This window comes from Streptomyces sp. NPDC048331 (assembly GCF_043201215.1).
Classification (GTDB): domain Bacteria; phylum Actinomycetota; class Actinomycetes; order Streptomycetales; family Streptomycetaceae; genus Streptomyces.
On the sequence record NZ_JBICYT010000025.1, the window covers coordinates 1 to 55,886 of the forward strand.

The 55,886-nt window shown below is 72.7% G+C and carries 49 protein-coding genes; 25 read left to right on the forward strand and 24 right to left on the reverse strand.

Going from position 1 to position 55,886, the window contains the following annotated elements; all coding sequences use genetic code 11:
• Positions 1-243: 243 nt before the first annotated feature.
• The 5 genes from ACGFYY_RS29610 (at position 244) to ACGFYY_RS29630 (ending at position 5,398) form a co-directional block, all read left to right on the forward strand.
• Positions 244-1,077 (forward strand): 2,3-dihydro-2,3-dihydroxybenzoate dehydrogenase, encoded by an 834-nt coding sequence (locus tag ACGFYY_RS29610; protein WP_393713994.1) that lies wholly within the window; start codon positions 244-246, stop codon positions 1,075-1,077.
• Between the two features lie 191 nt (positions 1,078-1,268).
• Positions 1,269-2,474 (forward strand): isochorismate synthase DhbC, encoded by a 1,206-nt coding sequence (gene dhbC / locus ACGFYY_RS29615; RefSeq protein ID WP_393713996.1) that lies wholly within the window; start codon positions 1,269-1,271, stop codon positions 2,472-2,474.
• A gap of 26 nt (positions 2,475-2,500) precedes the next feature.
• Positions 2,501-4,195: a (2,3-dihydroxybenzoyl)adenylate synthase gene (locus ACGFYY_RS29620; protein ID WP_393714189.1), complete on the forward strand. Its 1,695-nt coding sequence runs from the start codon at positions 2,501-2,503 to the stop codon at positions 4,193-4,195.
• A gap of 12 nt (positions 4,196-4,207) precedes the next feature.
• Positions 4,208-4,840: an isochorismatase family protein gene (locus ACGFYY_RS29625; protein WP_393713998.1), complete on the forward strand. Its 633-nt coding sequence runs from the start codon at positions 4,208-4,210 to the stop codon at positions 4,838-4,840.
• A 108-nt stretch (positions 4,841-4,948) separates the two neighbouring features.
• The gene (locus ACGFYY_RS29630) at positions 4,949-5,398 is read left to right on the forward strand and encodes a DoxX family protein (protein WP_365279024.1); all 450 of its coding nucleotides are present in this window, start codon (positions 4,949-4,951) and stop codon (positions 5,396-5,398) included.
• 48 nt (positions 5,399-5,446) lie between these two features.
• Here ACGFYY_RS29630 and ACGFYY_RS29635 read toward each other — a convergent pair whose 3' ends face one another.
• Positions 5,447-5,791, reverse strand: a complete 345-nt coding sequence (locus ACGFYY_RS29635; protein WP_365279021.1) for a MerR family transcriptional regulator — start codon at positions 5,789-5,791, stop codon at positions 5,447-5,449.
• Between the two features lie 113 nt (positions 5,792-5,904).
• On the opposite strand from ACGFYY_RS29635, the gene ACGFYY_RS29640 reads away from it, so the two are divergent.
• The gene (locus ACGFYY_RS29640; RefSeq protein ID WP_393714000.1) at positions 5,905-6,477 is read left to right on the forward strand and encodes a flavodoxin family protein; all 573 of its coding nucleotides are present in this window, start codon (positions 5,905-5,907) and stop codon (positions 6,475-6,477) included.
• 22 nt (positions 6,478-6,499) lie between these two features.
• Here the strand turns inward: ACGFYY_RS29640 and ACGFYY_RS29645 are convergent, their stop codons facing one another.
• Positions 6,500-6,997: a cupin domain-containing protein gene (locus ACGFYY_RS29645; protein ID WP_393714002.1), complete on the reverse strand. Its 498-nt coding sequence runs from the start codon at positions 6,995-6,997 to the stop codon at positions 6,500-6,502.
• A 533-nt stretch (positions 6,998-7,530) separates the two neighbouring features.
• Between ACGFYY_RS29645 and ACGFYY_RS29650 the strand changes: the two genes are divergently transcribed.
• Positions 7,531-8,196 carry a DUF4232 domain-containing protein gene (locus tag ACGFYY_RS29650; RefSeq protein WP_393714004.1) on the forward strand — a complete coding sequence of 222 codons (666 nt, stop codon included), beginning with the start codon at positions 7,531-7,533 and terminating at the stop codon, positions 8,194-8,196.
• Positions 8,197-8,285: 89 nt separating this feature from the next.
• Here the strand turns inward: ACGFYY_RS29650 and ACGFYY_RS29655 are convergent, their stop codons facing one another.
• Entirely contained in the window at positions 8,286-9,059 is a 774-nt protein-coding gene (locus ACGFYY_RS29655) for a helix-turn-helix domain-containing protein (protein ID WP_393714006.1), read from the reverse strand.
• Between the two features lie 138 nt (positions 9,060-9,197).
• On the opposite strand from ACGFYY_RS29655, the gene ACGFYY_RS29660 reads away from it, so the two are divergent.
• The 4 genes from ACGFYY_RS29660 (at position 9,198) to ACGFYY_RS29675 (ending at position 13,304) form a co-directional block, all read left to right on the forward strand.
• Positions 9,198-10,247: a FecCD family ABC transporter permease gene (locus ACGFYY_RS29660; protein ID WP_393714007.1), complete on the forward strand. Its 1,050-nt coding sequence runs from the start codon at positions 9,198-9,200 to the stop codon at positions 10,245-10,247.
• A gap of 65 nt (positions 10,248-10,312) precedes the next feature.
• Entirely contained in the window at positions 10,313-11,410 is a 1,098-nt protein-coding gene (locus ACGFYY_RS29665; RefSeq protein WP_393714009.1) for a FecCD family ABC transporter permease, read from the forward strand.
• The gene (locus ACGFYY_RS29670) at positions 11,407-12,234 is read left to right on the forward strand and encodes an ABC transporter ATP-binding protein (protein WP_393714011.1); all 828 of its coding nucleotides are present in this window, start codon (positions 11,407-11,409) and stop codon (positions 12,232-12,234) included. The genes ACGFYY_RS29665 and ACGFYY_RS29670 overlap by 4 nt, the downstream gene beginning before the upstream one ends.
• Before the next feature lie 14 nt (positions 12,235-12,248).
• The gene (locus tag ACGFYY_RS29675; protein WP_393714013.1) at positions 12,249-13,304 is read left to right on the forward strand and encodes an ABC transporter substrate-binding protein; all 1,056 of its coding nucleotides are present in this window, start codon (positions 12,249-12,251) and stop codon (positions 13,302-13,304) included.
• A 74-nt stretch (positions 13,305-13,378) separates the two neighbouring features.
• On the opposite strand, the gene ACGFYY_RS29680 is transcribed toward ACGFYY_RS29675, so the two are convergent.
• A complete protein-coding gene (locus tag ACGFYY_RS29680) occupies positions 13,379-13,837 on the reverse strand; it encodes a MarR family winged helix-turn-helix transcriptional regulator (RefSeq protein ID WP_393714015.1) in 459 nt (152 codons plus the stop codon).
• 206 nt (positions 13,838-14,043) lie between these two features.
• Between ACGFYY_RS29680 and ACGFYY_RS29685 the strand changes: the two genes are divergently transcribed.
• Together ACGFYY_RS29685 and ACGFYY_RS29690 are read left to right on the forward strand one after the other, a co-directional pair.
• Positions 14,044-15,888, forward strand: a complete 1,845-nt coding sequence (locus ACGFYY_RS29685) for an SIP domain-containing protein (protein WP_393714017.1) — start codon at positions 14,044-14,046, stop codon at positions 15,886-15,888.
• 79 nt (positions 15,889-15,967) lie between these two features.
• Positions 15,968-16,852 (forward strand): hypothetical protein, encoded by an 885-nt coding sequence (locus ACGFYY_RS29690; protein WP_393714019.1) that lies wholly within the window; start codon positions 15,968-15,970, stop codon positions 16,850-16,852.
• Between the two features lie 6 nt (positions 16,853-16,858).
• Here ACGFYY_RS29690 and ACGFYY_RS29695 read toward each other — a convergent pair whose 3' ends face one another.
• From ACGFYY_RS29695 to ACGFYY_RS29730, 8 genes are all read right to left on the reverse strand, one after another.
• Positions 16,859-18,655 carry a methyltransferase gene (locus tag ACGFYY_RS29695; protein WP_393714021.1) on the reverse strand — a complete coding sequence of 599 codons (1,797 nt, stop codon included), beginning with the start codon at positions 18,653-18,655 and terminating at the stop codon, positions 16,859-16,861.
• Positions 18,656-18,794: 139 nt separating this feature from the next.
• Positions 18,795-20,012, reverse strand: a complete 1,218-nt coding sequence (locus tag ACGFYY_RS29700) for a 4-hydroxybenzoate 3-monooxygenase (protein WP_393714023.1) — start codon at positions 20,010-20,012, stop codon at positions 18,795-18,797.
• 949 nt (positions 20,013-20,961) lie between these two features.
• Complete coding sequence (locus ACGFYY_RS29705) at positions 20,962-21,111, reverse strand: hypothetical protein (protein ID WP_393714025.1); 150 nt, start codon at positions 21,109-21,111, stop codon at positions 20,962-20,964.
• 243 nt (positions 21,112-21,354) lie between these two features.
• Positions 21,355-21,780 (reverse strand): subtilase-type protease inhibitor, encoded by a 426-nt coding sequence (locus ACGFYY_RS29710; protein WP_365276216.1) that lies wholly within the window; start codon positions 21,778-21,780, stop codon positions 21,355-21,357.
• Between the two features lie 367 nt (positions 21,781-22,147).
• Positions 22,148-23,677: a hypothetical protein gene (locus ACGFYY_RS29715; protein WP_393714027.1), complete on the reverse strand. Its 1,530-nt coding sequence runs from the start codon at positions 23,675-23,677 to the stop codon at positions 22,148-22,150.
• 54 nt (positions 23,678-23,731) lie between these two features.
• Positions 23,732-24,253 (reverse strand): GNAT family N-acetyltransferase, encoded by a 522-nt coding sequence (locus ACGFYY_RS29720; protein WP_393714029.1) that lies wholly within the window; start codon positions 24,251-24,253, stop codon positions 23,732-23,734.
• Positions 24,254-24,370: 117 nt separating this feature from the next.
• Positions 24,371-25,324, reverse strand: coding sequence for a hypothetical protein (locus tag ACGFYY_RS29725; RefSeq protein WP_393714031.1), 954 nt, complete (start codon positions 25,322-25,324; stop codon positions 24,371-24,373).
• Between the two features lie 58 nt (positions 25,325-25,382).
• Positions 25,383-27,320: an FHA domain-containing protein gene (locus ACGFYY_RS29730; RefSeq protein WP_393714033.1), complete on the reverse strand. Its 1,938-nt coding sequence runs from the start codon at positions 27,318-27,320 to the stop codon at positions 25,383-25,385.
• A gap of 169 nt (positions 27,321-27,489) precedes the next feature.
• Between ACGFYY_RS29730 and ACGFYY_RS29735 the strand changes: the two genes are divergently transcribed.
• Positions 27,490-28,932 carry a serine/threonine-protein kinase gene (locus tag ACGFYY_RS29735; RefSeq protein ID WP_393714035.1) on the forward strand — a complete coding sequence of 481 codons (1,443 nt, stop codon included), beginning with the start codon at positions 27,490-27,492 and terminating at the stop codon, positions 28,930-28,932.
• A 36-nt stretch (positions 28,933-28,968) separates the two neighbouring features.
• On the opposite strand, the gene ACGFYY_RS29740 is transcribed toward ACGFYY_RS29735, so the two are convergent.
• The 5 genes from ACGFYY_RS29740 to ACGFYY_RS29760 are packed head-to-tail and all read right to left on the reverse strand — an operon-like array spanning position 28,969 to position 37,700.
• Positions 28,969-29,475, reverse strand: coding sequence for a MarR family winged helix-turn-helix transcriptional regulator (locus tag ACGFYY_RS29740; protein ID WP_393714037.1), 507 nt, complete (start codon positions 29,473-29,475; stop codon positions 28,969-28,971).
• Positions 29,476-29,509: 34 nt separating this feature from the next.
• Positions 29,510-33,454, reverse strand: a complete 3,945-nt coding sequence (locus tag ACGFYY_RS29745; RefSeq protein ID WP_393714039.1) for a WD40 repeat domain-containing protein — start codon at positions 33,452-33,454, stop codon at positions 29,510-29,512.
• Between the two features lie 5 nt (positions 33,455-33,459).
• Positions 33,460-34,878, reverse strand: a complete 1,419-nt coding sequence (locus ACGFYY_RS29750; RefSeq protein ID WP_393714041.1) for a hypothetical protein — start codon at positions 34,876-34,878, stop codon at positions 33,460-33,462.
• Entirely contained in the window at positions 34,875-35,951 is a 1,077-nt protein-coding gene (locus ACGFYY_RS29755) for a hypothetical protein (RefSeq protein ID WP_393714043.1), read from the reverse strand. The genes ACGFYY_RS29750 and ACGFYY_RS29755 overlap by 4 nt, the downstream gene beginning before the upstream one ends.
• A 54-nt stretch (positions 35,952-36,005) precedes the next feature.
• Positions 36,006-37,700, reverse strand: a complete 1,695-nt coding sequence (locus ACGFYY_RS29760; protein WP_393714045.1) for a hypothetical protein — start codon at positions 37,698-37,700, stop codon at positions 36,006-36,008.
• A 103-nt stretch (positions 37,701-37,803) separates the two neighbouring features.
• On the opposite strand from ACGFYY_RS29760, the gene ACGFYY_RS29765 reads away from it, so the two are divergent.
• The 3 genes from ACGFYY_RS29765 to ACGFYY_RS29775 all read left to right on the forward strand — a co-directional run bounded on the left by ACGFYY_RS29765 (position 37,804) and on the right by ACGFYY_RS29775 (position 40,417).
• On the forward strand, positions 37,804-38,760 hold the full coding sequence (locus ACGFYY_RS29765; RefSeq protein ID WP_393714047.1) for a hypothetical protein: 957 nt from the start codon (positions 37,804-37,806) through the stop codon (positions 38,758-38,760).
• Between the two features lie 165 nt (positions 38,761-38,925).
• The gene (locus ACGFYY_RS29770) at positions 38,926-40,194 is read left to right on the forward strand and encodes a DUF3533 domain-containing protein (RefSeq protein ID WP_393714049.1); all 1,269 of its coding nucleotides are present in this window, start codon (positions 38,926-38,928) and stop codon (positions 40,192-40,194) included.
• A 76-nt stretch (positions 40,195-40,270) separates the two neighbouring features.
• On the forward strand, positions 40,271-40,417 hold the full coding sequence (locus tag ACGFYY_RS29775; protein ID WP_393714051.1) for a hypothetical protein: 147 nt from the start codon (positions 40,271-40,273) through the stop codon (positions 40,415-40,417).
• A 30-nt stretch (positions 40,418-40,447) separates the two neighbouring features.
• On the opposite strand, the gene ACGFYY_RS29780 is transcribed toward ACGFYY_RS29775, so the two are convergent.
• On the reverse strand, positions 40,448-42,007 hold the full coding sequence (locus ACGFYY_RS29780) for an amidohydrolase (RefSeq protein WP_393714053.1): 1,560 nt from the start codon (positions 42,005-42,007) through the stop codon (positions 40,448-40,450).
• Positions 42,008-42,019: 12 nt separating this feature from the next.
• Positions 42,020-43,354, reverse strand: a complete 1,335-nt coding sequence (locus ACGFYY_RS29785) for a lysine N(6)-hydroxylase/L-ornithine N(5)-oxygenase family protein (RefSeq protein WP_393714055.1) — start codon at positions 43,352-43,354, stop codon at positions 42,020-42,022.
• Between the two features lie 252 nt (positions 43,355-43,606).
• Here ACGFYY_RS29785 and ACGFYY_RS29790 point away from each other — a divergent pair, with 252 nt between their 5' ends.
• From ACGFYY_RS29790 to ACGFYY_RS29800, 3 genes are all read left to right on the forward strand, one after another.
• Positions 43,607-44,551 (forward strand): methionyl-tRNA formyltransferase, encoded by a 945-nt coding sequence (locus tag ACGFYY_RS29790; RefSeq protein WP_393714057.1) that lies wholly within the window; start codon positions 43,607-43,609, stop codon positions 44,549-44,551.
• Between the two features lie 318 nt (positions 44,552-44,869).
• Entirely contained in the window at positions 44,870-45,412 is a 543-nt protein-coding gene (locus ACGFYY_RS29795) for a hypothetical protein (protein ID WP_365276170.1), read from the forward strand.
• A 2-nt stretch (positions 45,413-45,414) separates the two neighbouring features.
• Positions 45,415-45,912 (forward strand): hypothetical protein, encoded by a 498-nt coding sequence (locus tag ACGFYY_RS29800; protein WP_393714059.1) that lies wholly within the window; start codon positions 45,415-45,417, stop codon positions 45,910-45,912.
• A 263-nt stretch (positions 45,913-46,175) separates the two neighbouring features.
• On the opposite strand, the gene ACGFYY_RS29805 is transcribed toward ACGFYY_RS29800, so the two are convergent.
• Both ACGFYY_RS29805 and ACGFYY_RS29810 read right to left on the reverse strand, forming a co-directional pair.
• Positions 46,176-47,072 carry a hypothetical protein gene (locus ACGFYY_RS29805; protein ID WP_393714061.1) on the reverse strand — a complete coding sequence of 299 codons (897 nt, stop codon included), beginning with the start codon at positions 47,070-47,072 and terminating at the stop codon, positions 46,176-46,178.
• Between the two features lie 124 nt (positions 47,073-47,196).
• On the reverse strand, positions 47,197-48,471 hold the full coding sequence (locus tag ACGFYY_RS29810) for an AI-2E family transporter (protein WP_393714063.1): 1,275 nt from the start codon (positions 48,469-48,471) through the stop codon (positions 47,197-47,199).
• Between the two features lie 318 nt (positions 48,472-48,789).
• Here ACGFYY_RS29810 and ACGFYY_RS29815 point away from each other — a divergent pair, with 318 nt between their 5' ends.
• Complete coding sequence (locus ACGFYY_RS29815) at positions 48,790-50,841, forward strand: MMPL family transporter (RefSeq protein ID WP_393714065.1); 2,052 nt, start codon at positions 48,790-48,792, stop codon at positions 50,839-50,841.
• A 56-nt stretch (positions 50,842-50,897) separates the two neighbouring features.
• Here ACGFYY_RS29815 and ACGFYY_RS29820 read toward each other — a convergent pair whose 3' ends face one another.
• Positions 50,898-51,521 (reverse strand): TetR family transcriptional regulator, encoded by a 624-nt coding sequence (locus ACGFYY_RS29820; RefSeq protein WP_393714067.1) that lies wholly within the window; start codon positions 51,519-51,521, stop codon positions 50,898-50,900.
• 99 nt (positions 51,522-51,620) lie between these two features.
• Here ACGFYY_RS29820 and ACGFYY_RS29825 point away from each other — a divergent pair, with 99 nt between their 5' ends.
• The 4 genes from ACGFYY_RS29825 to ACGFYY_RS29840 all read left to right on the forward strand — a co-directional run bounded on the left by ACGFYY_RS29825 (position 51,621) and on the right by ACGFYY_RS29840 (position 53,762).
• Positions 51,621-51,812, forward strand: a complete 192-nt coding sequence (locus ACGFYY_RS29825; protein WP_393714191.1) for a hypothetical protein — start codon at positions 51,621-51,623, stop codon at positions 51,810-51,812.
• Positions 51,809-52,102: a DUF4190 domain-containing protein gene (locus tag ACGFYY_RS29830; protein WP_393714069.1), complete on the forward strand. Its 294-nt coding sequence runs from the start codon at positions 51,809-51,811 to the stop codon at positions 52,100-52,102. The genes ACGFYY_RS29825 and ACGFYY_RS29830 overlap by 4 nt, the downstream gene beginning before the upstream one ends.
• A gap of 340 nt (positions 52,103-52,442) precedes the next feature.
• Complete coding sequence (locus ACGFYY_RS29835; RefSeq protein WP_393714071.1) at positions 52,443-52,691, forward strand: hypothetical protein; 249 nt, start codon at positions 52,443-52,445, stop codon at positions 52,689-52,691.
• 270 nt (positions 52,692-52,961) lie between these two features.
• Complete coding sequence (locus ACGFYY_RS29840) at positions 52,962-53,762, forward strand: arylamine N-acetyltransferase (RefSeq protein WP_393714073.1); 801 nt, start codon at positions 52,962-52,964, stop codon at positions 53,760-53,762.
• 59 nt (positions 53,763-53,821) lie between these two features.
• Here ACGFYY_RS29840 and ACGFYY_RS29845 read toward each other — a convergent pair whose 3' ends face one another.
• Complete coding sequence (locus ACGFYY_RS29845; protein ID WP_393714075.1) at positions 53,822-54,583, reverse strand: GNAT family N-acetyltransferase; 762 nt, start codon at positions 54,581-54,583, stop codon at positions 53,822-53,824.
• Positions 54,584-54,641: 58 nt separating this feature from the next.
• Complete coding sequence (locus tag ACGFYY_RS29850; protein WP_393714077.1) at positions 54,642-55,871, reverse strand: PP2C family protein-serine/threonine phosphatase; 1,230 nt, start codon at positions 55,869-55,871, stop codon at positions 54,642-54,644.
• Positions 55,872-55,886 lie beyond the last annotated feature (15 nt).

Genomic DNA, 55,886 nt, shown 5'->3' on the forward strand with positions numbered 1-55,886 from the left:
CTTGGGTGCTTCTCGCTGACCGCGACCGGCGGCCGTCAGGGGCTGACGAGAGGCGATGAGAGGGGCGGACGGCCGACAGCTCGGCCCATCGGTGGGGGGGGGGGGGGGGGGGGGGGGGGGGGGGCCGCCCCCCCCCCCCCCCCCCCCCCCGCGTCCGGATCCCGCGGGACAACACACGCTCCGCACCGTGCCGTTCAGAATTTTATTAGGTTAGGCTTACCTAAGAATTGAGGAGGGGGCGGCATGTCCGACCACCGAGTGCCCGGCATTCCGGGTACCAGCGGATTCACCGGCAAGGTCGCGCTCGTCACCGGCGCCGGACAGGGCATCGGCGAGGCCGTGGTCCGTACGTTGTTCCGGCTCGGCGCCACCGTCGCCGCGACGGACGTCCGGGCGAAGGCCGTCACCGCGCTGGCGGCCGAACTGGCCCCGGAGACCGGGCGGACGCCGTCCGCCGGCGAGGGGGTCGTCCGCGCCTACGAACTCGACGTCACCGACCCGGCGGCCGTCGACCGCACCGTCGGGCGGGTCGGGCGCGAACTCGGCCCGATCGACATCCTGGTGAACGTGGCCGGGATCCTGCGGAACGCGCCGATCGCGGAACTGACCGACGAGGACTGGGCGGCCACCTTCGCGGTCAACGTCCAGGGCGTCTTCTTCACCTCCCGCGCCGTCGTCCCCGGCATGGCGGCCCGCGGCTCCGGCAGCGTGGTCACGGTCGCCTCGAACGCCGCCGGGATCCCGCGCACCGGGATGGCCGCGTACGCCGCCTCGAAGGCCGCGGCCGTCATGTTCACCAAGTGTCTGGGACTGGAGTACGCCCGCAGCGGCGTGCGCTGCAACATCGTGGCCCCCGGCTCCACCGACACCCCGATGCAGTGGGCGCTCTGGAGCGACCCGCAGGCGTCCGCCCGGGTGGTGGACGGGGACCTCGCCGGCTACCGGACGGGCATCCCGCTGGGCCGGATCGCCGACCCGCAGGACATCGCGGACGCCGTCGTGTTCCTCGCCTCGGACCAGGCCCGCCACATCACCATGCAGGACCTCTACGTGGACGGCGGAGCGACGCTGCGCTGACCGACGGCGGCCCCCGTCCTGCCCCGCTCCATGTGCCTCACGCGCCACACGCACGACAACCCGTACGGCACGCCCAGCACCCCGATCCCCGCACCACACGTACCACCCGCGCCCTGCGCACCGCCCCGCACCGCACGCAGCCGGCGACCGTCCGGCCGCGCCCACCTGCCCCCACCTGAAGAGGAGTCACCGTGCCGACGGTCCACCAAGTCGCCACGCCCCCCGCACCGGCCGATCCGGTGCACCCCTCCGTCGGCGCCGCGACCACGCTGCTCGACGCCTACCGCGGTGGAGCCCGGTTCCTCGCCACCCCCACCCGGACGCTGCTGGCCCAGGGCATCCGCCAGGAGGTCGCGCACTCCGCCGAACCACTGCCGCACCGCGTCGCCCAGGCCCTGGCCGAGGCCCGGCGGGCCGGCCACCCCTATCCCGTGGTGCTCGGCGCGATCCCCTTCGCCCCGGACGCCCGCGCGGCCCTCGTCGTCCCGGAGTCCCTGCGCAGCGGCCCGCCGCTCGCCTCGGACCCGCTGATCGCCCTGCCCGCCGCCGGTCCGGCGCCCACCGATTGGGCCATCGCCTCGGTCCCGGAGCCCGATGTCTACGCCAAGGGTGTGGCCTCTGCCGTGGACCGGATGTGGCAGGGCGAGTTCAGCAAGGTCGTGTTGGCCCGGACCCTGGAACTCGCCTCCGACAGACCGCTGGACATACCCGCCATGCTCCAGCGGCTCGCCCGCCGTGACCCCTCCGGCTACACCTTCGCGCTCCCCACCGGCCACGGCCGCAATCTGCTCGGCGCCAGCCCCGAGCTGCTGCTGTCCCGCCGCGGCGACCGGCTCATCTCCAACCCGCTGGCCGGATCGACCCCGCGCAGCGCGGACCTCGCCGAGGACGTCCGCCGGGCCGCCGCCCTGCTCGGGTCGGCCAAGGACCTGCACGAGCACGCCGTCGTCGTCGACTCGGTGCACCAGGCCATGGCCCCGTACTGCACCTCCCTCGACGTCCCCGAGCGCCCCACCCTGCTCCGTACGGCCACCATGTGGCACCTGTCCACCACCGTGACCGGAGTGCTCGCGCAGCCCGACGTCTCCGCTCTGGAGATAGCCTCCAGCCTGCACCCGACCCCGGCCGTCTGCGGCAGCCCGACCGCCGTGGCCCGTCAGGTGATCGAGGAGACCGAGCCCTTCGACCGCGGTTTCTTCACCGGGATGATCGGCTGGGAGGACGGCAGCGGTGACGGCGAGTGGGTCGTCACCATCCGCTGCGCCGAGGCCGAGGACAACCGGCTGCGCCTGTACGCCGGGGCGGGCATCGTCTCGGCGTCCGAGCCCGACGCCGAGACCGCGGAGACCGCGGCGAAGTTCCGTACCTTCCTTCAGGCCGTCGGAGCCGAGCTGTGAGCGACCCGCTGCACCCCATCGACCCCCTGGACCCCCGCGACCCCGCGGCCGACCCCGCCTGGCGGCCCTGGCCCGCGGAGTTCGCGGAGCGCTACCGGGCGGCCGGCTGGTGGCGCGGCGAGACCTTCGGATCCGTGCTGCGGGAGCGGGCGACGGCCCACCCCGACCGGATCGCCCTCGTGGACCCGAGCGGCGGCCCCGACGGCGGCCGGCGCACCTGGAGCTACGGCGAACTCGACGCACGGGCCGACCGGATGGCCGCCGGCCTCACGGCGCGCGGCATCCTCCCCGGCGACAAGGTCGTCGTACAGCTGCCGAACACGGCCGAGTTCTTCGAGGTCGTCTTCGCGCTCTTCCGGATCGGCGCCCTGCCCGTCTTCGCACTGCCGGCGCACCGCCGCACCGAGATCTCCTACTTCTGCTCCTTCACCGAGGCGGCGGCGTACGTGATCCCCGCGGTGCACGGCGGCCACGACTACCGCGAACTCGCCGCCGCCGTACGCGCCGAGGTCCCGGAACTGCGCGAGGTGTTCGTCGCGGACGCCGACCCGGGTGACTTCACGGCACTGGCCGACGTCCCCGTGGACGTACCCGCCGGAGGGCTCGGACCCGGGCCCGCCCCGCACGACCTCGCCTTCCTCCAACTGTCCGGCGGCAGCACGGGGGTGCCCAAGCTGATCCCGCGCACCCACGACGACTACATCTACTCCCTGTGGGGCTCGAACGAGATCTGCGGGGTGGACGCCGACTCGGTGTACCTGGTGGCCCTGCCCGCCGCCCACAACTTCCCGCTGTCCTCACCCGGTTCACTGGGCACCCTGTACGCCGGCGGCCGCGTGGTGCTGTGCCCGCAGCCGGTGCCGGACACCGCTTTCCCGCTGATCGAGTCCGAGGGCGTGACGATCACCGGCCTGGTGCCTCCGCTGGCCCTGCTCTGGACGGAGGCCGCCGCGCGCACCGACCGGGACCTCGGCAGTCTGGACGTCCTGCTGGTGGGCGGCGCCAAGTTCAGCGAGGAGGCGGCCCGTCGGGTCCGGCCGGGCCTGGGCTGCACCCTCCAGCAGGTGTTCGGGATGGCGGAGGGGCTGGTCAACTACACCCGCCTCGACGACCCCGAGGAGACCGTCGTCACCACCCAGGGCCGGCCGATCTCCCCGGACGACGAGATCCGGATCGTCGACGACGAGGACCGTGAGGTGCTCCCGGGCGAGTCCGGCCACCTGCTGACCCGTGGCCCGTACACCATCCGCGGCTACTGGAACGCCCCCGAGCACAACGCCCGGTCGTTCACCGCGGACGGTTTCTACCGGACCGGGGACATCGTCCGGATGACGCCCACCGGGCACCTGGTCGTCGAGGGACGAGCCAAGGACCAGATCAACCGGGGCGGGGAGAAGATCGCGGCGGAGGAGGTGGAGAACCACATCCTGGCGCATCCGGCCGTCCACGACGCCAACGTGGTCGGCGAGCCGGACCCCTATCTCGGCGAACGCACCTGCGCCTACGTGATCCTGCGCGAAGGCGCCGGAGAGCTGCGGCCCGCCGCCGTGAAGAAGTTCGTGCGGGAGCGCGGCCTCGCCGCGTACAAGGTGCCGGACCGGGTGGAGTTCGTCTCCGCCTTCCCCAAGACCGGCGTGGGCAAGGTCTCCAAACGGGACCTGCGCACCGCCGCTCCCGCCGCCGCTCCCGCCCTCGTCCCCGTACCGCCCCACCAGCACTGAACGGATGAACCCATGGCCCTGCCCGCCATCGCCCCCTACCCGCTGCCGACCGCCGAGGAGCTGCCGGCCAACCGCGTCGACTGGACGGTGGATCCGGACCGCGCGGTCCTGCTCGTCCACGACCTGCAGAACTACTTCCTGTCGGCCTTCGACACGGAGGCACAGCCCGTCACCGGCATGCTCCAGCAGGTCGCGCGGCTGAAGAAGGAGGCGGGTCGTGCCGGGGTGCCCGTGTTCTACACCGCGCAGCCCGGCGGCCAGAGTCCGGCGGAGCGCGGGCTCCAGCAGGACTTCTGGGGTCCGGGCCTGCCGGACGACCGGGTGGCCGCCGCGATCCCCGCGGTGGTGGCGCCGGGCCCGGACGACACGGTGCTCACGAAGTGGAAGTACAGCGCCTTCGTACGGACCGACCTCCTGGAGCGGCTGCGGGCGATGGGCCGGGACCAGCTGGTGATCACCGGCGTGTACGCGCACATCGGTGTGCTGATGACGGCCTGCGACGCCTGGATGCAGGACGTCCAGGCCTTCGTGGTCGCCGATGCCGTGGCCGACTTCTCCGAGCGCGAGCACCGGGCGGCACTGGAGTGGGCGGCGGGCCGCTGCGCCGTGGTCACCACGGCCGACCGCGTCTGCGCGCAGCTGTGAGACCGGCCCCGCTCCGGCCCCGGACCGGCTGACGGTCCGCCACCGACTCACCCCCCACCCGCTCCATCGCCCTCGCCCCACGTCCCCGTACCCACGAAGGATCTCCCCATGACGGAACGTCTGAACACCGCCCGGCCCTACGCCCTGGGCCTCTTCCGGATCGTCACCGGCCTCCTGTTCGCCTGCCACGGCGCCGCTTCCCTCTTCGGCGTCCTCGGTGGCGCGCACGGCGGCGGCACGGTTCCCGTCGGGGCGTGGCCGGGCTGGTACGCGGCGGTGATCCAGCTCGTCGCCGGCGCCCTGGTGCTGCTCGGCGCGGGGACCCGTAGCGCGGCGTTCGTCGCCTCCGGCTCGATGGCGTACGCCTACTTCACGGCCCACCAGGCGGAGGCCCTCTTCCCGATCCAGAACAACGGCGAGTCCTCCGCCATGTTCTGCTGGGCCTTCCTGCTGCTCGTCTTCACCGGCCCGGGTGCCTTCGCGCTGGACCGCCTGCTGCCCGCCCGTGGCAACCGGGCCGTGGAGGGCGAGCAGCGGCCCCGGGCCGCGACCGCCTGAGCCGCCCTCTTTCCCCTGAGCCCCGCCCCCGTTCCCCGAGGGCGGGGCTCAGGCCTGTTCCAGGTAGCAGGCCAGGGTGTCGCGGCTGTTGCGCAGGCCCTCGATGCGCGCGTCCATGGCGGCCAGCTCGCCGTCGAGGACGGACCGGATCTCGTCGCACCACGCGAAGCGCACTCCCTCGCCCCGGACGCAGGGCAGCACCGCGCGGATCACCTCGGTGGACAGGCCGGCCGCGAGCAGGGCGCGTACCTTCCGTACGGCGGCCACGGAGTCCGCGGTGTAGTCCCGGTACCCGTTCGCACCGCGCTCCGCGTCGAGCAGCCCCTGCGCCTCGTAGTAGCGCAGCAGCCGGGAGTTGACTCCGGTGCGCCGGGACAGTTCGCCGATCAGCATGTGCCGTACCTACCTCTGTGTCCGCTTGACCTTCACATCGATGTCAACGTCTAACGTCGGCACCACGAGCGGGCATTCCGCCGGCTCGACCACGCACGCACAGGGTGAGATCCATGACCGACCGCTCGTTCCTCTTCGTCCTCGGCAGCTCCCGGTCCGACGGCAACACCGAGATACTCGCGCGAGCGGCCGCCGCGCAACTGCCCGCCGGGATCCCGCAGCGCTGGGTGGACCTGGCCGACCAGGTCCTGCCGGACTTCCAGGACGGGCGGCACGAGGCCGAGGGGTGGGCCCCCGGCGAGATCGAGACGGAGCTCAGGCGGGCCACGCTGGAGGCGACGGACATCGTCATCGCCTCGCCCCTGTACTGGTATTCCCTCTCCGCGCACACCAAGCGCTACCTCGACTACTGGTCGGGCTGGCTCACCTGCCCGGACTCGGACTTCAAGGAGCGGATGGCGGGCCGGACCCTGTGGGGCGTGACGGCCATGGCGGACCACGACGAGGCCCGCGCGGAGGGGCTGGTGACCGGTCTCCACCACACCGCGGCCTACATGCGGATGCGTTTCGGCGGAGTGCTGCTCGGCAACGGCTCCCGGCCTGGCCAGGTGCGCGACGACGAGCGGGCGACGATCCGCGCCAAGACCTTCTTCGCCCAGGAAGCGCCCCTGGCCCGTTTCTCCTAGGGAAATGGGTCTCAGCGGGGTGTCAGCCCGCCTCGGCCGCCCGGGGGACGAGGCGGTTGCCGCACCAGCTGCAGTACCGGGCGTCGGCCTCTATGGCGTGCCGGTGGCACTGCTCGCAGACGAGGTGGATCGGGCACTGCGGTGTGCGCGGTTCGGTGCGGGGCGGCCGGCCGATGGCCATGCCGGCCCGCCTGCGGTGCGCGGTGAGGAACACCAGTCCCTCGGGGCCGGCCCGGAGCGAGCGGGCGGATCCGCGGGGCAGCAGGGTGAGGGAGCCGGGCTCGACCTCCACCTCGACGCCGTCCAGCGTCAGGGAGCCGCCGCCGCGCACGACGGTGAGCAGGACGTCCACCTCGGGCTCCCGGTGCACGGCGATCTTGCCACCGGGCAGCAGGCGCACCACGTTCGCGTCGAGTTGTCGGCCCCTGTGCCGTAGTCGCCACAGGGCGCCGCTCTGACCCTCCGTGGCGGCCTCGACCAACCCCGTGACCGTGACTCCCACGGCTTCCCGCTCGACCACCACATGTCCTTCCCGCTCGTTCGGCGATTCCGCCGACCCTCGTGATCGCCCATGAGATCACCTCGGCCGGTGTCCGCACCAACCACCGGGGTGCGAAGCGGTCGCGTGAGCGCCGGGACGTGAGCCGCTCGGCCCGCCCGACGCGGCGGAACGGCCGGTCCTCCCGCCCAGGCTGACACCCTTCGGGCGGGGGCGGAGGCGGGTTGGGGAGGCATGCCACCCGTTGGGGTCAAGATCTGCCGGGTCACGGGTCTGTCCCGGCGCGCGACGGTCTCGAACGGGTGCGCGGGAGCGCCGGGAACCGCCGTACCGGCCGGTCGGGGGCGCGTACCGGGCGGCTGCGGGCGTGTCGGGTCCGGCGGTACGTGTAACAGGAAGGTACGGGTGGGTGGTCGGGTGGAACGGCGGTCCGGGCCGGGCCACTCCTGCTGAGGGAAGACGCACTCCCCTACCGACGCCCGCACCGACCGCACCGACCGCACCGCCGCCCCGCACCGCCGACCGACCGACCGACCGATCCTGAGGAAAAAACGATGCGCGTTCACCAGCTGACCCTCGCCGCCGTGGCCGTCACCGCGAGCTTCGCGCTCACGGCCTGCCAGAACGGCGACGACGGCGCGGGCCGGAGCACCCCGTCGGCTTCGTCCACCGCGTCCGCCCCGTCCACCGCCTCGCCTTCGGGGGACGGTTCGGCTCAGGGCGGCGGCAAACCCTCGCAGGGCACGGGTTCCGCCGGGAAGGGTACGGCCGCCGGGGCCGGCACCGACGCGAGCGGCAAGGTCGGCAAGTGCCGGACCGACGAGCTCGCGATCACGGCCGCGGAACGCACCATCGGCGGCGACACGGACGGCACGGTCGCCGTGACGCTGAAGAACCGCGGCACTCGGGACTGCACGCTCTCCGGGTACGCGGGCGTCGACCTGAAGACCGACTCGGGCTCGCTGTCCGCGGGGCGCACGGGTCAGCAGCCCGACACCGCCGTCCTCAAGAAGGGGGAGTCGACGTACTTCGGCATCAGCTACCCGCTCAACACGTCGGGCGGCTCCGGCGTCCGTGTCACGGGGCTGGTGGTGACCCCGCCGGACGAGACCAGGTCGGTCACCCTCGCCTGGCCGGGCGCCGCCACGCTGCCGGTCACGGAGGGCGGCGGCTCCTCGGTGAAGGTCGGCCCGGTGGGAAGCGCCGGCCAGGGCGGCTGAACCGGACTCCCCACAGCCGACCACCGACTGCCCCGTACCCGGGTCCTGCCCCCGGGTACGGGGCGGTTCCGTTTCCGCCCCACCGGCCGCTACGCGGACCGGTCCAGCGAGTTCCGCACGTACGCGCCCGGCGTCTGCCCGAAGTGGCGGCGGAAGGCCAGGATGTAGCCGTTGGTGCTGACGAACCCCACCCGGGCGGCGACCGAGCTCACCAACTGTCCCTGTTCCAGCAGGCTCAGCGAGTGGTTGAGCCGGAGCCGGGTGCGCCACTCGGAGAAGGCCATCCCGGTCTCCGCGCGGAAGGCTCGGCGCAGGCTGGTCGAGCTCGTGTAGAGGTTCTCCGCCCACTCCGTCGCCGTGCGCGGATCGCTCGGCGTCCGGGCCAACTCCCGCGCCACGGCGCCCGCCGTGTGGCTGGTGGGCTGGGGCAGCGGCAGGCAGTTGCGGTGCCCGGTGGACAGCGCGGCGAAGACCTCGGGGTCCTCGTCCTCGGCGCCGGTGCTCCGCATCCGGCCGAGGACCAGTCTGCGCTGGGCGTCGGTGATGTTGATCGTGGTGACGTCCTGGTACGGCAGCTCGAACCGGTCCGCGTCGAAGGACTCGACGGCGATGACGGAGTCGGCTCCGAACCGTGCGCTGTGCGCGATGCCGGCCGGGATCCACAGGGCCACCGAGGCGGACAGTTCGTGGTCCCGGCCCAGGGCGGTGACCACGATCCTGCCGACCGGCACGTGCAGGAACTGGTGGAACTCGTGGACGTGGAGCGGGTGTCCGCCCTCGGCGATGAAATCGTCATCGGCCATGATCACGTCCCCGGCGCGGGCCTCCTCGTCTCGCACGCTGCGCAGTCCCGTCTTGGCCACAACATCCTCCCCCTACCGCAGGGGTCGTGTTCTTGACCCCTGATTGTGAGCGGTTCGCCTCCGGCATTGGACCGGAACCCGCTTTGGTAAGGCTAGCCTAACTTCGAGCTTGAGCAGGTGAGGAGTACCCGAAGACCCATGAAGCAATCGGCTTCGCCGGACGCACCACCGGCCCCGACCCCCGCGCGGCCCCATGCCTCGCGTGGAACGGTGGTCGTGGTGCTCGCCGGCCTGATGCTGGCCGCCGTGACCATCGCGAGCATCGGCCTCGGTGCGCGTGACATATCGCCGCTGGAGATCGTGCGGATCCTGCTGCACCCGGGGGCGGAGGGCTACAACGGCGACGTCCTGTGGACGGAGCGGATACCCCGCACCCTGCTCGGCCTGACCGTCGGGGCCGCCCTCGGCGCCTCGGGGCTCATCATGCAGGCACTGACGATGAACCCCCTGGCGGAGCCGGGCGTCCTCGGTGTGCAGCAGGGCGCGGCGGTGTTCGTCGTACTCGGCATCCTCTTCCTCGACACGTCCGGCGTACAGGGCTACTTCTGGATGGCGCTGACCGGCTCGGCGGTGACCGCGGTCCTCGTCTTCCTGATCGGGACCCGCACCAACGCGGGCAGCAGTACGATCGGGCTCGTCCTCGCCGGGGTCGCCGTCGCCGCGGTGATGTCCTCGCTGATCACCCTCCTGGTGGTGCGCGACGAGGCCGTCTACGCCCACCTGCGCTTCTGGTCGGTGGGTCAACTCACCGGGCGGGGCCAGTTCCTGGGCCAGGTGCTGCCGTTCGCGCTCACCGGCCTGGTGCTGGCGCTGCCGCTCGGGCGCACCCTGAACCTGCTGAGCCTCGGTGACGACACCGCCCGTGGACTCGGCGTCCGGGTGGAGCGGGCCCGACTGGCGAGTGCGGCCGTCGCGGTCCTGCTCTGCGCGGCCGCCACCGCGGCCGTGGGGCCGGTGGCCTTCGTCGGACTGGTCGCCGGGCACGCCGCCCGCATGCTGGTGGGCACGGACCACCGCTGGTCGCTGCCGCTGTCCATGGTCTGCGGAGCCGTCCTGCTCGTCGGCGCCGACACCGCGGGACGACTGGTCATCGACCACGGTGAGATCCAGGTGTCGGTGATGACCGCCTTCGTCGGCACCCCCTTCTTCGTGTGGCTCGCGCGCCGCCGCGACCTGGTCCGGATGTGAGTGACATGCCACAGACACACACGCCCCGGACGCACACGCCCCGGACAGAGGCGACACACGCGCACGTGCCGCGGCCGGACGGCGCGCGGAGCCTCGGGCAGGCCTCCCTGGACACGGCGGCGGAGCTCAAGGCCGCCACCGCGACCCGGCTGCGCGCCGCGCACCGGGCGGGATTCCGCCGGGCCCGCCTGGTCACCTGCGTACTCGTCCTGATGCTGCTCGCCCTGCTCGTCGCCTCGATCCTGCTCGGCGGGGTCGAGCGGATCCCGGCGGGCGACATCCTGCCCGCGGCCTTCGGGATGCGCACCGGTCTGGCGGACTACGTGATCTTCCGCATCCGGATGCCGCGCGCACTGGCGGCGCTGCTCGCCGGGGCGCTCTTCGGTCTCTCCGGCGCCCTGTACCAGCGGCTCGTCCGCAACCCGCTGGCCACCCCGGACATGATCGGCATCTCGGCGGGCGCCGGAGCGGGCGCCACCACCATGCTGCTGTTCGCCCCGGCGGTCCCCTTCGGAACCTCCATGGCCGGGATCGGCGGAGCCTTCGTCCTCGTGGCGACGGTGCTCGCGCTGAGCCGGCGCGGCGGGGGCGTGGACACGTACCGCCTGGTCCTGGTGGGCATCGGCCTGAGCGCCGTCTGCACCGCCTACGTGAACTACCTGTTCACGGTGGCCGGGCAGCACGGGATCGCCCAGGTGATGCGCTGGCTGGTCGGCAGCGTCAACGACGCCACCTGGGAAGGGGTGTCCACGCTGGCGGGCGCGCTCGCCGCGTGCGGGCTCTGCACCGCGCTGCTGAGCCGCTCCCTGGGCGGCATGGCACTCGGCGACCAGCTCGCCCTCGGGCTCGGCACCCGGGTGGGCGCCGCCCGGATCGCGACCCTGCTGGTCGGGGCGGCGGCCGCCGCCCTGGCCACCGGCGTCACCGGCCCGATCGGTTTCGTCTCGCTGGTCAGCGGCCCCATCGCGACCCGGCTGGTCGGCGCCGACCGGTCCGTGGCCCTGGCCGTCCCGATCGGTGGTGTCATCGTCCTCGGCGCCGACGTCCTCGCCCAGCACGGTCCGCTGATCAGCCCGGTACCGACGGGTGTCCTCACGGCGCTGCTCGGCGCCCCCTACTTCGTCTGGCTGATCCTCCGGCGCAGGCAAGGAGCCACCGCATGAGCGCACGACCCGTACTCGCCTCCCCCGAAGCCGACTTCCGGCTCGAAGCCCGCGGCATCAGCGCCGGCTACGACCGAAAGCCGATCATCGAGGAGCTGTCCCTCGGGATCGAGCCCGGCAAGATCACGGCACTGGTCGGCCCGAACGCCTGCGGCAAATCGACCCTGCTCAAGTCGGTCGCCCGGCTGCTGCCCGTCGCCGCCGGCTCGGTCCTCCTCGAAGGCCAGGACATCCACGACCTGTCCACCCGCGAGGTGGCCCGGCGCCTGGGCATCCTGCCGCAGTCGCCGATCGCCCCGGAGTCCATCACCGTCGGCGACCTCGTCTGGCGCGGGCGCCATCCGCACCGCCGGTTCGGACAACGACGCACCGCCACCGACGACGAGGTCATCGCGGACGCCCTGCTGGCGACCGGGACGGCCGAGCTGATCGACCGCCCGGTCGACCAGCTCTCCGGCGGCCAGCGCCAGCGCGTGTGGATCGCCCTCGCGCTCGCCCAGGACACGCCGACGCTGCTGCTGGACGAGCCCACCACCTACTTGGACATCGCCCACCAGATCGAGGTCATGGACCTCCTCGCCGACCTCAACGAGCAGGCCGGCAAGACGATCGTGCTGGTGTCCCACGACCTCAACCAGGCAGCCCTGTACGCCTCGACGATCGTCGCCATGCGCGACGGCCGCGTCGTGCGCCAGGGCACGCCCGAAGAGGTGCTCACCGAGGAGACCGTGGCCGAGGTGTTCGGCCTGGACTGTCTCGTCGTCCCCCATCCCCGATCCGAGCGGCCCCAGATCTTCCCCCTGGGCCGTCGTATCCCCGCATAGGAGTCACCACCCTCATGTCCGTTCTGCCCAGATCTCGCCGCCGCTCGGCCCGCTCCTTCGCCGCCCTCGCCGCGGCCGCCGCCTGCCTCGGCCTCCTCAGCGCCTGCGGTGGCGGTGAGGACTCGACCGCCGCCAAGGACAAGCCGGCCGCCGCCGGAGCCGACGCGTCCGCCGCCTTCCCCGTCTCCCTCACCAACGCGTGGGGCAAGACCGAGGTGAAGAAGAAGCCGGTGAAGGTCGCGACGGTCTCCGACGGCGACACCGCCATCGCGCTGGCCCTCGGCATCGTCCCGGTCATCACCCCGGACGTCGAGGACGGCGCGAAGGTGCCGGAGTACAAGCAGCGTGCCATCGACAGGCTCGGCGCCGGCAAGCTGAAGACGTACGACGACACCGACGGCACCGCCTACGAGGCCATCGCGGCCGAGGCCCCCGACATCATCCTCGGCATGAACACCTGGGAGATGGACGCCGACTACGCCAAGCTGCAGCCGATCGCCCCGGTGGTCACCTTCACCGACAAGGCCCACGCCGACACCCTCACCTGGCAGGACCGGTTGAAGACGGCCGCGAAGGCCCTCGGTCTGAGCGCCAAGGCTGACGAGGTCATCGCGGCGAACGAGAAGGCCACGACGGAGGCCGCCGCCGCGCACCCCGAGTTCAAGGGCAAGACCTACACCTACACGGTCGTCCACCCCGAGCAGGTCAGCTTCATGTCGTACGCCGACCAGGACCCGGGCGTCTTCGAGAAGCTCGGCTTCACCAAGACCGACAAGGCGAAGAACTACGCGCCGAACAAGAACGCGGTGAGCCTGGAGAACCTCGACCAGCTCGACGCCGACGTCCTCCTCGTCACCTACCCCTTCGGTGACCGCGGTGTGATCAGCGCCACCGAGCTGGAGTCCAACAAGCTCTTCCAGTCGCTGAACGCGGTGAAGACCAAGCACTTCACGGTCATCCCCTCGGAGAACTCGCTCTCCTCGGCCATCGCCTACCCGGACGCGCTGAGCGCCCCGTGGGTGGTCGAGCAGCTCACCCCGCTCCTCGCGAAGGCCGTCGCCGGCCAGTAGGCCGCGCTCGCCCCGCCCGATGCCGCCGAGGCCCGTCTCCTGTGGGAGACGGGCCTCGGCGCGTACGCACGTGGTCAGTGGTGCCAGGCCTTGCCTCCGGTGTTGTGGATGAACCGCTGAAGGACCTTCAGGGTGAGGACGTACTCCTCGTCCGAGATGCCCCGGTGCCGCTCCTGCCACAGCTCCGCCTGGGTCCGGGTCACCCGGGCGTGGAAGTCCTCTCCCTGAGGCGTGAGTTCGAGGTGTCCGTCCGCGTCCTGCGTGACCCAGCCGCGCGCGACGGTGGCGTCGATCTCCTCGTCGAGGTCGTCGATGCCCGCGGCCGCGTAACCGCTCAGTACCCCGGTCACCCCGTCGCGGGTCGGCGGCGGCTCGGCCCCCGCGATCCGGCTGAGGATCCAGGCCTGGGGCTGGGTGGTGCCGATGCCGGCGAGAACGGCTCGGATACGGGTGACCACCGCGTCGGAGGCGGCCCAGCTCCAGTAGCCGATGGGCTGCCGGACCAGTTCGGCATCGTTGTGCGAGTACTCCATGGCGGATCCGCTCCGTTCGTCGCTTCGAGATCGCCTTCCACGGACCACCGTAGGAACTCGACCGCACTTGAGGTCCAGCCCCGCCGGGACCGGACTTGCGCGCGGGGTGTCAGTGCCGTGGTCCGCGGGTTGGATGCGGGGCGCGCGCGGCGTCGTAGCGTGGCCGCATGCCGGATCTGCCGGACGGATGTGAAGGAGCAAGTCGGATGTCCACCCGTAGTCCCCGCTCGGTCGTCACCTTCCCCATCGTGCTCAGGGAGTTGACGGTGCTGCGCGTCTCGGACGTCACGCCCGGGATGCGGCGGGTGACCCTGGGCGGGCCGCAGTTGCACGCCTTCGAGCACGCCGGCCTGTCCCTTCCGGCGCTGCGCACCGACGGCTTCGACGACCATGTGAAGTTCTTCTTCGCGGAGGAGGGCCGGGAGCCGGTGCTGCCCCGGCAGAACGTGAGCAGCCTGGACTGGCCCTCGGACGGCCGGCCGATCTCCAAGGACTACACGCCGGTACGGTTCGACCCGGTGGCCGGGGAGATCGACTTCGACTTCGTCCGGCACGACGGCGGGATCGCCTCGTCGTGGGCGCAGCGGGCCGCTCCGGGCCAGGTGACCTGGATCGCCGGGCCGAAGATGTCGCACGGTCACCCCGAGGGCGCGGACTGGCTGCTGGTGATCGGCGACGAGACGGCGCTGCCCGCGATCGGTCGCTGGCTCGACGAGATGCCCGAGGGGACCCGGGCCCGGGTGTTCATCGAGGTCGGCGAGGACAGCCACCGCCAGGAGCTGCCGACGCGCGCGGAGGCCGAGGTCACCTGGTTGGTGCGCGGCGGCGTCCCGGCCGGGCGCAGCGATCTGCTGGAACGCGCGGTGCGGGACATGGAGTGGCTGCCGGGGACGGTCTTCGTCTGGGCCGCCGGTGAGGCCGTCACCCTCAAGGGCATCCGGCGGCACCTGTCGGTGGACCGGGGCGTGCCGCGCGAGCAGACGCACATCACGGGCTACTGGCGGCGTGCCGAGGTGGCACCCGGCCTCGCCGAGCCGGCCGATCCGGACGTCCTGGAGGGCGAGGACGCGCACGGGCGGCTCCACGAGCTGACCGACCTGGCCCCGGGGCTCGCGATCCGCGTGGCCGTCACGCTGGGCCTGGTCGACCTCGTCTACCAGGGCGTACGGGAGCCCGCGGAGCTGGCACGGCGCAGCGGGACGGAGCCGCGCTCGCTCGGCGCGCTGTTGAAGTACCTCGTGGAGATCGAGGTGTTCGAGGTCGCCGACGAGGGCTACCGGCTGACGCCGGTGGGCGAGGAACTGGTCGAGGACGACCACTCGTTGGAGGAGTACGACCTGCGCGGCGCCCAGGCCGCCTTCGACCTGTCGCTGGCGGGGCTCGCCGAGCGGCTGCGCACGGGCGCGAACGGCTGCCGCACGGCGTCCGGGGAGAGCCTGGCCGAGGCGCTGCGCACCGATGTACGCCTCGGCGGTTCGGCCCGTACCGCGATCGAGGACGAGGCGCGCTGGGTCTCGACCGGGGTCGCCGGTGCCTACGACTGGTCGACGGTGGGGGTCCTCGGCGCGTCGGGCAACGGCGCCGGCACGGTGGTCAACGCGCTGGTCAAGGAGTTCCCCGAGCTGCGGGTGCGGATCGCCGCCCTGCCGTCGGTGCTGGGTGTCCTGGGCGGGCAGATCATCGACCCGGAGGTGCTGCCCCGGGTGGAGCTCGTGGCGCAGACCCACCCGGTGCCGTCGGGTGCGGGAACCCTGCTGCTGTGCCGGCTGCTGGAGTGGCTGCCGGACGAGGACGCGGTCCTGACCCTGACCGAGGCCGCGGCCTCGCTGCCGGCCGATGGCGCCCTCGTGCTGGTCGAGCAGGTGGAGGCGGCCGACCCTGACGACATCGACGCGGTCCTGCACCACCTGCGACTCACGGCGGCGTTCGGCTCCGGGCTGCGCTCGGTGAAGGACGTGACCGCGCTGGCGGAACGGGCCGGGCTCACGGTGCGTTCCTGCCGTGACGTCGGCTGGGACCACCGTCTGTGGGTGCTGGCGCCGACCGCCTGACCCGAGGGGGCGTGCCGTGCCCGGCCGGGTACGGCACGCCCCCGCCTCGGCCTGACCCGGTTCGTGCCAATCTGTGGTCATGATGTCCGAGGTCACGGCCGCGACCTGGGCCCGGCGGCAGGTCGCCGCGGTCCGCGACGACCCGACGGGCCGGATGGCCTTGATGGAGCGCTGCTACCACGGCCCGTTCGGCAAGGCGCCCCAACACCTGCCGTTCCGCCGGGCGGCGATGTCGTTCATGCGGTGGCAGGTGCGGCGGGGCGTGCTGCGGCCCCCGTTCGCCGACCGCCCCGGCAGCCCGTGGTGGCGGGCGGTGAACGAACGGATCCTCCGGGACGGCTGCGAGGCGGTGGGCCTGAGCGGCGGACTCCCCGGGCCCGCCTCCGCGCGTACGGTCGACCACTGGCGTGTCTTCGCCGACCACCCGACGGCCCGGGCCTGGTACCGGGCTCACAACGGGAGCGTGGTCGCCGCCTACCTCGAGAACCTCGCCCTCGCGGAGGCGGAGAACGAGCCCGAGCGGTTCTTCATGAACGTCGTCCTCTGCCGTGTGCTGTACGCCCACGCCCTCGTCGCGGCGCCCCGTCTCGCCCTCGGGCGGCTGCGCCCACTGGCCCCGCTCCTCGGCGATCCCCGGGTGGAGATGACCGGGATCTTCTTGCAGCTGTCACGCGTGCTCCCCGACGAGTACCCGCTCCACGACACAGTGCGGTCCCACCTCGACAGGGAGATCGGCTTCGGCCGCCTCCTCGATTTCGGGGTGATCGCGCCGAGGCTGTCGCAGCTCTACGCGTGGTCGGCCCACGAACTCGGGGAGCCAGGCCTGCTCGACTGCGTCCGCGACGGATCCCCCGTCTACGCGTGGTCGTTCGACGACCGGCACGTCTGGAGGCCGCCGAACTCCTTCGTCCTCCGGGTGATCCACCGGGCGCTCCCGCCCGAACGGCTCACTCCGTACCGGTGACGGGTCCTACGCTCCCCCGCCTCGGCTCCACCGGTCGGCGGGGTCCGGTGCGCCCGCCTTGCGGGCGTGCAGCACGTGCGCGTCCAGGGGCAGGGGCCGGCGACCGACGAGTTGGAGGCCCACGTCGGCGAGCAGGCGTGCGTAGTGGTCGGCCCGACGTTCGCGGCCGCCTACGTTGCACAGCATGTGCAGATCCCAGGCGGTGGCCAGTGAGGGGGAACCGTCCCCGGGCAGGAGGCGTTCCACGACGAGCAGGTCCGCGTGGGCGGGCATCGCGCGGACGCAGTGGCGCAGGATCTCGCGACAGCGGTCGTCGTCCCAGTCGTGCAGGACGCGGGACAGGAGGTAGACGTCGCCGCCGGACGGCACGTCGGCGAAGTCACCCGCCCGACAGTCGCAGCGCGGGCCGCAGCCCGTGGCGTCGAGCAGGCGGCGGGCGGCCTGTACGGCGTGCGGGCGTTCGAGCAGGATCCCGCGCAGGCGCGGGTGTGCCGTGAGGATGCGCCCGAGGAGTTCCCCGTTCCCGCCGGCGATGTCCACGACGGTCGCGGGCTCGGGTACCCGCGCCGCCGCGGCGGTGATGACGGGATGGGCGGGGAGCGGCTGGAACATCCGTGAGCTCGCGGCCATGGACCGGTCGAAGAGGGCGGCGAGTTCGGGGTCGCGGACGAAGTGGTCGAAGTGGTTCTCGCCGAAGAGGTGGTCGAAGGCGGGCTGTCCGGTCCGGACGGAATGGTCGAGGGCTCCGAAGGAGCGGTAGAAGGGGCCCGCGTACATCAGGGCCAGCGGTCGCATCGAACCGGGCGTGTCCGCGCGCAGCAGGGCGCCGAGTTCGGTCAGGCGGAATCCTTCCTGCTCCTCGACGACCGCGCCGAGCATGGCCAGGTAGCGCAGGAGTGTGGCGAGGCTTCGGGGATGGGTGCCGGTCGGCCGGGCGAGGTCCTCGGTGCGGTGCGCCGTACGGGTGTCCATGACGTCGGGCAGGCCCAGCCGGGCGAAAGTGGCGAGTGCCTGGGTGGTCCACGCGCCGGTGAAGAGGTGGAGGAGCGTTTCGGCAGGCTGCCGTGCGTCGTGGCGGGGGCGGTGGTCCCGGTCGGGGTGGTCCAGATGGGCGGCGAGGGTGTCGCGGTGGTCGCCCCGGGCGTAGAGCTCCAGCCGCCGGTAGTCGCAGGCCGCGTCGGTGTCGGCCTCGGCCTCGACCTCGGCGGGAAGGGTGAAGTAGAGGACCGTGCCGTCCTCGTGCGGGTTGTATCCACCGCCGTCGGGCCGCGCGCCGTGGCGGTCGAGGATCGCGCACAGGCCGCGCAGGGCCAACGGCTCCGGGTGCTCGACCTCGAAGGCGAGGTGCGCCTCGTGCCGGCGGATGCGTTCGTAGGCGGCGATCGGTTCCAGGTCGGAGTGCGGGGGCACGGTCAGGGCGAACACCTCGACCGCGCGGCGCTCCCCGTCGCGGCCGTCCACCCGCGGGCGCAGGATCCGGACGTCGAGCTCGGCCGGGTCCCGCCGGTGGCGTCGGGCGAGGCGTTCCCGGACCACCACGCTGGGGTGGGAGGGGATGTCCACGGCCAGTCCGCAGTCGGCGAGTTGGGCCCGCAGGCCGTCCGCGTCCGGCGGGAAGAGCAGCAGTCCCGCGTGGGCGAACCGGCAGTGCTCGGCCAACGCCCGCAGGTCCGGGCCGGCGAGGCCGGGCAGGAGGAGCGGGAGCAGGGCGGCGCTGTCGTGCTCGCGGACGAACCGGACCGCCTCGCGCAGGCAGACGGTGTCGTCCCGGAGCAACGTTTCGTCGGGGAGGGTCGTCGTCATCGTGAAGGTGTCCTCAAGCCGGTACGGGGCTGGGCAGGGCAGGGCGACGCGGGTGGAGCGGGTGAAGGGGGTGGAGCGGGTGGAAGAACGGAAGGGAGGCGAGGGCGGGGTGCGCGGTACGGGGCCGGGCCCGCGGCGGTCACACGCCGACGTAGTTCTCGGCGAACCAGTCCTGGTGGATCCGCGAGGTACGCAGCGAGGCGAGCCGGGAACGCCGCAGGGCGGCGTGGAAGAACGATCCGGCGTCCTGGTCCCCGTCGGGGGGCGCGTGCAGGAGCCGGGTCATCCACCCGGTGAACTCCTGCGCCCGCCAGATGTGCTCCAGGCAGCGGTCCGAGTAGGTGTCGAGCCCTGCGGTGTCCCCCCGGGTGAGGGCATCGACCAGGGCTTCCGCCAGCATCTCGGCTTCCATGACCGCCAGGTTGGCGCCCTTCGCGGCGGCCGGCGCGAGCAGGCTCGCAGCGTCGCCCGCCAGGAGGAGCGGGCCGTGCCGCAGCGGTTCGACGACGTCACAGGTGAGGTCGAAGACCCCGCGTTCCAGGAGCGTGCCCCGGCGCAGGGGGCCGTGCTCCGCCGCGCCCATCCGGACGTCGAGCTCGTCCCAGATCCGCTGTTCGGACCAGGCGTCGGCCGGAGTGCCGCGCTGCCACTGGAGGTAGTAGCGGGTGACCTCCGAGGTGCGGGCCATGTGTCCGGCGAAGCCGCGGTCGTGGATGGCGTAGCCGACGGCGTCGAGGCTCGGTGGCGTCTCGGCGAGCAGGCCGAGCCAGGTCACCCCGTGGTCGTGCCGGTGGTGACGGACGGCGTCCGACGGAAGGGATCGGCGGGCCGCCCCGTACCGGCCGTCGCAGCCGGCGACGTACCGGGCGGTCCACCGGGTGGTGCGGTCGTCGGGTTCACGCGTCGTGACGGACGGCCGGGTGCCGTCGATGTCCCGTACGGCGAGTGCCTCGGTGCGGAAGCGGATGCGTCCGCCGAGGTCGAGGTAGTGGCTCAGGAGGTCCGTGACCAGGTTCTGCTGCGGGTAGACATGATGCTGCGCCCCTTGGCCGAGGGCTCCGTAGTCCAGGCGGAACCGGCCGTCCGGTGTGCGGAATTCGCACGTTCCGTGGCGACGGCCGTGCCGGTGCAGGCCGCCGGCGAGGCCGTGGCGATCCAGGATCTCCACCGTGTTCGGGGCGAGGAACCCCGCACGGGCCCGGGTCCGGACCTGGGTGCGGGAGGCACGTTCCAGGATGACGCAGTCGATCCCGGCGGTGTGCAGCAGGATTGCGAGAACGAGCCCGGCGGGGCCGGCACCGAGGACGACCACATCGGCTGATTCACATAACGTGGGGGACTTGTGACTTTCCGTCATAGCGGGTGAAGCATAAGCACGCGAAGATCCACACACCTACCTGAACCATCCCCAGGTAGGAATAGAGTGACAATCAGCATGCGCACGGCTGCCCGGTAACAGCGGGTCCCGGATCCGTTTCCGCAGCTGACAGGTGGTGCGCTCCAGGCGTGCGAAGGCGGGCGCACTCTCCTGTACGCCCCGGCGCGCGCGGCCGGGCTCAGCGGCTCCGCGCCGTGCGCGGCACCACCGCGTACGGCCGGCAGGACCGGTCCTCGCGTCGGCGGCGATGCGTCGAGGTGCGGCCCGGACCCGGTCGGATGCCGCCCGCGCCGCGACCTGGCGGGCGTCGGCCCAGGCCTCCCGAATGGCTTCGCGGAGCTGTCGTACGGCCCCGCCCTGCTAGCAGGGTGCCGTGTTCGAGGGAGTACCAGGCGAGCTCGGCCGTCCGGTCGGCGAACCGGCGGATCCCGGTCGAGGGTCGGGCCCGGCCGCAAGGGCGGGGCACGGTTCGCCGCCGGGCTCAGCGGCCGCGCACGCCCCGAGCAGGGTCCGCACCCAGTGGCCGAGCAGCCGTGGCAGCGCGGCGGATTCGTGACCGGGCGCCAGGCTGCGGGCTGCGGGCTGCGGGCTGCGGGCTGCGGGCTGCGGCGCATAGGACCGCGATCCCGTCTCGACGACCGGCTGGGCCGCTGCCAACTGGGCCAGTCCCTGGGCGGCCTGGGGCGTGGGGCAGTCGGCGAGTCCATCGGCGATGGAGGCCGGGCCGGTGCGAACGGGCCGGCCGATCGGGCGGCGGCTTCCGGTTCGGCGGCCATCGATTCCGGGCCCGGTACGGCGGTCGGCAGTGTCGCCGAGCCGATCGCGGCTGGTGACGAGGGCGACGCAGTCGTCGCCGCGGGCGACAACGGGCGGATCCGCTCGGAGCCGACGGCGTTGTCCGGTACGACCGGCAACCGCCGCCCGGTGGTCAGTTGCAGCGGTCCCGGACGCCGAGCACCGGCCGGAATTCACGGAGCACGGCGTGGGTGTCAGGAGCCGGGGTGGTGCTGAAGCCGCACAGGTCGGCGGAGAGGGCGCCGCGGGGGAAATCGGCGCGGCGCCGGGGCGACCCGTGCACCGCACTCGTGATGCGGTCGAGAGCCGCGAGTCCCCGAGGCCGGTGGGGCAGCGGGTGAGGGCGTCCCTGGCCGGCGGCAGGCGCCCCCACCCCATCTACCCCCACGCCTGACCGCCGGCCCGCCGGGTCCGGCGCCCGCCACCCCCAGGCGGTCGCCGGGCCCGGCCACGGCCCCCCGCGCCACGCCCCCCGACGCGGCCACGAGCCATGACGAGCGGCAGTGAGTCGCAACGAGCCGCCGCGTCAGAACGCGTAGAGGGTGTTGCCGTTCAGCGTCGCGGACATCACGCACGGGTTGGAGAAGGTGTGCTTCCACGAGACGCGGTCACCGCGCCATACGCCGTCCGCGGTGACGGTGACGGGGTCGTAGTGCCGCGGACACACCCGCCCCTGGTTCGGCGCGGCCAGCAGGCGGTCGAACTCGCCGCCGGTGGCGTTGAGGGCGTCACACGCGGCCCGGGGGTCGGGGTGCGTACCCTCGGCGGTGTAGGCGCAGCTGAGGACGGCCGCACGCAGGACCGTACCCGTGGCGGCGTCGTTGCCCTGGGTGATGGTGAACACCATCGCGGAGGGTGCGTACAGGCTCGTCGGGCTCGCCTCCGCCACGCCCGCGGTGCCTGCGAGGCAGAGGAGAGCGGCGGCGGAGACGGTGGCTAAGCGGCGGCGCATGACAAGGCCTACTTTCGATTCGAAGGATGTTTGGCGCGCTAGAGCTTTCATGTAGCGCTCAACTCGCCCTGAGCCTGCCAGGCATGAAGGTGCATCGCACCTGCGCGGTCGATTTACGGACAGTCCGTTCGGATGTCGGTCACCCGAGGGGTGGATCGCGCAACTCCCGGCGGGTGCCCGCAGGTCCGCAGCATGCGGGAGCGCGGTACGTCGACCGGTGTGACGTCGCTTCCCGCACCTGCGGCCCAGGTGGCGGCCGTGCCGAGTTGACCGAACGGCCCATCAGTGTGACCGGATCGCTACGGTGCGGAGCCCCCGGTCCCCAGCCCAGCCCCCAGCCCCCGGCGGCCTTTTGTGATCGGGCCGGTCAGCCGGACTTCAGACGGCGGCCGATCTCCTCGGTCATGCGGCGCTGGAGCTCCGCGAGCTGCTCGTTCGTATAGCCCGTCAGGTCGCTCGGATCCCCTGGGTTCTTCGCGCCCTCCTGCTGCTGTTTCTGCTGCTCCCGCCGTTTGAGCTCCTGCTCCTCGGGCGATCCGGGCACCACGTACGCACACCGGATGAGGGCTCCGTCGGCGGCCTTCAGGCAGGTCGCCTCCCGCCCGCCGACCTGGCCCTTGCCCTCCACCCGGTAGCGGACGTTCTGTTCGCTGCCGACGGTGGCCGTCCACGTCCCGCCCCCGGTCGGTACGACCTCGAAGACCTGGTCGTCGTTGTAGCAGCAGACGTCCCGGTACTCCGCCTTGATCAGGGCGACGAGCGCCTTGGGGGACGACCACGCCGGATCGAGGCGATGGACGGTCATCGGCGCGAGCCCGGCGCCCTGGTGGCGGGTGGGCACCATGGACACCGCCACGACCGAACTGGCCTCCCCCTGCGGGGTGAGCGGGGTGACGTACGCGCTGCGCCCGGCCGTTTCGACGTACCGCAGGGTGAACTCGGACTCGTTGCCCTCATTGGCGCCGTCCTCGGAGGCGTCCCATCCGCTGCGCTCGAACCACCAGTCGCTGAACCCGCCCACCGCGGCGGTCCCTTCGCGCTGTCGGGCGGCGAGGCTGATCGGATAGGACGGGCCGGGTACGGCGGAGGTGTCGGTGGTGATGGTGAGCTTTCCGGTCCGCCCGTCGTAGAGCGCGACGCCGGCGGGACGCTCGGTCACCACGAGGATCCCGGTCTGCCGCTTGAGCGGTACGACGACGACCGGTGTGCCGCCCGAGCAGGTCACGTAGGCGTCGTCGGCCTCGAACCGGACCCAGCGCTTCTCGGCCGAGATCTTCCTGCCGAGGTTGTGGGTGAACCACCCGCTGATCCTGGCGTCCGCCGCGGACACGTCGAAGGCGCACCGCTCCTGGCTACGGCTCTCGCCGCCGAGCGGGACGTCCTGCACGAGCCCGACCTCGTACCCGGCCAGCCAGCCCCGGCGCTCCACGAGGGTGGCGAACCGGTCCGAGTCGGGCAGGTAGGTGATGTCGGAGATCTCCCCGGTGACATCGCCGAGGTGCGGGGCGGCCTGTGCCTTGCCGGCCACGTAGGGCACGCGGGCCGCCAGCGCCGGTACGGGCTCGGTGACGACCTCCGCGGTGGCCATGTAGGCACGGTCCTGCAGGTACGAGCCGTAGACCAGCCAGCCGATGGTGAGGCCCAACCCGACGACGGCGCCCAGGCACCCGAGGGTGACGGCCGCGTTCCCGGAGCCCGCGTCGCGCCCGGACCGGCGCCGTAGCCGGCCCACCACCAGCACGCCCACCAGGGTGGCCGCGGCGGCCAGCAGGGGCAGGGCGAACCAGGCGACGAGCTTGCGCAACTCCCAGACGGCGATGGTGGTGTAGTACGAGGCGTACCAGAGCACGAACCCCACCGGCAGAACCACGAACCCCACGCGCAGTGCCCGACCCATCAGCGCCCCCGCCCCCTCGGCCCCGCGTCACCGCGTCCGATTCTCCACCCTTGATCAGGCCGTGTCACCGGGTTGCACGGAAGCGGCCTGCACGAGTTCCTTCCGCATCAACGTGCACACGGTTTCGTAGCGGCGCAACGATCCGTCAGGGGCTTGTTCGTCCCACGAGTCCGGCTGACGGTCGTACGCGACATATCCCAGTCGTTCGTACAGTGCGCGTGCCCGGGGGTTGCCCTCCTCCACGGCCAACTCGGCGTACCGCAGACCACGGTTCCTGATCCGTAGTTCCGCGGCTTGCACAAGGAACGCGCCGATCCCGCACGACTGCAGCGCGGGGTGGACCGCCAGCTGCCACAACGTGCCGACACCCTCCTTGACCTGGTAGTCGACCCCGCCCTTCGCCACGGGGATGTCGGCCGCGGCGCAGACGGCAAGGTAGTCGACCTCACCGAGCCGGGCACGTTCCAACTGTTCGGCGACTCGGGCCAGGTGATGGTCCGAGCCGGCCCACCCGCACGAGGCCAGGTCCGCGTGCACCAGGTCACGCGCCGACAGCTCCAACACGACGTCGGTCATCTTCCCCACCTCCGGCGTGCAAGCATCCCTACCGCTCACGCGGGACACAAAGGCTTTTCCTCGGCCCATCAGCATGTCCTGACCGTGCGCGGGACAGCCTCGAGGGCGCGGCCACGATCATCCGGCCGTCGGGCGGGATCGGCGGACGGGGTGGCCGTCGGGGTTTCCGGTGAGCCAGGAGCCGTCGCCCAGGGGTGTCCCGTCGTACGGGTGGCTCGCGTCGAGGGAGATCTCGCCGCCGGGCGTGCCCGTGCGCACGTCGACGAGCTGGTGACGGAACCACTCCTCCTCGTCCTCGCGCTCACCGCCCAGGGTGATGACGGCCGTGTCCGGGGTCAGGTAGCCGCCACTCCATTCCATGAAGGTGTCGTCCGGGTCGTACCCGAAGGCCTCGACGGGCAGGGTGAACAGCACGTCCCCGCCGGGGTGGTCGTGGAAGGCGACGTCCGCCTGGTCGTGGCCGACGGTCATGAACTGCTGCCCGCCCGGTGCCACGTCGATCAGGCAGCGGTCCGGCCACGGGTACGTCACGAACCTCGGCGCGCCGTCGGCACCGATCACACCCCTGAGGACGACGGCCCCGTCCTGGCCCTCCCCGATGTCGAGGTACATGCTGCCGTCGGCCGGCTGGGGGTGGTGGAGACCGCCGTGTCCGGCGGTCTCCAGCTTCCGACGGGCGAGGACCTCCCCGCTGTCGGCGTCGTACACGACCCACTGGTCCGTCACCCCGCGCCGCGCCATCACGTCGGGCCGGTAGACCCACACGGTGCGGCCGTCCGGGGACAGCGAACAGCCGGGCCGATGGCCGTGGCGGACGTCGGAACGCGGTGCGAAGTCCGAGGCCCACACCGGGTCCCCGGAGCGCGCGAGGCAGACGACTCCGTCGCGCGTGGTGTACACGACCCGCTCCAGGTCGGGCCGGACCACGGACTCCTCGACCTCGTCGCCGGCGCGCGTCGGGAACACCGCGGCGGTCTCCAGCGGTCCGAAGGTGTCGGGGTCCACCACGTAGGCGTGGATCCGCCCGTCGCGGTGACGCGTGATGATCTTCGGAGGCTGACCAGGAATCATCCGAAGAGGCTAGCCTCCCGGCTCGGACCGCGACCGGGCGGCGTCGGGTACACCCGGACTACGCCTGCGGCAGCGGGAGGCTCCTGGGGTCGACGGGGCGGGGTACGAAGACCGGCGCGTCCGACTGGTAGAAGAGGTCGATGTCGGCCTCCTCCCCACCGACGATCAGGGTGTCCCAGGCACCGCTCTCGCGCAGGGTACGCAGGGTGGCCGGGGCGATCGAGGACAGGTGGGCGCGCAGTTCACCGTCCGTCGGCGACCCGGGCAGCCGGGGCCCCAGCCGGTCGCGGATCCCGGCCATCCGCTCCAGCAGCGCGTCCAGGTCGCTCCCGTCCGCGCCGCTGGTACCCGCGCCGCCGTCGCCCCCGCCACTGTCGACCGCGCCGGCCTCCGCGCCGCGCGCGATGATGTCCCTGATGGCGCGGGTGACGCCTTGGTCGTCGGTGGTCACCATGGCGTTCCAGGCCCGGCTCTTGTGCCGGTACTGGAGCATGGACATGGCGGCCTCGTGCCGGGTGAAGTCGGCGTCCCGCAGCGGCTTGCCCTGCCAGGCGCGGCTGAGGGACCGGGCCAGCGAGGTGGCCGAGGCGAGGCCGCTGTTGAGGCCACGTCCGGGCCAGAAGTGGATGGCGTTGGCGGCGTCGCCCAGCAGGAAGCCGAAGGTGCCGGGGCTGGTCGCGGTCGGCCGGTGCAGCTGCGCCGTGAACCGTGGGCGCTGCACCATGTCCAGCCGGAACGAGGTGATCGCCGACAGGTCGTCCTCGGCCACCCCGAACAGGCGAAGGCCCTGCCGGATCTCCTTCCACAGCGGGGAGCCGCGCAGCAGGGCGGGCAGGAAGAGGGTGCCGTGGGTGGGGCAGCGGAATTCGTTGTCCTCCTCCTGCCGGCTCATCAGGCAGGGGCGGGCGGCGATGCATTCCTCGAAGACCTGGCGGACCGGGTCGATGCCGATGACGTTTCTGGCCTCCTCCCGGGTGAGCCGCATGTTCAGGAAGCCCTCGCCGCGCAGCGAGTTGAGCAGGAAGCGGTTCTGGGACACCGTGAGCAGCACGCTCATCGGGTCCGGCAGCGTCGACTTGACCTGTAGCCCCAGCACGATGTCCTGAAGGTGCTCCCCGTCGAGGGAGTAGATGGAGGCGTCGGCCGTGCCGAAGCGGTCGGCGTAGTGCTCGCGGGTGCGGGAGCGGCCGCCCTCGCAGACCACGAGGACGTGTTCCTGGGTGAGCCGGTCCTGCCGCTCGGTCACGTCGAAGCGTTCGGGGACGAGGCGGATCGCGGGCCGCCGGTTCGCCAGGTCCAGGAGCCGGTCCTCGATGTGGGCGATCCGGATGTTGCGGGGCGGGTGGCCGTCGACCGAGTCCGGGCCGACGGGCCACATCTCGGAGTAGGCGTCGCCGTCTTCGAACAGCGCGCCGCGGACCGCCTCGGACAGGGCGAGGTACTGGCGGCTCTGGACGGTCACCACCTGCCGGCGGCGGTAGTTGCCCTGGGTCTCGTCCTTCCACACGACCGCGGAGCCCTTCCTGGTCCAGCGCCCGTCGTAGACGGTGACGGCGGTCCGGCCGGGCAGCATCTCGTCGAGCGCCAGGGCGAAGGCGAGGCCCACCGGGCCGCCGCCCGTGACGGTGACCCGCAGGGTGCCGGGGTCCGCGGTACTCACCCGCGGGACGTCCAGCAGGGAGAGGTCCATGACCGTCTCCATGGCGTCCTGCGCCTCGTACAGGAACGTTTCGTCACCGATCCGGATGCAATCGTTCGGGCGCAGCACATGCCGGGTGACGCGCAGGTCGTTGACATACGTGCCGTTGCGGCTGTCTCGGTCGTAGAGGACGAACCCGGGGTCCTCCGCGAGGATCTCGGCGTGCAGCCGGGAGGCGTTGGCGCTCACGATCACGACGCCGTTGTCACTCTTGCGCCCGAAACTGAGGGGCTCGCCGCCCAGGACCACGCTCTGTCCGGTGAACGGACCCGTGCGCCCAACGATGACCGATGGCACTCCACACCCCTTGAAAACGATGTCGCTTATTGCTCGTACGCCGACAACACGCGATCGAGAAGGTGTTCGGTTCAACCATTTCTTGGAATCTTTCGAGTACCTCTGAACCGGGGTCCCGACCCGTACGTGATGTTCGCGTCGGTCGGCGCCAAGAAGGAGAACCGCCCCCATGTACTACGAGGAAGACGAGACCGTGACGGAGACCGCGTTCACGGCCACCACCGCAGGCACTGCCGCGGGTACCGCCCCGGGCACGGACGCGGCGGGCGGGGACCGGCTGATCGCGGGCCGCTACCGGCTGCTGTCCCGGCTCGGCGAAGGCGGTATGGGCACCGTGTGGCGGGCCCACGACGAGACCTTGTACCGGGAGGTCGCGGTCAAGGAGGTACGGGCTCCGGCCGGGCTGCAGGCCGGTGACATCACGCGGATGTACGGCCGGTTGGAGCGGGAGGCCTGGGCGGCGGCCCGGATACCCGACCGGAACGTGGTCACGATCCATGACGTGGTCATGGAGGACGCCCGGCCCTGGATCGTGATGGAGCTGATCCGCGGGCGGTCGCTCGCCGATCTGCTGCGGGCCGAGGGCCCGCTCACCCCTCGGCACGCCGCGCACATCGGCGGGGAGGTGCTGAGCGCGCTGCGCGCCGCGCATGCCGTCGGGGTGGAGCACCGGGACGTGAAGCCGGCGAACGTACTGCTCGCCGAGGACGGCCGGGTCGTGCTCAGCGACTTCGGTATCGCGATGGTCGAGGGCAGCACCGCGCTGACCATGACCGGAGAGCTGGTCGGCTCCCCCGAGTACCTGCCGCCGGAGCGGGCACTGGGTCGCCCCTCGGGCCCCGAGTCCGACCTGTGGTCCCTCGGTGTGCTGCTGTACGCGGCCGTGGAGGGACTCTCCCCGTTCCGGCACGACACCGCGCTGAGCACTCTGCGGGCCGTCGTGGACGAGGAACCGCCGGTGCCCACGAGCGCCGGACCGCTGGCCCCGATCATCGCCGGGCTGCTCCGCAAGGAGCCCGGCGAGCGGACCCCTTCGGCCGAAGCCGCCGAAGCCCTGCGGAACATCGCGCACCCGGACGCCACCACGACCGCCGGCGGCCGCGTCCTGCCGGACCCCGCCGCATCCTTCGCGGAACCCGTCGCCGCGGCGCCCGTTGCCCCGCCGCGCAGGCGCCGTACGGCGGCCTTCGTCGCGGCCGGCGTGGCCGCCTGCGTACTGATCGGCGGCGGGATCGCCTACGCCCTGAACGGCGAGGACGCGAACACCGGCACCGATCCGGGCGTACGGATGTCGGTGGCGGGCACGAACACGACCTACACCGGAAGCTGTCCGATCCCCGAAGGCCGCGCCCCGGCGTTCATCGCGACCTTCACCGCGTCCGAGCCGACGCTGATCTCCTACCGCTGGGTGTCCGGCGACGGCTCCGTGGTGGATCCGCACTGGCGCACCCTGTCGATCGGCGACAAGTCCGAACCGACGAAGCGCGACACCGTACGCCTGACGGCCTACGCGAAGTCGGGCACCCTGACGACGGGGATGGCCGTGGAACTCCAGAGCCCCGTCCGCGTCACCTCCAACCCGGTCCCCTTCTCGATCACCTGCACCGGCTGAACCCCGCGCGGGCCCGGCCCGCGCCGGCCGGGGCCCTCACGGAGCACGGTGACGCTCCGCCCGCTCTACGTTGGCGACCATCCTGCGCAACACCTTGAGGGCCGCCACGTACTCCTCGTCGCCGATGCCCTCGTGGACCACGGCACGTTGCTCGGTCACCAGCTGCCGAAGCCGCGCCCTGGCGGCTTCCCCGGCCTGCGTGAGGCGCAGCCGGCCGCGGTCGTCGGTCGAGAGCCAGCCGCGGTGCAGCAGCTGGTCCACGACCCGTGCGATCTCGTGCGGTCCGTCCGCCAGTGGGGTCAGCTGGGCGACCACCTCCTCCCGGGCGGGTGCGGGCAGTGCGCCGTTGACCCGGTTGAGGACCCAGTACTGCGGCTGTGTCACATCGATCCGGGCCATGGCGTCCCGCAGCTGCCGGGTGACGGCCGTGCGGGCCAGGCCGCTCCAGTAGCCGATGGGCTGGGTGGCCAGCATGTCGTCGGTGGCCGCCGGATCGGCCGGCGCCTGGTCGGTGGTGGTGGTGCTGCCGGTCAACGGTTTCATGATCACGACGCTACACACCGACCGGGCGCCGGCCTCACCGGCGGTCGGATCCCGGACAGGCCGGCTCCCAGGTGGCTCCCTCGGCGACGGTGTCGAGTTCGGTCCGGGTGAGGCCACCACCGACCGCCGCACAGGCGGCGGCCCGTGGATCGCGGGCGGCCACGACCGTCCGGGTGACGTCCCGTACGACGAAGCCCGAAGCTCCTAGCAGGAGACGGCCCGGCAGTAGGGCGAACGCGTTCGGGTTTTCGGCGAAGGCATCCCTCCCGAGAGCCACCGGCTCCATCCCCGGTCGTACGAGCCAGGTGGTGAAATCCCGATATCCGGAGGTGGTGGCGAGTGCGCCCCAGGTACCCGCCACGCGCACGTCCATCCTGTTCGCCCCCTTGGGCAAGGGGAGGTCCGGGAGGGCCTCGGCCTTGCCGGAGCCGGTCAACCGCCAGCCGTGGGCCCCGTGCCGCAGGATGCTGCCGTCCTCACCGAACACGAAGCCGCCCGAGGACTCGGCAGGGTGCGGGATGGTCTGCGTCAGGCGAGCCTCTTTCGCGCCGGACAGGTCCCAGATGGCCAGCCCCGTACGGCCGCCGTCCACGATCAGCCTCCGCCCGTCGGAGGACAGCACCGAACCGCGCCCGGAGACAGGGGCGGAACCGGTCTCCTTGGAGGAGTCGTCCTCCGTGCCGAAGCCAGGCTCCACGCCGGACTCGGGCACGGGGCCGGGGCCGGAGTCGGAGTCCAGGCCGGAGTCGGAGTCCATGGGTGCTTCGGGGGTGGCTGTCTCGTACTCCTCCCCACCGGCTCCGTCGCCCGGGATCTCCCCCGGCCGCGGCATGCCGGTCTTCGGGACGGCGTGCTCGTCCACCGTGGGGGTGGAGATCCCGGGCAGCAGCCGCTGGACCGGCCCGGCGTGGCTGCCGTCGGCGTCCACCCGCCAGACCAGGGCCTCGCCGTGGCCGGCGAGCTCCGCCACGACGGTCTTCCCTTCCGGTCCGACCAGGAGGGAGGTGATACCTCCGGTGGTGTGTCCCCTACCGGAATCCCTGGGCACACCGCTGTCCGCCGCGATGTCCGCGGGCAAGGGGAACGCGGCCTCCAGGCGGCGCGGCCGGGTTCGGTCGCTCACGTCCCACAGTGACAGCTCGCCGTGATGGATCGCGGCCATGCGGGTGGCATCGGAATCGATCCCCAGCAGGTCGGCGGGCGTCTCCAGAGTGCCGAGACGCCGGAACGGCGGGGCGGCTGCGGCATCGAGGAGGACGGTCTCCAACTCCTGCTTCGTCGTGCCTTCGACGAACTGGGTCACGGCCAGGATCGATGCCTTCTGGGCGAAGGCGGTCGTCCTCTGGCCCGTGAGGGGCTGCGCCTCCGCCGAGTCGGTCTGGGCGGAGACGTCCCAGAACCGCACCGTGCCGTCTTCGCCGCCGAGCGCCAGACGCTGCCCGTCCGGGCTGTAGGCGATCGCCGGCACGGTGTCGCCGGCCGTCGGGGGCTTGACCGTCGCGCCGATCGTCCTGCGCAGGACGACCTCGCTGCCGAGCAGGATCACCCCGGAGTCGTCGCGTGCCGCGGCGCTCCCGTGAGGCCCCGGCACCACCCAGTCCGTTCCCCGGAGCACGGTTCGGAGACGGTATCCCGGGCCCGTCCGCTCGGGGTAGATGTCCCAGACGTCGATGAACCGGTTGCCCGCGCCCGCGCCTGCCGCGAGGGGGTGGCCGGTGGCACTGTAGAGGATGTAGTCGTTCGAATCGCTGAAGGCGACGCCGTGGGTGGGGGTGATCTGCCCGCCGCCGCGCGGGTCGCCGGGGCCCACGGGCAGGCCCGGCTCGATCACGACCTTCACCGGGAGCGCGGCGGCCTGGGTGTCGTGCACCTGGATGTTGCGGTTGTCGGCGACGGCGACCCGGTTACCGGAGGCATTGACCGCGAGGCCGACGAGGTCGTTGTCCACTGTGGTGGCGTAGGCGGCGATCTGCCCCTTCTTCTGCGGCGCGGCGGGGTTCGTGACGTCGTACACGGTGAGGGCCTCCGGTGAGGCCGAGTCGCCGCCGGCCCGCGGGGTCAGCGGCCCGAGGGTGGCCAGGGTACGGCCGTCACCGCTGACGGCGGCCTGCAGCACCTGACCGCCGCCCGGCAGTTCCGCGAGCCGCTGCGGCTTCGCCGGGTCCGCGAAGCTCCACACCTCGGCGCGAAGGTCGGCCGTCCCGATGAGCACGGCCGTACCCCCGGGGGTGGTCAGCGGCAGCAGGACCGGCCCTACCTCGCGCTGCGGCTTGCGGGCGTTCGCGCCGGCCGGCACCGGAAGCGTCGTCACCGTGGCCCGGGACACCGCGTCCCGGACGGTGATCCGGTCCCCGTCCCGGCTCAGCAGGGTACGGCCGCCGCCCGTGTAGCCGAGGGCGGTCGGCCCGGGGGTGCCCGCCACCGGCGGTACCTCGCCCCGGTAGCGGGTCTCCATCAGGATGCGCAGCATGGCGTCCTCGGAGGCGTCGCTCGGGCTCATGCGATGTGCGGACAGGGCCAGCCGCAGGGCCCGGCCCGGATCGGAATCCTGAACTGCGGTGGCTTCGTTGAGAAGGGACCGCGCCTGCTTCTCGCGCTTCTCCGCCGCGGTCCTCTCCGCCTGGAGGTGGGCGAGAAACGCGAACACGAGGGCCGCGGAGAGCAGAAGGCCGAGGGCCTGCCCGCCGAGAACCTTCCAACTGAACGCGCTGGCCTTACGCCTGGCCTTCGGCACATCGGGAACGGCGGCGATCTGCGCCGGTTCACCGGGGAGTTCACCGGCCACCGCGCGTGCCTCGCGCCCGTCCGATTCCGCGACGACGACCACCCCGAGGCCGTGCGCGGCTCTCAGCTTGGCGCGGAACCCGGAGACGGAGACCAGCTCGCCTACGTCCGTGACGTCCGCCGTGACGGAGTTGCTCGCCCTGACCCGGCGGTAGAAGAGGGACCGGCGAGCGAGGGCGGTGCACCACCGCCCGACGTCGTGCGGGCGCAGGGCCGGCTGCCGGACGCGTACGGTCTCGGCGAGCAGCACCCCGAAGGCCGCGCCGAGGGACGGTCCCGCGATCCTGTAGGGCACCGAGCCCTTGGTGGCCTCCGCGGTGCCCGCGAGCGTGAACCCCTGCAGGGACCACAGCACGGTTCCCGACAGCCGCCGCCCGGACGCCTTCCAGGCCCGGGCCATGGCCGCGGCGTAATTGTGGTCGGCGGTGAACAGCGGCATGGTCTCGGGGTCGGGCACCAGGCCGCGGGGCCCGCCCGGCAGCAGGGTCAGGGTGAGCCGCCCGGAGGCGCCCACGCCCTGATGGTCGAACAGGACGCGCACCGCGACCGGACTTCTGGTGGGTCCGGGGAGCCGGCCCAACGCCAGCCGGCACAGGGACAGCGCCGCGGCCAGCACCGGGCCCGTGGCGACGGCGTCCCCCGCCGCGGCCGCGAGCCGGTCCAGGGAGCGCCGGAGCCGCTCGTCGCCGTGGGCGAGATCGGCCGGGTCCCAGGGCGCGGTCTCCAGGTCGGCGGTGGCTCCGGCGCCCCGGTACCAGGCCAGAGCGACCGCCAGGCGGGCCTCGTCCGCCTCGGGGTCGAGGAGGTCCAGCGCGAGTGCGGCCTGGATCCGTACCGCGGCGAGGACCGGCTGCGACTCCCCCGGATCGAAAACCACCAGGCCGGAGGCACTGCGCAGACCATCGATCAGGGTGGCGTCCGACCCGTGTACGTCGATCTCGCCCAGCGCGTCGTGGAGGGCGGTGTCCTCCCCGGTGTACAGGAGGCGCAGTGCGGGCGTGTCGGACCGTTCGACCAGGCGGGAGAGCCAGGCCACCAGCGTAGCCGGCTCGCCGGACATCAGCTTCTGCAAGCGGCCGGCCTCGACCGCGGTCTGACGCGCACGGGCGAGGGCGGTGTCCAACGCATCGAGCGTTCCGCTCCGGCCCCGGCCGCGCCCGACGGCGGTCATGGTCTCGTCCTTCATCGTCGTCATCCCGTTCAGGCTCCTTCCGCGGCGCGGCGTACGGGGTGGCCGGCGGGGAGCCGGTCGAGCAGTGCGCGCCAGCTGCGCCGGTCGGAGGCCCGTACCTGGCAGGCCAGCGTCCTGCGGACGGCCTCGGGGTCCAGGAACGGCAGGTCCGCCAGACCGAGCGGCGGGCCTGCCTGGTCCGCGGTGACCACGGCCTCCGCCACGGCCGTCATCTTCAGGTCGCCGGACAGGCCGTCGTCGAAGGGCATCAGCAGGACGTACAGGTCGCCGCCTTCGACGGCGCCGGTCACGTGGACGGGCAACAGCAGCACCTCGTCGTAGCCCTGGGCCAGCAGCGCCGCATCGGCGGTGTCGAGGGGGGCGGAGACCGCGATGTAGAGAGCGCTGTCGTCCTGGACGGTCAGGGTGAGGGTGAAAGCCGAACGCAGCACCCCGTCCTGGGCCGAGTCTGCTCCGCCCGCCGCGGCGGGTGCGAACTCGTTCCTCACCGAGGCCGGCCTGCCGTAGTCCAGTCGGTGCCACACGACGTCCGCACGGCCGGGCCCGGCGCTCGCGCCGCCCGGACCGGCGAAGGCCCCGGCGAGTCGTTCCACCGCGAGGGCGGCCGTCGCGGACAGGAAGGCGTCGCCGCGGCCGACCGCGTCCAGCAGCAGGATCAGTCGCTCCCGGGTCGGTCGTGGGATCCGGCCGGTGGCGGCCCCCGCGAGGCGTGCGCACAGGGCGGTCGTCGCGACCCGTCGACGCCGCGGGTCGGACGCGCGCAGGGCGGAGCCGAGTTGTTCCAGGGCGGCGGTGAACCGGGACCCGGCGGGCGCGAAGTAGTGCCGCAGCCGTACGGGGCGATGCGCGGGGGTGTCGCCGTGCGCCGGTCCGGACGCGTCCAGGGCCGCGGTCACCTCGTCCGCGAGCCGGTCCACACGCTCCCAGGGCAGTACGTGGAAGCAGTCGGGTTCGGGCCGGCCCTCGGCCGCGAGGCGGTCCAGCAGGCTGTAGCGCAACCCGGGGGCAGCCGCGGCGAGGAGGGCCTGTTCGATCGGCTCCAACCGCTCGGCCGGCCAGCGGCGTTCGATCGCGGCGACGGCCTCGGCGGTGACGGGGTCGGCGGGCAACGGCTGCCCGAGGCCGTCGAGTTCCAGTACGGCCTCGCCGGTGGTCGGATCGATCAGCGCGAGGGCGTGGCCGCCGCCGGACAGCGGCAGCGAGCCGCGCTCCCAGCCGGTGCGGAAGCGGTCCAGGCTTCGGGCGTCGGCGCGCTCGTCGCCCTCGTTGACGGGGCCGTAGGCGGTCCAGAACGGTCCCGGTACGGACCCGCCGGTGCCGCCGTTCCCTCGGACCTGTCCGGGGATCGGCGTGGTGGCGCCGGGGTGCGGCGCGGTGGGACGGGCGTCCCGGACCCAGGTGGTCAGCGGCCGGTGCACGGCGGTCATGCGCCTGCCTCCTCGGTGAGTCGGTCCACCAGTGCCCCGGCGGCGGGGCCGAGAAGCCCGGCGATCTCCACGGCCCGGCGCAGGCCGTCGTGGGGGACACAGCCGCGCCAGGAGTGCCGCACCGCCCGCCAGTCGGACTCGTCGAGCCGGTCGGGCAGGTCGGCGGGGAGTTCGGCGGCCCATTCCCGCAGGTGGGTGATGTCCGCGTCCGGGTACCGGAAGGTGAACTTGACGAAGCGGAGCAGCACCAGGGCGCTCCGTCCTGCGGGCCGCTCGGCGTTGCGGCTGGCCAGCACGCGCGGCCGGGCCCGCAGGTGTGCGATGCCCTCTCCGGAGGGGTCGGCGAGCAACCGTCTGCCGTGGTCGTAGTAGAGGCTGTTGACGGTCAGGTCGCGGGAGGCGACGTCGTCGGTCAGGCTGCCGCCGTAGGCGGGGAAGAGGAAGTCGGTCACCGCGAGCGCCTTGTACTCCAGGATGCGGGAGCCGTCGCCCTGTTCGGGCCGCGACAGGTGGACCACGAGGCTCGGTCGGCTCATCCGTGCCTCGTAGTCGCCGAGTCCGAAGTCCACGGACCAGTCGTCGATCGCCTGGCGCATCTCCAGGGGCGGGAGTGTCCCGGCGAAGTCCAGGTCGTTGGGGGCGGCCTCGGGGCCCACGTCCACCAGGTCCCGCACCGCGCCTCCGATCAGCCAGAGGTGGTGTCCGCGCTCCGGTAACCGCTTCATCAGCAGCCGGATGAAGGCGCCCTCGGCGCCGGATCCGTCCAGGCAGCCGTCGACGGCGTCCCCGATGCCCGGCGCCTCCTCCTCGGCCGGGCGGAAGGCCTGCGGGAGACAGGCGTCGACCGGCCCCGGTCCCTGGAACTCGATCAGCAGGTCCGCCCTGCCCGGTCCGTCCTCGGGAGGTTCCGGCGCCTCCCGGTCACGCTCCCGCAGCAGCACCTCCCGGCGCCCTTCGGTCACCGCCATCCCCAGCAGCGGCTCACCGTCGGCCAGATCGCCGCGTACGGGCGTGCCGTCCTCGGCGCGCCGGTACATCCGCGACGGTTCCTTCATGTCGTTCTCGTCGGGCAAGGTTCCTCCCCTGTTTCGCCCCTGATCCACCCTGCTTGCTTCCCCACCGCTGCCTCAGCCGCCCGACAGGGACCTGCCCAGCCCCAGTCCCACCGCCGATGCCAGCACCCACCCGATGCCGACCAGCGCGTAGCCGAACCACTGGGTGGGGCCCACCGGTTGGAAAGCCGTCTCCTGGCCGAGATTCACCAGGGGCAGGAGGAGGTCCAGTGTGTAGGCCGCCGCCTGGAAGCGCGGGGCTTTCTCCGGTTCCAGCGCGGTCGGGGGCACGGATCCGAAGACGACCGTGCCGAGCGCCACCAGTGCGGCCAGCCAGCCCAGGGCCCGCCACGGCCGGAAGCCGTAGCCGACCGTGACCTGTAGGACGCCCTCCCACCAGCGGATCGGCCCGGACAGCGCGGCCCGGTGGCGGCGCTGGGCGGCGTAGCGGACCTTGCGGGCGTCCAACGGTCGGCCGAGTGCCGTGTAGTGCTGGGCGAGTTGCTCGTACGGCTGTGCGACGGCCTCGGCGGACGGGTCGCGGGCGAGCCAGCGCAACCGGTCGGCGGCGGGCAGGACGGGGTGCAGGGAGCGGTAGGACAGTCCGGCGAGGCCGGCCCGGGCGGGCCAGTGGGTGGGGCCGTCGAGCAGTACTCCCACCGTGCCCTGGTCCAGGTGCAGCTCGTCGGCCCGGTCGACGCGCAGGTCGAGGGTGTCGCGTACGTGGATCCCGGCGGCCGAGACGGAGCCGCGGGTGACGGTCAGGCCGTGCAGGCTCACGTCGGACGCGGACAGCCGGTCCAGGGCCAGCGCGGTCAGCCCGCCCGGGTGGCCGATCCGGGCTCCCGAGAGGTCGAGACGGGTGCGCAGTTCGGCCCCGGTCAGGCGGACCTCACCACGGGCGGTGAACGGCGCCGTGCACCATACCGCGCCCCGTACGGTCGCCCCGGAGGCGCCGAGCGCGATGCCGTCGGGGTGGGTGAGGCGGGCGCCGGTCAGCCGGACGCTGCCCGCGATGTCCGCGTTGAACATGCGCAGTGCTCCGTCGACGACCAGCCGGCCGGCCGGCAGCCGGTCCCCGAGCACCGACCGGTCCAGGACGAGCGCGTCGCCGCCGGGCGCGCGGACCGCGGCGTCGTCCAGCCGCACCGGGCCCGCCACCCGTATCCCGGCCAGGAACACCACCCCGGACGCCGCCGTGCCCGCGAGGTCCAGGGCTCCGGCGACGACCATGCCCTCCGCGGACAGTGCCCTTCCGTCGGCCCCCGGTCCCAGCGTGCTGCCGGCCAGTACGACGTCGGTCTCGGCCCGTGCCCGCTCCAGCCGCACGCCGCACGGGATCGTACAGCTGCGCAACTCCAGGGGGCCCTGCACCCGTATCCGGTCCGCGTGCACGGCGGGCAGGTGGCACCGCGTCAGGGCGAGGCCGGGCAGCAGGGCGTCGGCGCACACGAGCGGCTCGTCGAACTCGCAGTCCTCGAAGCGGATCCGAAGGATCTCCGGAGCCACTCCGCCCCCCGTCAGGTCGAGCCGTCCGATCACGCGCGCGCCGCGCAGCCGCAGGGCGGGCGCGCTGTCCCGCCCCGCGGCCGCCCCCGGCCGGCGCACCCCCCGCAGCAGCGCGCCGAGTGCCGCCGCCCGTACCGTACGGGCGGCCGTGCTCGCCGCCCCCATGAGATCGGCCCGCGCCCCGTCGGCGAAGGCCTGCTCCAGTACGGTCTCCGCCGGGTACGGATCGGACGAAGTCCGGTCGGCGGTCGGGGTGTTCATGGGTAGGCTCCTATCGGGACGGGGGCGATGCGCCGGCGTGGTCCGGTACGAGTGCACCACCGCTCCGTCGCAGTCGTGTCGCACGGGAGGGCGGGCTCACCGCATGGCGGGAACACGGAGCGCGGACGGTCGGGTGACGGCCGCCGCCACGGCGGATCTGCTGCGCCGGCTGCTGGCCGAGCGGACGGCCTACCGCACCCGCTGGGAGCAGCAGGAGCTGCGCCGCACGGCGGGCCCGGTGAGTTCCTCGGCGGTGGCGCGGGTACTGGCCCTGCACCTGTGGGACAGCGGTGAACGGCCGGACACGGAGCAGGATCTGGCACGGCGTCTGAAGGACCGGGTGCACCGTGCGCTCACGGGGGAGTCACTGAGCCGGGAGACGCTGGAGTGGTTCGTCGCGGCCTTCGCGATGGACGGCGCCGACGCGATGGCGCTGCGGGCGTTGTGGTCGGGGACGGCTCCGGTCGTACCGGCCGCGGATGCGGGCGGTCCGGTGACGCACACGCTGCGGCTGCCGCAGTACCTTCCGGTCCGGCAGCGCCATCGCACCGTTTCGGTGTTCGAGCGGCACGTCATCGGCCGTGACGGCGCCCCGGAGCGCCACCGTACGACCCGTGCGGTGATGGCGTGCGAGGACGGCGTCCGTTCCTTCCCCTGTCGGCTGCCGCCCGGAGCCGTCGACGTCACGGTGTTGCGTGGCGCCCGGGTCGGTGCCCGCCGGGAGTTCCCGGGCAGCACGCCGGTCGTGGAGCTCCTCTTCCAGGCCCCGCTGGCGGCGGGCCAGATCGCCTCGCTCGAGTACGAGGTGGTCTACGGCCCGTTCCGGGAGCGGGTGACCGAGTACCGCAGGGTCGCGCACGCCCGCGCCGACAACGTGGACCTGGTCGTGGAGTTCCCGCCGGCGCCGCGCCCGGCACGCGTCTGGTGGGCGACGTGGGACCACCACCGGGACGGCACGGTCCTCGGCCGGACGCCGGTCGCCCTCGCCCGGGACGGCTCGGTCCACCGGTTCGTCCCGGCGCTCGAACACGCGGCCGCCGGCTTCCACTGGGCCTGGTGAGCCGACGCCGGGGTGGGCCGTTCCGGTGGTCCCGTAGGCGGGTTCACGGGCTGAGCGCGAGGGTGGGGCGGCCTTCCCGGGTGGGCGGACCATCCTGAGGGTGCCGTGCGGCCCCGCCGCTCCCACCGCCCCCGATCCCGGCCCGCCGGGAAGCTACGGAGACCGATGTCCCCGACCGCCGCCCCCGAAGCCACTGCCGCGGCCCTGGTGCGCCGCCCCCAGCTGTGGTTGGTCCCCACGATCCTGACGGGACTGCTCGCCCTGCTGCTGTCGCTGCTCTACATGGGCGGCATCGTCAATCCCAACGCGGAACTGCGCGACCTGCCCATCGCCCTCGTCAACGAGGACACGGGCAAGCCGCCGCCGGGGCAGGGGCAGAACCTGGGTACGCAGATCACCGCGACCATCGCCTCCGACCCGGCCGGCGGCAAGGCGGACTGGCGTGAGCTGAGCCGTGCCCAGGCCCAGGACCAGCTCGACTCCGGCAAGGTGTACGGCGCGCTGGTGGTCCCGGCCGGTTTCACGGACTCGGTCACGGCGCTCCTCACCTCCGGGGCCACGAAACAGCCGACCATCACGGTGCTGACCAACCCCGGCAAGGGCAGCCTCGGGTCCTCGCTGGCGAGTCAGATCACGACGCAGGCCGCCCATCGCGCGTCGCGCGGGGTCGGCGAGCAGCTGACGGCTGCCGCCGGCGCCCAGGCGAGTCCCACCGCGAAGCTGCTGCTGGCCGACCCGGTGGAGGTCGTCACGCGGGTCGGCCATCCGATCGGCACGAAGAGCGGCCTCGGTCTGACGGCCTTCTACTACACCTTGCTGCTGGTGCTCGCCGGTTTCATGGGCGGCAACGTCATCAGCAACGGCGTCGACACCGCGCTCGGCTACGCCGACAACGAGATCGGCCCCTGGCACACGCGCCGCCCGACGGTGCCGATCGACCGCACCCAGACGCTGCTCCTCAAGATGCTGATGACGGCGGGCATCACGCTCGTCAGCACGTCCTTGGTGATGGTGGCCTGCGTCGGCATCCTGGGGATGGACGCCTCCCACCTGCCGCTCCTGTGGATCTACTCCTACTGCGCGGCCCTCGCCGTCGGCCTGGGCGTGCAGGCCATCAACGCGGCGTTCGGCGGGATCGGTCAGCTCGTGTCGATGTTCGTGTTCATCGTGCTGGGTCTGCCCTCGTCGGGGGCGACCGTCCCGCTGCAGGCGGTCCCCGACTTCTACCGTTTCCTCTCCCACTTCGAACCGATGCGTCAGCTGAGTGACGGGGTACGGGCGATCCTCTACTTCGACGCCCGGGGCGACGCGGGGCTCACCCGCTCCTGGATCATGATCGCGGTCGGCACGGTGCTCGCCCTGCTGTTCGGCTTCGCCATGACCGCCTACTACGACCGCAAGGGCCTCAAGCGGCTCACGCCTCAGCCCGCCTGATACCTCCGGCCGGCCGCGTGCACATGTCCGTACCGCCTCGGGGTACAGGAGCTGGTGAGGACCCCAAGGAGGCGTCATGACAGCGTTGTTGAACAGGATCAAGCGGTTCGCGCGCAGCCCGCAGGGGCAGCGGGCGGCCGCATCGGTGCGGCGGGCCGCCGCCGACCCGCGCAAGCGCGCGCAGGCCGGACGGCTGCTCGACCGCCTGCGCGGCCGGCGCTAGGCCGTCTGGACGACCTGGGGAGGACAGCCCTCAGGCGGGCCTGCCGTCCACGTACGTCGCGACGACCTCGATGGCTCCGATCCGTGACGGGGCGACCCGCGTCGGGTCGTCGGCCAGTACGGCCAGGTCCGCACACCGGCCCGGCGCCAGGGTGCCCGCGCTGTCCTCCCGGTGGGAGGCATAGGCGCCCGCCACCGTGTAGGCGTGCAGGGCCTCGTGCACGGTGATGCCCTCGTCTGGGCCGATGAGACGGCCGGAGGCGGAGGCCCGTTCCACCATGAACTGGACGGCCCGCAGCGGGGATCCGTCGGTGACGGGGCGGTCGGAGCTACCCACCAGGGTGACGCCGTGGTCCAGGAATCCCCGGCCCCGGTACATCCAGGGCGCCCGCTCCGGGCCCATCACCGCCGCGTAGTCGTCGCCGAAGGAGCGGAGGAAGTGCGGCTGCACCACCGCGCTCACGCCGAGGCGGGCGAAGCGGGCCAGTTGGTCGGGCCGCACCAGCCCGGCGTGTTCGATCCGGTGCCGGGCGGTGGGCCGGGGGCGCAGCTTCTGGGCGCGTTCCAGGGCGTCCAGGGCCAGGTCGACGGCGCGGTCCCCGATGGCGTGCACGGCGAGCTGCCAGCCGGCGAGGTGTCCGTCGACGACGGTGTCGGTGATCCGTTCGGGGTCGGCCTGGAACTCCCCCGTGCGGTCGGTCCCCTCGTAGGGGCGGGTGAGTGCGGCCGTCCGGGCCATCATGCCGCCGTCGGTGTAGACCTTGAGCGCGCCGAGGGAGAGCCGGTCGTCGCCGAAGCCGGTGCGCAGGCCGAGGTCGATGGCGCGGGGGATCCCGTCGGAGGCGTGCGCGGCCACGGGCCGTAGGGTGTCGGCGGCCGCCATGAGCTGGACCCGTAGGGGCAGTCGCCCCTCGTCGCGCAGGAGCTGGTAGGCGCCGAGCTCGACCGGGCTGTTGCCGAGGAGTCCGCCGCCGATGCCCGCCTCGACGCAGGCGGTGACGCCTTCGGCGAGGCAGGTGCGGCTCGCGTGTTCGACGGCGTCGGCGATCTCGTCCTGCGCGTAGGGCAGGCGCAGCCGACGGGCGGTGGTCATGGCGCTCTCGGCGAGGAAGCCCTCGCCGCGGGCGAGTTCGCCGGGGAGCAGGTCGAGGACGGTGGTGTTGACGACGCAGCCGTGTCCTGAGTCGTGCAGCATGAACACCTTGCGGCCGTCGCTGACCTTGTCCAGCTCGGCGGCGGTGAGGTGCCGGCCGAGGGACCGCTGGTCGTAGCCCCCGATGTCCACCCACGCGCCCCGCGGTTTCCGGGCGACCGCCTCGGCGACGACGGCGAGCACGTCCTCGACGCGTTCGCAGGGCGCCACGCTGGGGGTGGTGGCCTTCAGCCCGGTCCAGGTCAGGTGCACGTGTGAGTCGATGAAACCGGGCAACACGGTGGCGCCCTGGAGGTCGACGACCTCCCGGGCGGGCAGTGCGGTCACCGCCTCGTCCAGGCCGACGATCCGGCCGTGCCAGATGCCCAGGTCGTGGGCGACGGGGTGGTCGGGGTCCATGGTGAGGAAGGTGGCGTTCGTCAGCCTGGTGCAGAGCATGGGTGCGGGTCCTCAGGGGGTGGGCGCCGTACGGGAGGCCGGTACCGGTACGCGGCCGTGGGCGACGATGGACCGGAGGATCTCGCCGACCCTGACGGCCGTGTTCGACAACAGGGAGGACGTGATGCCGTGCGTGTGCTCCGTTCCTCCCTGGAGGTAGATGCCGCAGCGCAGTTCGGGCGCGCTCTCGACACGGTAGTCGCGTGCCACGCGGACCCGGCCGAGGCCGTCGCGCCGGCAGTACCTCTCGACGTCCCCGAGCAGTCCGAGGCCGTCCGCCGAGCGGTATCCGGTCGCGTAGACCAGCGCGTCGGCCGCCAGGGCCTCCTTCTCCCCCGTGACCAGCGACTCGACGGTGACGAGGACGTGGTCGGGGGTCTCGGTGACGTCCGCGAGCCGCGAGACCTTCAGGAAGCGCAGCCGCTCGGTGCCGAGGACCTTCTCCTGGTACTCCTGCCGGTAGAGGTCGTCGATGAGGTCGATGTCCACCACCGAGTAGTTGGTGTTGGCGTGGTACTCGATCAGCTTGCGCTTGATCTCCTCGGGGGCGGTGTAGTACTCGTCGACCGCCGAGGGGTCGAAGATCCGGTTGGCGAAGCCGCTGTCGTCGGCGGGGCTGTAGCCGTAGCGGGAGAAGACGGCGCACACCTCGGCCCGGGGGAAGGTGCGGTGCAGGAAGGCCACGTTCTCGGCGGCGCTCTGGCCGGCGCCGACGACGACGAACCGGGCGGGGTCCGCGGCGCCCAACGCCGCGACCCGTGTGAGGAGTTCCGAGGTGTGCCAGATCCGCTCGGTACGCTCCACGCCCTCCGGCATCTGCGGCCGCAGGCCGGTGCCGATCACCAGGTTGCGCGCGCGGTGGACCACGAGTTCGGAGCCGGATCGGGCGGTCACGTCCACGTACTCGATCGCGCCGTCGCGCAGGACCGGACGTACGGCGACGACCTCGGATCCGTAGGAGACCATGTCGTCGACCTTGGCGGCGGCCCATTCGAAGTAGTCGTGGAACTCGACGCGCAGCGGGAACAGATTCTTGTGGTTGACGAAGTCGATCAGGCGTCCCCTGCTCTGGAGGTAGCAGAGGAAGCTGTACTCGCTCGCCGGGTTGCGCAGTGTCACCAGGTCCTTGAGGAAGGACACCTGCATCGTGGCGTCGTCGATGAGCATGCCGCGGTGCCAGCCGAAACGGGGCTGCTGCTCGAAGAAGTGTGCGGTGACCGCTTCCTGCGGTCCGACGCCGGCGTTGTGCTCGCTGAGCGCGATAGCCATGGCCACGTTCGAGGGGCCGAAGCCGATGCCGATGAGGTCGTGGATCAGTGGCGCTTCATCGGACAGATCCTGTGACATGTGACTCCCAATCGTGCGGGGGGCAGCCGATTGCCATGCGTGGGGAAACCGGGGGCAGGGCACGCCGAAGGAGCCGAGCCCGAGGCGAATTTAGGGAAGGCTAACCTGACATCGCGGGCCTGTCGATGGGCAAATCAGATCGACCCCCCATCGAGTGAGGGTCGAACTCACCTTGAATGAGGGCGTGTTGCACAGTTAGGTAAGGCTTGCTTTACTCGATGTGAATCTGTCGCCGCTCCAAGGAGGAACCCCATGCGGGTCGTCATGTTCGGCTATCAGACGTGGGGGCACCGCACCCTGCAGGCTCTACTGGAGTCCGAACACGATGTCGTTCTGGTCGTGACGCACCCGAAGAGCGAGCACGCGTACGAGAAGATCTGGAGCGACTCCGTCGCCGATCTCGCCGACGACCACGGTGTCCCGGTACTCATCCGCAACCGCCCGGACGACGAGGAGCTGTTCACCCGGCTCGAGGAGGCGGAACCGGACATCATCGTGGCGAACAACTGGCGCACGTGGATCCCCCCGCGCATCTTCGCCCTGCCCCGCCACGGCACCCTCAACGTCCACGACTCTCTGCTGCCGAAGTACGCCGGCTTCTCACCACTGATCTGGGCGCTGATCAACAACGAGCCCGAAGTGGGCGTCACCGCGCACCTCATGAACGACGAGCTCGACGCGGGCGACATCGTGGTCCAGCGCGCCGTACCGGTCGGCCCGACGGACACCGCCACCGACCTGTTCCACAAGACGGTCGACCTGATCGCGCCGGTCACCGTGGCCGCCCTGGGCCGGATCGCGGCCGGCGAGACCGACTTCACCCGCCAGGACCGGTCGCAGGCCAGCTTCTTCCACAAGCGGTCGGCCGAGGACATCCGCATCGACTGGAACTGGCCGGCCGAGGACCTCCAGCGGCTCGTCCGCGCCCAGTCGGCCCCCTACCCGGCCGCCTTCACCTTCCACCGCGGCAAGCGTCTGGAGGTACTGGCCGCCGTCGTCTCGGAGGGCCGCTACGGAGGCACGCCCGGCCGTGTCTTCTACCGCGAGGGCGAAGGCGTCGTGATCGTGGCCGGAGCCGATGCCCGCACCGGGCGCAACCACGGCCTCGCCATCACCCGGGTACGCACCGAGGGCGGTGAAGAGATGCCCGCCACCGATTACTTCACCACCATGGGCGGGTACCTGACCAGCCACTGACCGCCCGGCCACCGACCCACCCCGGCACCCCACCCCGGCGCCCCACCCGGCGACCCGGGCATCGAGCCTTCTCGGTGCCCGGGTCGCGGCCTGACCTGCACCGGCAGCCCGGTACGGGGCCGCGGACATGATCGCGCGTCGGGCGGGTAGCCGCCGGTGCACGGGGTGCGGTCCATGCCGAAAGAGGCTGCGACGGGGCCGCACTCCGGCAGGGTCGAGCAGGTCGGCGCGCCCGAGCGGGCCGGGCCACCGTTTGACCGGTGTCACGGCGGGCAGCCGCGTGGCAGAGGCCGATCAGGCCCCGGATGGAGGCGAGCCATGTCGAACAGCATGCTCATCACCGTGATCGTCATCGCGGCGGTCGTGGTCATCGCACTCTGCGTCGGACTGTGGATGATGTCCCGCCGACGCCACCTGCAGAAGAGATTCGGGCCCGAGTACGACCGCACGGTCGAGGCCGAGGGCGGCCGCATGGCCGCGGAGCGTGACCTCCGGGCCCGCGAGGAGCGCCACGCCGCGTTCGAGCTCAAGGAACTCCCCTCGGAGCGGCGTCAGCAGTACGCACGGGAGTGGAGCAATGTCCAGGAGCGATTCGTCGACCGGCCTGAGGGCTCCGTCGGCGAGGCCGACGAACTCGTCACGCGCCTGATGCGCGAGCGCGGGTACCCCACGGAGGGATTCAGCCGCCAGGTGCGCGATCTCTCGGTGGAACACGGACGGACCTTGGAGCACTACCGCGCCGCGCACGACGTCAAGGAGCGCAGCGGTACGGGCGGGACGACGACGGAGGAACTCCGCGGGGCGATGGTGCACTACCGCGCGCTCTTCGGGGAGTTGCTCGACGACCAGAGGAGCCGGTGACCATGCGGAACCGAACGGACGGGCAGGACGACCGAGCTGTCGGCACGGAGCTGACGACGGAGGACATCGCCAACCCCGCGGCGGCCTCCGCGGCGCCGGACGCCCGACTCGACGACGAGCGGCGGGTGCCCACCTACCCGGGTGAGGCGACGGCGGACCCCCAGGGCTACGACGACACCGACACGCGGGAGGACGCGACCCGGTACGAGGGCGAACAGCCCTCGGCGGCGGACGAACCGCTTCTCGCCGGCGAGGAGGCGGAGGGCTACCGCAGGAGCTGGCGCGAGATCCAGAGCCGGTTCGTGGACGACCCGCGGGAAGCGGTCAAGTCGGCGGACGCCCTGGTGGCCGAGGTGATGCAGACGCTCGCCCGCACCTTCTCCTCGCGCAAGCAGGGGCTGGAGGGCCAGTGGGACCAGGGCGATCAGGTCGCCACGGAGGAACTGCGGCTTGCACTCCAGCAGTACCGCTCCTTCTTCGACCGGCTGCTCAACACCTGAGGCCGACGGCCCACGATGCTGTCGGCGGGTGAGCCGCCAGGCCTCCACGCGGCTGCAGTGCGCCGGACCCCGCAGGAAGGGGTCCGGCGCACCCGCCGTGCGGCCCGCCGCTTCCTGCTCGGCGCCGGCGATCACGAGTACCCGGTGCACCCGGCCTCCGGGGACGCCGCCGCCCTGACCGTGACCGAACTCGTCACCCACGCCGTCCGGCACACGAACGGCCCGTGCGCCCTCGACCTCGCCCGGCAGCGGCCGAGGTGGACTCAGTCCTCGCTCCGGCCCGATTCCTCCGGTCGGCGTGCCGCCTTCTCCGCCGTCCGTCCGGCCTCGGTGTACGCCTGCTCGGCCCGGCGGTACAGCTGCTTCGTCTCCTGGACGGCCCGGCGGGCCGTCTCGATCCGCTGCCGCAGGGCGGAGAGTTCGTCGCGGAGCTGGGCCGCCTCCCCCTCGGCCCGGTCCCGGGCGGCCGCGGCCTCGGTGAGGCGTCGATCGGCACGCCGCAGTTCCGCCGCCGCTTCGGCGGCCCGTTCCCGGTCGGCGGCCGCCCGAGCACGGCGTTCCTCGGCGGCCCGCCGCTCCCGCGCGCTCCCCCGGCCGACCGCCGACCGGGCCGGAGCGGCCGGGGTGGGGGCGGGCGCGGATGCGGAAGTGGGGGGCGGGGGCACGGCGCCCGGGGCCGGTTCCAGCCCGTCGAAACCCACCGTCACGGGCGGCGGCTTCGCGAGCCGCCCGGCCGCCCACGAGCGGGCGGCGTCGTCGTCGCCCAGCAATCCGTGGAAGATCTCCCCGACCTCGCGCAGCGCCGGCTCCCGTAGCCGCTCCCCCGCCCCGGCCGCCAGTCGGGCGGCCTCCGCGGAGAGCGCGCCGATCACCTGGTGCCGCTGGTGCGACAGCGCCCGCATCCGCTCGCCGTCGAGCTCCCGGTGCGCGCGGCGCAGCTCCGCACCGAGGCGCAGCAGCGCCTCGGCCAGTTCGGGACGGGTGCGAGCCAGCAGGTTCACGGCCCACACGGCCAGGGTCGGCCTGCGCAGTCCGCCGATCGTGGCCGCGGCCGCGCCGTCCTTCTCCCGACGGGCCTGCGTCACGTAGGCGTCGCGGGCCTTGGTGAAGTCGGCCGGCCGCAGCCCGTACAACTCGAAGATCACCGCATCCGCGTCCATACGGGAACCCTGCCCCGCCCCGCGGGCGCGACCCTTCGCGCCACGTCGCCCGCCGCGCAGGTTCATCCCGGCTGCGGAACCGCGGGCTCGCGGCCGGGCGGTCGCGCGACGGGACGCCGCAGTGTCAGGCGGGATCCTGGCGGGGCGCCGTCGGCGGATCCGCGGGCTCCTCCCCCGCCTCCCCGTCGGTCCGCTCCGCCTCGTCGTCCCCGGCATGGGCGCGCAGGTGCCCGATCACCGTGTTGGCCACGGCGACCAGGGGGACGGCGACGACCGCTCCCCCGATGCCGGCCAGCACGCCGCCTGCGGCGACGGCCAGGACCACCGCGAGGGGGTGGACCCGTACGGCCCGTCCGAGGATGAACGGCTGCAGCACGTGGCCTTCGATCTGCTGGACGACGAGCACCACCAGCAGGGTCATCAGGGCGGTGAAGACCCCCTGGGTGACCAGCGCGACGACCACCGCGAGCGCCCCGGACGCGACGGCGCCGACGAGGGGCACGAACGAGGCCAGGAAGATCACCACGGCGATGGGGACGGCGAGCGGCACGCCCAGGAAGTAGATGCCGAGACCGATGAACAGGGCGTCGATGAAGGCGACGATCACGGTGCCGCGTACGTAGGCGGTCAGGGTCCGCCAGGCCGCCGGGCCCGCGTCGGCCACGTCGGGCCGGGCGGCGGCGGGCACCAGCTTGAGCGTCCATCGCCAGATGCGCCTGCCGTCGTACAGCAGGAAGAGGGTCGAGAACATCGCCAGCAGCATCCCGGTGAGGATCTCCACGAGGACGGTCACGCCCTGGAGGCCGGTCGAGGTGATCTCGCTGGTACTGGTTCCGATGGCGTCGCTCAGGCGCCCGGCGACATCGTTGATCTGTTGCTCGGTCACGTGGAAGGGGCTGTCGAGGAGCCAGCGTTTGAGTTCCTCGATGCCTTCCTGGAGTCGCCCGGAGAGATTGTCGAGGTTGTCCAGCACCTGCCAGACGACGAACCAGCCGATGAGTCCCAGCACGACGAATCCGAAGAGCGCGGTGACGGCGGTGGCGAGCCCCCGGGCGAGCCCGACGCGGTGCAGGCGGGCGACCGTCGGCTCCAGCAGGGCCGTGACGAGCAGCGCGGCGACGAAGGCGAGGACGACGAGCCGGATGGAACCGATGACCCGCATGACCACCCACAGGGCGGCGGCGAGCACCAGGAACCGCCAGCCGGCCTCGGCCGCGACCCGGATGCCCCAGGGCACCGCACGGGCGGGGTCCGGGTCGCGCGGACGCCTTCGGTGCGCTTCGGCCGCGCGCTCCCGCTCGGCCGTCAGCTCCGCCTCGCGGAGCGCCTGCGCACGGCGCTCCCCGAGCGCGGCGGCTCCGGCCTTCACGCGGCCGGGCCAGGTGCGGATTCCGGGCATGGTGGACCTCCTTCCGTCACACCCCGCCGTCTGCCCAGCTTTCGGTCGATCAGGCAGGCCCGGCCCGAGGTACTCGGGAATCGTTCGGACGATCCCGGCCCGGTCCTTCATCGCCGGGCGAGCCGTCCTCGAGCCGATGGCCGGCCGGTGCCCCGGTGGCAAGTGATGCAGAAACGCTGCACGTTGCCCCCGAGCGTCGCCGCGGGGAGGGTGAGCCCCCGTCTCCGGGGCGTGTCCGGCCGCCTTCCGGGTTCGTCCGCGGCCACTCTGGACCGTCGAACCCCTGGGCCGTCCACTCCCACCTGCTTCAGGAGCATCATGCGCACCTCGCCCCGACCGGCCCGGTGGCTGGTGCCCGTCCTCCTCCTCGTGGTCTGGCTGGGCCTCGGGGGGAGCCTCGGCTCCTACGCGGGGAAACTCGGGGAGGTCTCCACCAACGACCAGGCGGCCTTCCTCCCCCGTAGTGCCGAATCCACCAGGGTGGCCCAGGCCCAGGGCGCCTTCCGGCAGGAGCAGTCGCTGCCGGCCGTCGTGGTCTGGACGGGGGACGGCGCCACGAAGGTGACCCCGGCCCGGACCGCATCCGCGCGGGCCGCGCTGGCCACGCTGGAAGGCCGACCCTGGATCGCCGGATCGGCCTCCCCCGTCCTCCCGTCGCGCGACGGGAGGGCGCTGCAGGCGGTGGTCCCCCTGGATCCCGCGCTGGGCGACGAGCTCCCCGCCGCGGTCGCCGAGATCCGGGAGGCCGGCTCCCGGGTCGCGGCCACCACGTTCCACGTGACGGGACCGGCGGCCACCCGGGCCGACCTGTCGGAGGCCTTCGCCGGGATCGACGGACTGCTGCTGGGCGTGGCCTTGGCGGCCGTCCTCGTCATCCTGCTGCTCGTCTACCGCAGCGCCCTCCTCCCGTTGTTGATCATCATTGGGGCGGTGTTCGCCCTCTCCCTGGCCTGCGCGATCGTCTACGCCCTGGCGAGCGCGGGGCTGGTCCGGGTCGACGGGCAGGTCCAGGGGATCCTCTCGATCCTCGTCATCGGCGCGGCCACCGACTACGCCCTGGTGCTGACCGCCCGCTTCCGTGAGGAGCTGGGGCACACCGAGGACCGGTACGCCGCCATGCGTGCGGCCCTGCGCCGGTCCTGGGGACCGATCGTGGCCAGCGCGGGCACCGTGGCCCTGGGCCTGCTCGCCCTGTTCCTCAGCGACCTGACCAACAACCGGGCGCTGGGTCCCGTCGGGGCGATCGGGATCGTCTGCGCGGTGGCGAGCGCCCTCACGTTCCTGCCGGCGGCGCTGGTGCTGCTGGGACGCAAGGCCTACTGGCCGGCGCACGTGACCGCCGGGAGCGGCTCGGCGGGGATCTGGAGCCGGATCGCCGCCCTCGTCGGCGGCGCTCCCCGGCGGGTGTGGGCCGTGGCTCTGGCGGGTCTGCTCGCGTGCGCCGCCTTCGCGCCCACGTTGCACTCGGGCGGTGTTCCGCTGGACGAGATCTTCGTGAACGAGGCCCCTTCGGTGACGGCGCAGAAGGTACTCGGCTGGCACTTCCCGGGCGGTGCCGGCAACCCGGCCGTCGTGATCGCCGCCGCCGACCGGCAGGCGCCGGTGCGCGAACGGGCCGCGGGTACGAAAGGCGTGGACTCGGCCGTCGTACGGGGCGAGCAGGCCGGCCGGGTACGGATCGACGTGGTCCTGAAGGACCCCGCGGACAGCGCGGCGGCGAAGGAGACGGTGGTCCGGCTCCGCGAGGCGGTCCATCAGGTGCCGGGCGCGCGGGCCCTCGTAGGCGGTTACACCGCGCAGGCCTACGACACTCAGCGGACGGCCGAGCGCGACCGCGAGGTCATCGTCCCGGTGGTGTTGGCCATCATCCTCGTCATCCTGGTGGCCCTGCTGCGTTCCCTGGTGATGCCGTTGCTGCTGGTGTCGACGGTGGCTCTGAACTTCTTCGCCACCCTGGGCGTGTCCGCCCTCGTCTTCCGCCACGTGTTCGGGTTCAGCGGCACGGATTCCTCCGTCCCCCTGTACGGGTTCGTCTTCCTCGTCGCCCTGGGGGTGGACTACAACATCTTCCTCATGTCGCGGGTGCGCGAGGAGTCGCTGCGGCACGGCGTCCGCGAGGGGGTGACGCGGGGGTTGACGGCCACCGGCGGGGTGATCACGTCCGCGGGGGTGGTGCTCGCCGCCACGTTCGCCGCGCTGAGCGTCATCCCGCTGGCGTTCCTCGTGCAGATCGCCTTCATCGTGGCCTTCGGTGTCCTCATGGACACCCTGATCGTGCGCTCGCTCCTGGTTCCCGCCCTGGTCCTGGACATCGGCCCGGCGGCCTGGTGGCCGGGTCGGCTGAGCCGCCGACCGCGCACCGATCGCTGACGCGGGCGAAGGTTCGGGGCGTCACGTGCGGGCAGCGGAGCGGTGCGGCGCCCGTGTCATCCCGGCCAGTTCACGCGTCCGAGGTGGATCAGGCGGAGTTGGGCGCGTGCCGTGTCGACGGCGGCCGACCAGTCCTCCCCCCGGAGCGAGGCGGCCAGGAAGGCCGAGGCCGTCATGAACATGTGGTCCACCAGGAGTCGGGACAGCATCGTCACGTCCGCGGCGTCCCAGCTCGCGCTCACGACATCGGCCGTGAGCGCGGCACCCACCTCGTCGGCGAGGACGTCGAGTTGTCCGGCGATGGCCTCGCGCACCGCCGGCACCCCGCCGTGGCGCTCGCGGACCAGGAAACGGACGTGCGCGGGCCGGGTGCGTACGAGTTCGGCGACGAGCCGCACCACGGCATCGCCGCGCCGCCCGGCGTCGTCGGTCGCGGCGAGGATGTCCCGCACCGTCGCGTGCAGGCTGGCCAACGCCTCCTCGACCAGGGTGGTCCCCAGCTCGTCCATGCTCCGGAAGTGCCGGTAGAAGGCGGTGGGGGCGACTCCGGCGGCTCGGGTCACCTCTCTGAGGCCGAGGCTGCCGAGGCTGCGGTCCGTCAATTCCGCCAAGGCAGCGTCGAGGAGGGCGCGTCGGGTACGGCGGCGCTGGGTCTCACGGACGCCGGTGTGCGGACTCATGACGCGAAGTCAACCGCGTCACACTCGTGCACCGCCAGCATGAAGACAACTGAACTGGGTAGTCAGTGAACAACTGTTACCTGAATGGGAGGACGTCTCATGCTCTTCCTCGTAGGTGCGTTGCTGGTGCTCGGCGTCGTCCTCGGCGCCGTGGCCCACGTCCCCGCGCCCGTCAGTGTGGTCGCCGGTCTGGCCATCGCCCTGTGGCTCGCCGTCTTCGCCACACGCGAACGCTTCTCGGTCCGCCACCGGGCCGGACACCTCGACGACGGACACGGAGGTCCGCGATGAGCCCGCACACCGGATCCGACACCCTGGCCCGTACCGCGACCCGGCCCCCGGCCCGGAGGCGTGACGCCGACGCGATGGCCGTCACCGGCTTCGTCCTCGGTCTGGTCGGGCTGCTCGTGATGAACCTGATCCTCGGCCCGACCGCCGTCGTCCTCGGGGCCCTCGCCCTGCGGCGGCGCACGACCAGGCCCGGCCGGGCCCGTCTGGGCATCGCCCTGGGCCTGGCCGACCTGGCCGTCCTCGGCTGCCTCGTCACCGCCGACGGGACCTGGTCCTGGGGCCTGGCCTGAGAGGCCCCCGGACCGGCCACCCAGGCGAGCGCGCCGAACCGCACCGCTGTCGACCGAGGCGGACGGCGCCCGCCCGGTCGGGTCCGACCGGCTGCCGGCCCCGTCGCACACAGCCCGCTCACGCGCGCCTCCTCGGCGCCGGAGGCGGAGTCCGACCCCACGCGGGTGGACCCCGCGGTGTCGGCCGGGCCGTAACCGGCCACGGCATCGACGCCGCCGCCCTGAGGCAGCGCCCTCCCTTGATCGTGGCCCCACCACCGGGGGCCGAGCCGCGGCCGAACGCGGGGGCGCTGTGCGCCCGGGCGCCGGCGCATCGGGGGGAGTCGCTATCGTCCGCGCCATGACCTCAAGTGATGATCTGCTCTACCTGATCCGCACCACCCCGGAGGTCGATCTGCTGCTGCGGTCATCGTTCGGCTTCGACATCCACCGCAAGCACTACGGCGAGGGTTTCAGGCTCGCCTCGGGTGTGCCGCTGGAGGTGATCGCGGGGGAATCCGCCGGTGGGGCGTACTTCCTGTGCGCTGAACGGTCGCCGGCCGGTGGTGTACGCGAGCTCCGAAGGGGAGGGCGGTCTGCTCGCCGATGACCTCGCGGACGCGCTGGAGATCATCATCGGGGTGGAGTGGCGGGACTGCCTCACGTTCTCGGGCAGGGGCGATGTGGAGGTCATGCAGCTCTCCGCCCAGGTGGCCGCAGCCCTGTCGCTGCGGATCGTGCCTGCCGCCGACCTCGTCATCCGGTTGCACGCGGCCGCCTCGGGGTCGACCGAGGCCGCCGTCAGTCACGCACCTCCCCTGACGGAGTTCTTCCGCGGTCCGGCCTGTCCGGGCAGGGTGCGGGTTGCGAGACTGGTGCGATGGAAGAGTTCTCCGCGTCACGCGTTGACGCCTACCTGCGGCGGATCGGGGCGCAGCGACCCGGGTCGGCGAGTGCGGCCGCCCTGCGCGACCTGCACCTGCGGCATCTCCGGACCGTTCCCTTCGAGAGTCTGTCCATCCACGTGGGCCAGGAGATCGTGCTGGAGGGCGAGGCCCTGCTCGACAAACTGCTGCACGGCGGCCGCGGCGGGTTCTGTTACGAGCTGAACGGTGTGTTCGCGCTGCTGCTGCGGTCCCTGGGTTACCGGGTGGAGCTGCTGCAGGCCCGGGTGCACTCGGCCGACGGCGGGCCGGGCGTCCCGTACGACCACCTGGCGCTGCGCGTGGAGTGCGAGGACGGCCGTCCGTGGCTGGTGGACGTGGGCTTCGGCGACCACAGTCACTTCCCGCTGGCGTTGGACGACCGCGGCGAGCAGACCGACCCGGGCGGCGTGTTCCGGATGATTCCGGTCGACGGCCCCCACGGGGACCTCGACGTCCTGCAGAACGGCGTACCGCGGTACCGGCTGGAGACGCGTCCCCGGGTCCTGTCCGACTTCGTGACCGGCGCGTGGTGGCACAGCACCTCGCCCGCGTCCGGTTTCACCCGCAAGCCGGTGTGCTCGGTGCTGACGGAGGCCGGCCGGACCACCCTGAGCGACCACGTCCTGACGGTCACGGCCGACGGGGAACGGACCGAGCGGACGCTGGCCGACGACGCCGAGGTCCTGGCGGCCTACCGCACCCACTTCGGCATCGACCTGCCCCGCGTCCCGGTCCCCCTCCACCCCCGCCCGTGAACGCCTGACACGGCTGACACGGCTGACGCCCGCCGGCCGCGCCGGCCACGTCGGCCGTATCAGCCGCGTTCGAAGGCGTGCGAGTGGCCGATCACGGCGAAGCCGCGGCGCTCGTACCAGTGGCGCGGCCAGTCCATGGCATCGGCGGTCAGGAAGCGGAAGTCGCTGTCGTGGGCCGCGGCCAGGTTCAGGGCGCCGGCCAGTACGGCGTCGGCGTAGCCGCGTCCGAGGTGGGCCTCCGAGGTGATCAGGTCCTCGATCTGGGCGGTGCCGCTCGCCCCGTCGACGTAGAGGTCGGCCCAGGAGGCGACCTCGCCCGTCTCGCTGCGGGCGCCGATGAACCGCACGACGTCCGCCCCGCGCCTGCGGGCCTCGCGCCGATCGACGAGCTGGCGCACGACCTCGTCGTCGGCGTCCGGGAGGAAGCCCCGCCAGCGCCGGGTCAGCGGAGCACGCAACGCGTCGAGTTCCACCTCCTCGGCGGGTCCGGGGTCCGGCACCGGGCCCGTGTGCAACATGACCAGGTAGGTGGAACGGGTGTATCCGGCCCGGATCAGCGGCTCCGCGCACGCCTTGCCGGTGTCGTCGTCGAGTACGGAGATCAGCCGGTGCGGCAGTCGCCCCAGGGCTTCCTCCGCGAGCGCGGGCAACGCCTCGGGGTCGACGGCGGCGTCGATGACGATCTGGTTGTTCGCACGGGACTGCGCGAACGCGTCGTCGTACACGGCGAACCCTCCGGGGAGGGCCACGGTGCGCGCGGCCTGGCGGCGGGCGAAGTCCGACAGGAAGGTGTTGACGCGCTGGAGTTCTGGGCTCGGCATGGGCCGAGCCTATGCAGCCGGGTCCGCGGACGCCTCCGAATTCCCCGCGGGCCGACCGTCACAACCGGAGGATGACCAGTGCGGTGTCGTCGGTGACGCCGACCGCGGGGATGAGCTCGGCCAGCAGGGCGTCGGCGAGGACGTCGGGGGTGGCGCCGCGGTGCCGTACGAGGGCTTCGGCGAGCCTTCCGAGGCCTACGTCGATGTCCTCCCGGCGCCGTTCGATGAGCCCGTCGGTGTAGAGGGCGAGGGTGGAGCCTTCGGTGAAGGCGATCTGTGCCTCGGGGCGGCGGGTGTGTTCGGGGCGCGCGCCGAGCGGGGGGTCCGTGGCCTGGTCGAGGAAGGTGATGGTCCCGTCGGGGTGGCACAGGGCGGGAGGGGGGTGACCCGCGCTGCTGTAGGTGAGGGTGCGACTGTTCCAGTCGATGAACACGGACACGGCGGTGGTGGACTCGGCGCCTTCGATGTCGCGGGCGTACAGACCGAGGACCTCCAGGGCCTGGGCCGGACCCTCGGCGACACGGGAGGCGGCGGACAGGGCGCTGCGGAGTTGACCCATGACGCCGGCCGCGCCGAGTCCGTGGCCGACGACGTCACCGACGGCGAGCGCGGTGCGGCCGGGCTGGTCCACGAGGTCGTACCAGTCGCCGCACACGTTCAAGGCCTCGGTGGCGGGCCGGTAGCGCACGGCGGCCCCGTGGTGGCCGAGCGGGTGCGGCGCGGGCAGCAGCGACTCCTGGAGGTGGAGGGCGACCTCCCGTTCGTGGGCGTGGGTGCGGCGCAGGCGTTCGTTGACCGCTTGGAGCTCCCGGGCGCGGGTGTAGAGCTCGGCCTCCAGCACCTCGGCGGCGCGGTCCCTGCCGCTGGGGCCGCCGCGGGCCCGGATCAGTTCGGTGACCTCTTCCACCCGGTGCAGCAGCAGGGCGACGGTTCCGTCGGGGGCGAGGACGGGGACGTTGACGGGGCTCCAGTAGCGCTCCTGCCACACCCCCGACCGGTCCGGCGACTCGACGTCGTAGCGCTGCACGGCCATCGTGTCGGGCTCGGCGGTGGCAGCGACCCGTTCCAGCGAGGCGCGCAGGTTGCGCATCCCGGTCGCCGCGGGGTCGGCGGGATTGTCGGGGAAGACGTCGAACAGGTAGCGGCCGACGAGCTGCTCGCGGGTGCGGCCGGAGGTCACCATGAAGGACTCGTTGACGTCGACGTAGATCAGATCAGGCGTGAGCAGGGCGACCGCGCCCGGCAAGGCACGGAAGACCGCCTGGTAGTCGATCCCGGATCCGTCCACGTCCACCTGTTCGCA

Bases quoted from the DNA above. Each gene is read 5' to 3' on its own strand.
- ACGFYY_RS29700 (WP_393714023.1), bottom strand. From the start codon at position 20,012: ATGACGGAAAGTCACAAGTCCCCCACGTTATGTGAATCAGCCGATGTG.
- ACGFYY_RS29685 (WP_393714017.1), top strand. From the start codon at position 14,044: ATGTCCACCCGTAGTCCCCGCTCGGTCGTCACCTTCCCCATCGTGCTC.
- ACGFYY_RS29745 (WP_393714039.1), bottom strand. From the start codon at position 33,454: ATGACGACGATGAAGGACGAGACCATGACCGCCGTCGGGCGCGGCCGG.
- ACGFYY_RS29715 (WP_393714027.1), bottom strand. From the start codon at position 23,677: ATGGGTCGGGCACTGCGCGTGGGGTTCGTGGTTCTGCCGGTGGGGTTC.
- ACGFYY_RS29725 (WP_393714031.1), bottom strand. From the start codon at position 25,324: ATGATTCCTGGTCAGCCTCCGAAGATCATCACGCGTCACCGCGACGGG.
- ACGFYY_RS29800 (WP_393714059.1), top strand. From the start codon at position 45,415: ATGCGGAACCGAACGGACGGGCAGGACGACCGAGCTGTCGGCACGGAG.
- ACGFYY_RS29810 (WP_393714063.1), bottom strand. From the start codon at position 48,471: ATGCCCGGAATCCGCACCTGGCCCGGCCGCGTGAAGGCCGGAGCCGCC.
- ACGFYY_RS29675 (WP_393714013.1), top strand. From the start codon at position 12,249: ATGTCCGTTCTGCCCAGATCTCGCCGCCGCTCGGCCCGCTCCTTCGCC.
- ACGFYY_RS29720 (WP_393714029.1), bottom strand. From the start codon at position 24,253: ATGACCGACGTCGTGTTGGAGCTGTCGGCGCGTGACCTGGTGCACGCG.
- ACGFYY_RS29670 (WP_393714011.1), top strand. From the start codon at position 11,407: ATGAGCGCACGACCCGTACTCGCCTCCCCCGAAGCCGACTTCCGGCTC.
- ACGFYY_RS29835 (WP_393714071.1), top strand. From the start codon at position 52,443: ATGACCTCAAGTGATGATCTGCTCTACCTGATCCGCACCACCCCGGAG.
- ACGFYY_RS29625 (WP_393713998.1), top strand. From the start codon at position 4,208: ATGGCCCTGCCCGCCATCGCCCCCTACCCGCTGCCGACCGCCGAGGAG.
- ACGFYY_RS29710 (WP_365276216.1), bottom strand. From the start codon at position 21,780: ATGCGCCGCCGCTTAGCCACCGTCTCCGCCGCCGCTCTCCTCTGCCTC.
- ACGFYY_RS29695 (WP_393714021.1), bottom strand. From the start codon at position 18,655: ATGACGACGACCCTCCCCGACGAAACGTTGCTCCGGGACGACACCGTC.
- ACGFYY_RS29790 (WP_393714057.1), top strand. From the start codon at position 43,607: ATGCGGGTCGTCATGTTCGGCTATCAGACGTGGGGGCACCGCACCCTG.
- ACGFYY_RS29840 (WP_393714073.1), top strand. From the start codon at position 52,962: ATGGAAGAGTTCTCCGCGTCACGCGTTGACGCCTACCTGCGGCGGATC.
- ACGFYY_RS29760 (WP_393714045.1), bottom strand. From the start codon at position 37,700: ATGAACACCCCGACCGCCGACCGGACTTCGTCCGATCCGTACCCGGCG.
- ACGFYY_RS29630 (WP_365279024.1), top strand. From the start codon at position 4,949: ATGACGGAACGTCTGAACACCGCCCGGCCCTACGCCCTGGGCCTCTTC.
- ACGFYY_RS29845 (WP_393714075.1), bottom strand. From the start codon at position 54,583: ATGCCGAGCCCAGAACTCCAGCGCGTCAACACCTTCCTGTCGGACTTC.
- ACGFYY_RS29825 (WP_393714191.1), top strand. From the start codon at position 51,621: ATGCTCTTCCTCGTAGGTGCGTTGCTGGTGCTCGGCGTCGTCCTCGGC.
- ACGFYY_RS29805 (WP_393714061.1), bottom strand. From the start codon at position 47,072: ATGGACGCGGATGCGGTGATCTTCGAGTTGTACGGGCTGCGGCCGGCC.
- ACGFYY_RS29750 (WP_393714041.1), bottom strand. From the start codon at position 34,878: ATGACCGCCGTGCACCGGCCGCTGACCACCTGGGTCCGGGACGCCCGT.
- ACGFYY_RS29830 (WP_393714069.1), top strand. From the start codon at position 51,809: ATGAGCCCGCACACCGGATCCGACACCCTGGCCCGTACCGCGACCCGG.
- ACGFYY_RS29785 (WP_393714055.1), bottom strand. From the start codon at position 43,354: ATGTCACAGGATCTGTCCGATGAAGCGCCACTGATCCACGACCTCATC.
- ACGFYY_RS29690 (WP_393714019.1), top strand. From the start codon at position 15,968: ATGATGTCCGAGGTCACGGCCGCGACCTGGGCCCGGCGGCAGGTCGCC.
- ACGFYY_RS29680 (WP_393714015.1), bottom strand. From the start codon at position 13,837: ATGGAGTACTCGCACAACGATGCCGAACTGGTCCGGCAGCCCATCGGC.
- ACGFYY_RS29795 (WP_365276170.1), top strand. From the start codon at position 44,870: ATGTCGAACAGCATGCTCATCACCGTGATCGTCATCGCGGCGGTCGTG.
- ACGFYY_RS29635 (WP_365279021.1), bottom strand. From the start codon at position 5,791: ATGCTGATCGGCGAACTGTCCCGGCGCACCGGAGTCAACTCCCGGCTG.
- ACGFYY_RS29650 (WP_393714004.1), top strand. From the start codon at position 7,531: ATGCGCGTTCACCAGCTGACCCTCGCCGCCGTGGCCGTCACCGCGAGC.
- ACGFYY_RS29780 (WP_393714053.1), bottom strand. From the start codon at position 42,007: ATGCTCTGCACCAGGCTGACGAACGCCACCTTCCTCACCATGGACCCC.
- ACGFYY_RS29660 (WP_393714007.1), top strand. From the start codon at position 9,198: ATGAAGCAATCGGCTTCGCCGGACGCACCACCGGCCCCGACCCCCGCG.
- ACGFYY_RS29735 (WP_393714035.1), top strand. From the start codon at position 27,490: ATGTACTACGAGGAAGACGAGACCGTGACGGAGACCGCGTTCACGGCC.
- ACGFYY_RS29765 (WP_393714047.1), top strand. From the start codon at position 37,804: ATGGCGGGAACACGGAGCGCGGACGGTCGGGTGACGGCCGCCGCCACG.
- ACGFYY_RS29820 (WP_393714067.1), bottom strand. From the start codon at position 51,521: ATGAGTCCGCACACCGGCGTCCGTGAGACCCAGCGCCGCCGTACCCGA.
- ACGFYY_RS29770 (WP_393714049.1), top strand. From the start codon at position 38,926: ATGTCCCCGACCGCCGCCCCCGAAGCCACTGCCGCGGCCCTGGTGCGC.
- ACGFYY_RS29775 (WP_393714051.1), top strand. From the start codon at position 40,271: ATGACAGCGTTGTTGAACAGGATCAAGCGGTTCGCGCGCAGCCCGCAG.
- ACGFYY_RS29815 (WP_393714065.1), top strand. From the start codon at position 48,790: ATGCGCACCTCGCCCCGACCGGCCCGGTGGCTGGTGCCCGTCCTCCTC.
- ACGFYY_RS29640 (WP_393714000.1), top strand. From the start codon at position 5,905: ATGACCGACCGCTCGTTCCTCTTCGTCCTCGGCAGCTCCCGGTCCGAC.
- ACGFYY_RS29610 (WP_393713994.1), top strand. From the start codon at position 244: ATGTCCGACCACCGAGTGCCCGGCATTCCGGGTACCAGCGGATTCACC.
- ACGFYY_RS29740 (WP_393714037.1), bottom strand. From the start codon at position 29,475: ATGAAACCGTTGACCGGCAGCACCACCACCACCGACCAGGCGCCGGCC.